The following is a 57671-nucleotide window of genomic DNA, read 5'->3' as shown; positions in this document are numbered from 1 at the left end:
CCCGCATGCCCTCACCGACCGACGTCAGGATCGTCGATTCGGCCGATGTCTCCCCGGAGGCGAGGATCGGAGCAGGGAGCTCGATCTGGCATCTGGCCCAGGTCCGGGAGGACGCGCAGCTCGGGGAGAACTGCATCGTCGGGCGCGGCGCGTACATCGGCACCGGTGTCGTGATGGGCGACAACTGCAAGGTGCAGAACTATGCGCTCGTGTACGAGCCGGCGAAGCTCGGGGACGGGGTGTTCATCGGACCCGCCGTCGTGCTGACGAACGACACCTACCCCCGGGCGATCAACGCCGACGGCACGATCAAGAGCGCACACGACTGGGAGCCGGTCGGCGTGACCATCGAGCGCGGTGCGGCGATCGGCGCGCGGGCGACCTGCGTCGCGCCCGTGACCATCGGAGCGTGGGCCACGGTCGCGGCCGGAGCCGTCGTCGTGAAGGACGTGCCGGCGTACGCGCTCGTCGCCGGCGTGCCGGCGCGCCGCATCGGCTGGGTGGGCGAGTCGGGCGTGCCCCTCGCCGCCGGTGACACCGAGAACACGTGGGTGTGCCCCGCCACGGGCGACCGCTACATCGAGACTGACGGAACACTGACCAAGGAGACCGTGTGAGCGAGTTCATTCCCCCCGCCAAGCCCATCATCGGTGACGAAGAGCGCGAGGCCGTCGACCGCGTGCTGCGCAGCGGCATGGTCGCACAGGGCCCCGAGGTCGCGGCGTTCGAGCAGGAGTTCTCGGCGCACTTCGTGCCGGGCCGCCCCTCCGTCGCGGTGAACTCCGGCACCGCGGGACTGCACCTGGGCCTGCTGGCTGCGGGCGTGGGCCCCGGTGACGAGGTCATCGTGCCGTCCTTCACCTTCGCGGCCACCGGCAACTCGGTAGCGCTCACCGGCGGTACCCCCGTGTTCGTCGACATCGAGCCCGAGACCTTCACGCTCGACCCGGCGGCGGTGGCGGCGGCCATCACCCCGAAGACCAAGGGCATCCTCCCCGTGCATCTGTACGGGCACCCCGCGCGCATGCGCGAGCTCGAGGCGATCGCCGCCGAGCGCGACGTGGCCCTCTACGAGGACGCCGCGCAGGCGCACGGCGCCTCGCTCGACGGCCGCCCCGTCGGCTCGTTCGGCGACTTCGCGATGTTCAGCCTGTACCCCACCAAGAACATGACCAGCGGCGAGGGCGGCATGGTCACCACGGCGACGGACGAGATCGCCCGCCAGGTGAAGCTACTGCGCAACCAGGGCATGGAGCGGCAGTACGAGAACGAGATCATCGGCTTCAACGCCCGCATGACCGACATCCACGCCGCGATCGGCCGCGTGCAGCTGACCAAGGTCGACGCCTGGACGAAGACCCGTCAGGCGAACGCGGCGTTCCTCGACGCGAACCTGCAGAGCGTCATCGTCCCGCCGGTCGCCGACGGCGCCGTGCACGTCTACCACCAGTACACGATCCGTGTCCCCGAGGACCGCGACGGCTTCGTCGCCGCGCTGAAGAGCGAGCACAACGTGGGCGCGGGCGTGTACTACCCGATCCCGAACCACCGGCTGCCGTCGCTGACCCGCTTCGCGCCGGGGCTCGACCTGCCGGAGACGGAGCGTGCCGCCCGCGAGGTCGCCTCGCTGCCCGTGCACCCCTCGCTCAGCCAGGACGATCTGGAGCGCATCGTCACCGCGGTCAACGCGGTCGCGGGAGCGGGCGCCTGATGGCGGCGGCTCTGCGCGCCGGCCTGCTCGGCGTCGGGATGATGGGGCGCAACCACGCCCGCGTGCTCCGTGACGTCGAGGGCGTCGACCTGGTCGCGATCGCCGACCCCGGCGGCGACCCGCACAAGGTCGCGGGGGACCTCGAGATCCTGCCCGACATCGAGGCGCTCATCGCCACGGGCATCGACATCGCGGTCGTCGCGGTGCCGACCGCGTTCCATGAGGACGCGGCGCTCAAGCTGGCCGACGCCGGTGTGCACACGCTCGTCGAGAAGCCGATCGCGCACTCCCTGGAAGCGGGCCGCCGGATGACCGACGCGTTCGCAGCCAAGGGACTGGTCGGCGCGGTCGGGCACGTCGAGCGGTTCAACCCCGCCGTGCTGGAGATGCGCCGACGCCTCGAGGCCGGCGAGCTCGGCGACGTCTACCAGATCGCCACCCGGCGTCAGAGCACCTTCCCGGCGCGCATCGCCGATGTGGGCGTCGCCAAGGACCTCGCGTCGCACGACATCGATCTCACCAGCTTCGTGGCGCAGAGCGAGTACACGACGGTGTTCGCGCAGACGGCGCACAAGAGCGGTCGCGCCTACGAGGACATGATCACCGTCACCGGCCGGCTGGCCAACGGCGTGATCGTGAACCACCTCGTCAATTGGCTCTCGCCGATGAAGGAGCGCGTGACGGTCGTGACCGGCGATCGCGGCACGTTCATCGCCGACACGGCCACGGGCGACCTCACGTTCTACGCCAATGGCACGATCCCGCTGGAGTGGGAGTCGATGCTGGCGTTCCGCGGGGTGTCGGAGGGCGACATCACCCGGTTCTCCTTCGCCAAGCGCGAGCCGCTGAGGGTCGAGCACGAGGCCTTCCGCGACGCCGTCCTCGGCGAGCCGAACGACGTCGTCACGATGGAGCAGGGACTGCGCACCCTCGAGGTCGTCGAAGGCGCTCTGACGTCCGCGACCTCCGGCGCGCCGACCCGGCTCTGAACGTTCCCCGATGAAGAAGATCTGGCCCGTCCTCCGGGACCTGCTGCCCCTGCTTCCCGAGGGCGCGCGACGCTACTTCGCCGGCTACATGGTCGCGACGACCCTGATCACGGCTCTCGACGTGATCGCGATGTCCCTGCTCGCGCTCATCATCGGCCCCGCGCTCTCCGGCGGCACCCTGTCGCTGCCGATCATCGGTCCGGTGTCACCGGAGATGATGCCGCTGCTCGCGCTGGCCGCGTGCGTGCTCATCATCCTCAAGTCCGTGCTCTCGGTGACGCTGCACTGGTTCGCCACGCGCCGCTTCGCGAAGTACGAGCTGCAGATCGGCGACCGGATGTTCAAGGCGTACATCAACTCCAGCTGGGAGGAGCGCTCCAAGCGGTCGGTCGCCGAGATCACCCGCATCGCGGACTCCGGCATCGCCAACACCATGGCCGGATTCCTGCTGCCGCTGATGCGCGTGCCGAGCATGATCTTCACGTTCGTGCTCATCATCGCGGTGCTGCTGGTCGCCGACCCGTGGACCGCGATCATCGCCTTCACGTACCTCGGGCTCGTCGCCCTCCTGGTCCACCAGGTCGTCACGAAGCGGGCCCTCGAGGCCGCGCAGGTCAACCTGACCTACAGCTACCGCGTCGCGATCCTCATGACCGAGATGATGGAGGCGCTCAAAGAGCTCAGCCTGCGCAACCGTCTGTCCGACGTGTCCGACCTCGTCACCAGCAACCGCAGCCGCTCGGTCCGGGCACGCGCCAACGGCTCGTTCCTCGGCATCATCCCCGGCTTCGCCTTCGAGGCCGCGCTCATCGGCGGCGTGATCCTCATCGGCGGGTTCTCCTTCTGGCAGGGCGGTCTCACCTCCGCGCTCTCCTCCGTGGCGCTGTTCGCCGCGACGGGCTTCCGTCTGATCCCCGCCATCACCGGGATCCAGGGCGGGATCGTGCAGGCAGTGGCCAGCACGCCCGCAGCGCGCGACGTGATCGGCGACCTCATGTCCGCCGAGAAGGACATGGAGACCTCCAAGGCGCCGGAGGACACCGCCGTGCTCGCGGAGCGTCCTCGCGTCCTGCGGCTGGACGACGTGCGCTTCCGCTACCCGAACACGACGGAGGATGTGATCAGGGGGATGACCCTGGACATCCCCCTGGGCAGCTCCCTCGGCATCGTCGGTCCGTCCGGCGCGGGCAAGTCGACGCTGATCGACCTGCTCCTCGGGCTCAGCCAGGCGTCGGGCGGCAGCATCACGATCGATGGCGCACCGCTGAACTCCGTGCTCACGCAGTGGCGCGGTCGGGTCGGGTACGTGCCGCAGCGGGTGGCGCTGTTCGACGGCAGCATCGCCCAGAACGTCGCGCTCACGTGGAACGACGAGATCGACGAGGAGAGGGTGCGCCACGCCCTCGAGCGTGCGCAGCTGAGCTCTCTCATCGAGTCGCGTGCCGGTGGCATCCGCGAGCGCATCGGTGAGCGTGGCGTCTCGCTCTCCGGCGGGCAGCAGCAGCGACTCGGCATCGCCCGCGCGCTCTACACCGACCCCCTCGTGCTGGTGCTCGACGAGGCGACGAGTTCGCTCGACACCAAGACCGAGGACGAGGTGACGAAGTCGATCCGCGCGCTGCAGGGCGAGGTCACGCTCATCTCGGTCGCGCACCGCCTGTCGACGATCAAGGACTACGACCGGATCTGCTACGTGGACGAGGGCAGGATCGCGGCATCGGGGACGTTCCTCGAGGTCGCGGCAAGTCTTCCCGCGTTCGCGGAGCAGGTCGTGCTCGCCGGACTCGCCCGCGACCTCGACTGAGGCGCGGGCGTCCCGGGGCCGCCCTCGGCGGTCGGACGAGCGGCGCAGCGCGCCGGGGCAGCGGGCACACACGCCGTGGGCAGTGTCCCGCGATGGTGGCCGGCCGCGGGCCAGCGCCCGGCTCTCCGCGGTTCAGCGGCGCGGCGCCGACATGGCCCTCGCGCCCGCGAAGAGCGTGCGCAGCGGCGCCTGGCTGTCGAGCACGAGCAGCGGGTTCGCGGGGACGACGGCCCGGATGCTGCGGTAGCTCTGGCGGGCCTGCAGCAGCGCGCGCAGCCGGTGGGCGTCGAGCTGCTGCTCGGCCAGCGCTGCGAGCACCGCGGCGTCGGCGCGGGACAGCAGCGCGAAGGCCTCGGGGCTGAGGCGCCGCAGACGGGCGACGAGGGCGACGAGATCGTCCCGGTGCTCGCGGAGCAGCTCCTCGTCGCCGATGCGGGCATGGATCGCGTCGAACACATGCATCCGCAGATACTTCACGACGACGGCGCGACGGGCTCCGGCATCCAGAGCAGTGAACCAGGAGGAGTGCTCGACGGCGTCGAGGAACCCGAAGTCCGCGGCCACGCTACGGGGCGCGCGCGTGACGCGGTCTGTCGCGTCGTCGTGGATCACGTACGGCGGACCGTCGAGGTCGTACGCGATGGCGGAGCTGGTGAACCAGAGCGCACCGGTGTAGTCGAGGTCTTCGCCGGACGCGAGGCCCGGGGTGAAGCGCAGCTCGCCATGGCGCGCGCGGTCGACCAGGCCGAGCGGGGCGCTGCGGTACGACAGCCGGTCCTTGCAGGGGTCGAGGTCGCGCATGCGGCGGCCGCGGCGCACCGGCGGGTACGGATCCGTGCGTCCGTCCGCGAGTGCGATGCGGGCGAGCACCACCTCGGCGGAGGTCGCGCGCTGCACGGAGAGCCACGAGTCGATCGCCCCCGGCGCGAACTCGTCGTCGGAGCCGGCGACCGACACGAACGGCGCGGTCGAGTGGGCGAGTCCGTGATTGAGCGGGCCGGCTGGCGAGGCGATGCCGTCGCGGAGCTCCAGCAGACGCAGCCGCTGATCGTGGAGGTACCCCGCCAGGTTCCGCTCGATGGGGGCGCGGTCCATGTTGTGCACCACCACGTTCACGCGGACGGGAGCGGCGGTGCCGTCCAGGATCGATCCGACGATGCGGTGGATCGGGCGGGCCGCCGAGTGGACGGCGACGGTCACATCGACGAGGGGCTCAGGCATGCCCTCGATGCTATCCGTGCCGGTCACGGCGTCATCGCGCGCAGCGTGCGGTACGGCGCCTGCGGGTGCAGGGCGAGCAGCGGGTTGCGGGGGAGCCGCGCGTCGAGCCCGCCCGCCCAGCGCGCGCCGAGCAGCTGCAGGATGCGGTCGGGGTCGGGCTGTGGTTCGCGCAGTGCGTCGATGACCTGGCGATCGGTCCTGGCGAGGAGCGCCAGCGAGCCGGGGGACATGCGCTCGATGCGGTCGATCACGCCCTCGAGCGCGTCCCGGTGCGCTGCCAGGCCGCCCGGTCCGCGCAGGCGGTGCAGGATCGCGTCGAACACGTGCAACCGCAGGTTCTTCACTCCGAAGGCCCGCCGGGCGCGCCGCGGGAGTCGCTCGAACCAGTCGGACTCCTCGATCGCGTCGAGGAACGCGAAGTCCTCGGCGACGGTGCGCACCGCGCTGGTGACGCGGTCGGACTCCTCCTCGTGCCCGACGTAGCCGGGACCGGAGCGCGCGTAGGCGATCCGGTCTCCCGTGAACCACAGCCGGGCGGTGTACTCGAGGTCTTCACCCGAGTGCAGTCCTGGTGTGAACCGCAGCGCGCCGAAGCGCTCGCGCGACAGCAGGCCGAGCGGCGCGCAGCGGTAGCTCAGGCGGTCGCGCACGGCGTCGAGGTTCCTGGTGCGTCCCGGCCGCGTCGGCGGCAGCGGATCGGGCCCCTGCACATCGCGGTCGATGCGGGCGAGGACGACGGACGCCGCGTCCTCCCTGGCGATCCGCAGCCACAGGTCCACCGCCCCCGGCGCCAGCTCGTCGTCGGAGCCGAGCAGGGAGAAGTGCCCGGCTTCGACGTGGTCGAGCCCGTGGTTCATCGGCCCGGCAGGGGAGGGGATGCCGTCCGCCAGGTGCAGCAGCAGCACCCGCGGGTCCTCCGCGCGCGCCCCCAGGTTCGCGGCGATCACGGCCTCCTCGATGTTGTGCGCGACGACGATGGCGCGCACATCGGCCTCTGCGCCGTCGAGCACGGAGTCGACGGCGCGGCGGATCGGGCGGGTCGCGGAATGCACGGGGATGATGACATCGACATCGGGATGGGGCACCCGTCGATCCTAGTTCGCGCCCAGGGGAGCCCCGCCTGCGCGGGTACACTGGCAGATGCCCGCCGCGCCGCGCGGTCATCTGCGAGGAAGGAAACGCTGCCCTGGACAACCGGCAGATCTTGGAGCAGCGCACCATCCGGCTCGACGGCCTGACCGGCCTCCGGTGGTGGGCCGCGTTCATGGTGTTCCTCTATCACATGCTCGTGTTCGCGCCGCTGCCCGGTGTGATCACGACGATCTTCGCCCAGGGGTACTTCGGCGTCACGTTCTTCTTCGTGCTGTCCGGCTTCGTGCTGACGTGGTCCGCACGGCCCGATGTGCCGACGAGCACGTTCTACTGGCGCCGGTTCGCGCGCATCTGGCCTTCGCACATCGTGGCGCTGCTCTTCGCGATCCCCGTGTTCTACACGTTCGCGGCGATCCCCGAGGGGAGCTTCCTCAAGCCGTTCGACCTCGGCATCCTGCTGCTGTCCGTCGTGCTCCTGCAGGGCTGGTGGAATGCGCCGAACATCCTGTTCTCCGGAAACCCCGCGGCGTGGACTCTCACCTGCGAGGCGTTCTTCTACGCGCTGCACCCGTGGATCTCCCGCTTCTTGATCCGCCTCAGCCGCAACGGCGCCCTGATCTTCGCCGGACTCGTGGTGGTGGCAGCCTTCACCTACCGCGCGCTGGCGGTGCTGTTCCCCGGCACGTTCATCGCCGAGCTGCCGGTGCCGATCGTCCGGGTGTCGGAGTTCATCCTGGGCATGGCCGTCGCCTGGGCGATCCGTGCCGGCTGGCGCATCAGGATCCCTCCGATCCTCGGCATCGGCGCGATGATCGGCGTGGTCCTGGCGATCGTCGTGGTCGCCCGCTCCGGCATGGACCTGCCGATCATCAAGTTCATCCCGGCCTTCGGCAACGAGCTGTTCACGGTCGCGTGTGCGATCGCGATCATCGCCCTCGCGCAGAAGGCCCTGGCCGGCAAGCGCTCCTGGTTCGAGTCCCCGGTGCAGGTGAAGCTGGGCGAGTGGTCGTTCGCGTTCTACCTCGTGCACGCCACGGTCATCTACCTCGCGATGCGGATCTTCGGCATGCAGGAGACGTCGTGGCTGAACCTGCTGTGGTTCGCGGTGATCCTCGTGATCGACCTGATCCTCGCGTGGGCGCTGCACTCGTTCGTCGAGCGGCCCCTGGAGAAGCGGATGCGGCGGTGGAAGGACCGCAGAGACGCGGCGAGGGTCAGCGTCCCGGCGTAACGCCCGGCGCGATCCAGTCCTCGAGCAGCACGCGCGCGCTCAGCGGCCCGGCGTGCACGGTCTCCACGAAGCGGCGGCCCTGCGCGGCCAGCTCCCGGGACTCCGCGGGTGCGGCCACGAGCGCACGAACGACGGCCTCGAGGGTGTCCGGCGTCGCCTCGACGATGGGCAGCGCGAGTCCGGTCGTCTCCTCCACGTACGCGCGCACCTCGGGCAGCACGTGGCCGATCACCACGCGACCCGCCGCCATCGCCTCGCACGCGGCCACGCCGTAGGAGCCGGCGCGGAACTGGTCGATCACGATGTCGGCCGCGTCGAACACGTCCGGCATCTGCGCGGATGGCACCCCGGTGATCAGCCGGTAGTCGACGAGTTCGGCGGCGATCAGCGGGTCCAGAGCGGGCGGGATGTAGTGGCTGCCCTTCTGCAGCGGCGCGCTGGCGGCGTGCACGATGCGCACGGGGCGGGCCCCGAACGGCTCCGACCGCTGACGGAACCGCTCCACGTCGACCACCACAGGGCACCAGCGCGCCCAGGGCACGTCGAACAGCAGGTCGGGCGTGGACACGAACGTCGGGCGCGGCACTCGGCGCAGCAGGGCGAGGTTCGCCGCCGCGTCCTGCGCCAGCAGCTCGGTGCGCGGATCCTCCGGGTACAGCGACCAGGGGGTGCGCTCGGCGTGACGCGCGGGGTCCCGGATGTCGGTGCCGTGGCAGAGGTAGGCCACCGAGACCCCCTCCTCCGTCAGGGCCAGGATCTCCTGCTCGAGGTCGCGGCCGAAGCGCCGGCCGAACAGCGGTCGCTCGGCCTCGACCAGCACGTGCGTGAACTCCCGGGCGGCGGCGAACTCCGCATCGGCCCAGCGCTCCGACCCCTGAGCGGTCGCGAACGGGACCAGGGCGTCGGCGTCGAAGTCGAACCCGCCCGGCAGCTGCTCGGCGCGGTTGCGCGCACCGATCCGCGGGTCGGCGGCTTCCAGGGCCCGCGCCCAGCGGAAGGCCTGACCGGAGTAGTTGGTCGGCGCGATCAGCACTCGGATCTCGGTGGACGGCACCGGGGTCGCCGGGGTCTCACCTCCACCGAGGGCGCGCATGACGATGCGGCCGAAGGCGCCGTCCGGGTTCCGCGCCGGAGCCTCCAGCACGCGGTTGAGCCAGCCGGGGAAGGAGGAGCGGTGGCGGACCAGCCAGTCCGCGGCGCGGGAGAGCAGAGCGGGCACGGTCACCGCCGCCCTGCGGCGCCGACGCTGCGCACGACCTCGGCCACGGTGGCGGCCACGGCACGGAGCGAGTGTGTGCGGTCGATCCACTCCGCGAGGTCCTCGCGCTCGCGCGCGGTGGGCGGTTCGTCGCAGCTGCGGCGCATCGCCTCGGCGATCTCGTCGGCGGCATGCGCGCACACCCAGCCGGCGGACACGTGCTCGTTCGCGCGTTCGAGGAAGGGCCCGGTCGGGCCGGGGCCCGCGAAGATCACCGGGCAGCCCGCCGCGAGGGACGAATAGGTCTTGGTGGCGAACGCGTACTCGTAGGCGGTACCCGGCCGCAGCGTGGCGAGGCTCGCGACGGCGGAGGACAGGTGGGGGAGAAGCTGCTCCGGCGGAACCGGGTCGAGGAACTCGACCTGCCCGCCGACGCCCCGCTCGGCGGCCAGCGCCTCCAGCTCCTCGCGCTCGGTGCCGTTGCCGATGAAGCGCAGCGTGTAGCCGGGGTGGGTCGCGCTGAACGCGGCGAACGCGTCGACGAGAACTTCGGCGCCGTGCCACGGCGAGTAGCTGCCGGCGTACACGAAGAGCTTCTGCCGGTCCGCCTCGCGGTACGAGAACTGTGCGGTGTCGGCGCCGAACCCGGTCACGGTCATCGGCACCGTGACGCCGAGCGCCCTCACCCGGTCGACCACGCCGCTGGAGATCGTGACGAGCCGCACGGCGCCGCGCATCGCGAAGCGCTCCACCACGCGCAGGGCGCGGATGACCAGGGAGGAGCTCGTCGCCATGTTGGCGGCATCGGACCACACGTCCGCGGCGTCGTACACATAGGGGATGCGACGGAGCGCACACACCACCCTGGTGACGGCCCCGGTGGTGGGCGGGGGCTCGGCGAGCACGACGTCGGGTCGCCGGGCGAAGAGGAGCCGGAAGGCGAGCGGGATGTCGAAGCTCAGGTACGGCAGGTAGCCGCGCACGTAGCCGTCCCTGTCGCGCAGCACGGGGGCCGTCTTCACCTTCTCGCCCTGCGGAGCCGGTCGCAGCGGCGCGGGAGGCGTGGCGGTCAGCACGGTGACCTCGTCCCCGCCCTCCACGAGCGCGTCGGCGACGGCGCCGAGGAACTGGGAGGCGGCGGCGGGTTCGGGGCGGTAGATCCGCGAGGCGATGAGGACGCGCATCACGCCTCGAAGAATCGGCGCATCAGGACGTCGCGCGAGAAATCGCCGTTGTGCAGCCTGCGCACATACTCGGGGCCGCTCGCCGCCAGCGCCCGGTAGTGCTCACGGCGATCGGCGATGTCCCGCAGCACCGACTCGAGCGAGTCGATCGTGACCTCGGGGATCGGCAGCGGCATGCCCGCATGACGTTCGACCTCCGTGCGGACCTGATCGGTGATGTGGGTGAGCACGAGGCGGCCGGCGGCCATGGTCTCGCACGCGCCGACACCGTAGTCCCCGGCGCGGAACTGGTCGAGCACGACGTCGGCGCCGGCGAACACCCGACGCATCTCCTCGTTGGAGACGTTCCGGATCTCGGTGTACTCGATGACACCCTCGTCGACCAGCTTCTCGATGGTCGGCGCGATCAGGTACGTGCCCTTGGTGAACGGATTGGTCGGGGCATGCACGACGCGCAGCTTGGGCGTCTCCAGCAGCGGCTCGTCCGTGCTCCAGCGCTCCGGGTCGATCACGACGCCGAGGAAGTCGGCGCGAGGCAGGTCGATCAGCAGGCCGGCCGTCGACACGAAGGTCGGGGCGTCGAGGTCGTCGATCAGGCGCAGATTGTCCGAGACCATGGCCTCGATGAGGTCCGGCGAGACGTAGCTCTCGCTGTTGTGGAAATGCGACCAGGGGTTGTCCGCCATGTGCGTCGACGGCAGGCGCACGTCGGTGCCGTGCCCGACGACGCCGATCGTGAGGCCCGCCTCGCGGAGCAGGTCCACCTGCCGCCGCACGTCGCCGCTGAACATGCCGCCGAGGATCGGGTAGCACGCCTCGATCAGCACGTGCGTGTAGTTCTCGCGCAGGTCGTCGAGCATCGCGCGCTGCCACGCCCGGGAGTGCTCGGCGGTGCGCCAGCTCAGCACGTGGTCGGCGCCGTACCCGAAGGGGTTGTTCGCTTCGTGCACGTAGTTGCGGGCGGACACCCGCCCCGAGGTCTCGGCGGCTCGCGCCCAGCGGTACCCCTGACCGGCGTAGTTCACCGGGCCGATGAGCACGCGGAACTCGCGCGTCAGGTCGGGGACCGGCGGCTCGGGCACCACGACGCCGCGCGCACGGTCGACGCCGCTGGCGATCGCGTCCTGCAGCGCCTTCGGCAGCTTCTTCCATGTCGCTTCAACGGCGGGATGCATCGTCGTCCTTTCGCGTGGCCTGCGCCGGGGCGAGCCAGTGCTGCCGCAGAGCCTCGGCGGAGGCGCGGCCGTCGTGGGCGGTGTGCACGAACGCGATCGAAGCCTCGCGTCGTTCGTCCAGGTCGTCGGCGGGGCGGGCGAGCGCGCGCAGCACGGCCTCGAGCGTCGAGGGGTCGGCCTCCACGATGGGCAGCTCCGTCGCGAACCGGTTCCGCACGGTGTCGCGCACCTGGGCGGAAACCTGTCCGACGACCACGCAGCCGGCCGCCATGGCCTCGCACGCCGCGACGCCGTAGGAGCCGGCGCGGAACTGGTCGAGCACGACATCGGCCTGCGCGAAGGCCGCCGGCATCTCGGCCGATGGCACACCCTGGAGCAGCGTGAGCTCGATGAGACCCTCCTGCTGCAGGCGCTCGAGCGTCGGCATGATGAGCGGGGTGCCCTTGGCCGCTGCGATGGACGGTGCGTGTGCGACCCGCAGCGGACGCCCGTCGAGGGGCGCACGACGCGGGGCTCGCCAGCGCGCCGGGTCGACCACCACGGGGCACCAGACGGCGTCGGGGAGGTCGACGAGCAGGTCGGGCGTGGAGACGAACACGGGCCGTCCGCTGCGCTGCAGGAGGGCGATGTTGCGGGCGGCGAGGGTCTCGGCTCGCGGGAGGTAGATGCTGTCGTCCGCGTAGTAGGAGAGCGGGTTGTCGCGGATGTGGCGCGACGGCAGCCGTGCATCCGTCCCGTGGGCGAGGAACGCGACATCGACGCCCGCGTCGAGCAGCGCCTTCGCCTGCCGCTCCACCGAGCGCCCGAGCAGGCGCCCGAACGGCGGCTCCTCGGCTTCGATCAGCACGTGGGTGGCCCGCGTCGCGGCCTCGAACTGGCGCAGCTGCCACTCCCGGCCGTTGTGGTACGTGCCGACCGGGACGACGATGTCGGCGTCGAACGAGAAGCCCCCTGGCACGTCGACCGCCAGATTGCGCGCGCTGATCGCGGGATCCGCCGTCTGCAGCGCCTGGGCCCAGGCTCTGCCCTGGCCCGAGTAGTTGACCGGGGCGATGAGCACACGCACCGGGGCGTCGTCGAACGTCGTCGCCGGGACGGAGCCGGCCGGTGCCGGCGCGCCGAGCCGTCGGGCCGCAAGTCGGCCGAGAGGGCTCATCGGGGCGTCGGCGAGCGCGTCGATCAACGCGTTGACGAAGGAGGGGAGGCGGTTGCGATTCACGAATCTCGAGAGGGTTCGGGTCGCACGCTGAGCATAGAGAGATTGTATCCGACGGCCGCGTCCCGGATTCGGATCACGGGCCGGCTGGATATCATGGACGACGGTGCGCCTGTTTCGTGGCGGTTTCACCCCTCGACTGAACGGCGGATCAATGACCATCCCGGAGGCTGGCAAGCGGGGCTTCTCGCTCAAGGACTACTCGGACACGCTCAAGGCGTACCTGGACGACGGCTATGCCGTGACCGGGTTCCGGGAGTATCTCGACGACCCGCAGCCCAAGCATCTGGTGCTCAGGCACGACATCGACAACAGCATCGAGCAGGCCGCCCGGGTCGCTCGGGTCGACGCGGAGGCGGGTTGCACGTCGTCGATCTTCCTGCGCGTGCACGCGCGGGGCTACAGCCTGATGAGTCTCCCCTCGCTGCTCATCATCCGCGAGATGGAGGAGCTCGGCCACGAGGTGCAGCTGCACCTCGAGGGCGGCTTCGGGGATGTGCTCGGCGGCGACAACTTCGACTGGGCCGAACGGCAGCGCACGGTGTTCGAGACCGCCGTCGGCCGTCCGCTCGGCGGGTTCAGCCTGCACGAGCCGGCACGTCTCGGCGGCATCGAGTTCGCCACGGAGCTGCTGGCGCGCTGGTCGGACACGGTGCGGTACCACTCCTACGAGCCGCGGTTCATGACCCCGCAGATGAAGTACCTGAGCGACAGCAGCGGAAACTGGCGCGAGGGTCACTTCGCGCTGTGGGTCGGCAAGGAGCCGCTGATGCAGGTGCTCACGCACCCGTTCTGGTGGTTCGAGAAGATCCCCGCCGAGAACTACTGAGCGCCGAGAACTACTGAGCGCCGAGAACCGCTGAGCCCCGAGAACCGCTGAGCGCCCGAGGCGCCGCGGTGCGGGCCGGCCACGAAGCGCTCGGTGCCGGAGGGCTACGACGCGCTCGGTGCGGGCCGGTTGTCGCTGAGCCGGCGGGCGGGGTTGCCCGTGCGCACCTCGTTCACCGGGACCGAGCGCACCGCGACGGCTCCGATCCCGAGGATCGAGTCCCGCCCGAGCGTGACGCCCTGGATGACGGAGGCGTTCGGCCCGATCCACGTGTCGTCCTCGACCGTGACGCTCCCGGACAGCGTCGCCGCGGCCGTGATGATCACGTTGCGGCCGATCTGGCAGTTGTGCGCGATGTGCGCGTGGTCGTCGATCTTCGTGTGGTCCCCGATGCGGGTCGGGGCGATCGTCCCCGCGCACACCGTCACGAAGTTGCCGACCTCGACGTGGTCCGCGAGCACGACGGAGCCGACGTGCGGCAGCCGCAGGTAGTCGCCGCCGGCGTCGCGCTCCATGCCGAAGCCCTCCTCGCCGACCACGGCGTGGCTCTTCACGAGGCAGTGGTCGCCCACGACCGCGTCATAGCCGATCACCACGTGGTCGCGGATCTCCGCGCCCTCGCCGATCACGGCGCCCGCCCTGATCACGGTGTACTCGCCGACGGACGCCGTGGGGTGCACCCTGGCCGTCGGGTCGACGCGCGCGGTCGCCGCGACGCCGGGCTCCGGCTTGCGCGCGAAGAAGCGGTCGACCGCGATCGCGAACGCGGCGCGAGGGCTGTCGACCGCGATGAGCACACCGCGACTCTCCTCGGCGACGGTCGCCGAGGCGGGAGCGAGCACGATCGCGCCGGCCGAGAGTGCCGCCTCCAGGGCCGCCGCGTACTTCACCGGATCCATGACGAACGTGAGGTCTCCGTCGCCGGCCGTGCTCACGGGCGCCAGGCCGGTGACGGGGCGGTCGTCGCCCAGGAGGGGAGCGGTGAGAGCCTGCGCCACGAGAGACGCGGTGAGGTCCGTGCGGGTCATGTCCTCGACTGTACCGCGCGCGCCGCGACGCCCCCGCGGGGCCTGCCCGTATGCTGAGAGCATGGATGAGAAAGCGCTGATCGAGCTCGTTGCGGACATTCTCCAGGTGGACGCCTCCGGCCTCACCCTCGACGACGACCTCAAGGACGCGGGCTGGGATTCGCTGGCGAACGTCGAGTTCATCGCGAACGTCGACGAGACCGCCGGCGTCACGGTCGACGCGGACGAGCTGGCGAACGCGCAGACCGTGCGCGACCTGCACGCGCTGGTCAACGCCGGCGCCGCCTGACCCCGGCGCACGGGCCGCGGCCGTGTCGCCCCCGGCCGGTCCGGCGGATCGCGCCGTAGACTGGGCGCATGGGTGCCCGAATCGCTGCCGTTGACTACTTCCTGCCCGACGCGGTCCTGACCAACGAGGACCTCTCGCGGGAGTTCCCCGAGTGGAGCGTCGAGAAGATCTCCGCGAAGACCGGCGTCGATCGTCGCCACATCTCCGGTCCGGATGAGTTCTCCTCCGACCTCGCGATCGCGGCGGGACGTGCGCTGTTCGCCAGTCACGACATCGACCCGCAGTCGATCGACTACCTCATCGTCTGCACGCAGAGCCCCGACTACTACCTGCCCTCCACGGCGTGCATCGTGCAGGACGCCCTCGGCCTGCCGACGAGCGCCGGGGCCACCGACATCACGCTGGGGTGCTCGGGCTACATCTACGGCCTCGGGCTCGCCAAGGGCCTGATCGAATCCGGCCAGGCGAAGCGGATCCTCGTGATCACCGCCGACACCTACACGAAGTTCATCAACCCCGCCGACAAGTCGGTGCGGACGATCTTCGGCGACGGAGCCGCGGCGACCCTCGTGACGGACGACGGTGCGGCCGATTCGATCACCGCCATCACCTACGGCACCGACGGGGCCGGCGCGAAGAGCCTGATCGTCCCGAACGGCGGACTGCGCCAGGGAGCCGCCATCCAGCCGAAGTCCGATGCGGTGGTGCGAGAGCTGGAGTCCTCCGGCTACGACCTCTACATGGACGGCCCCGACATCTTCAACTTCACGCTGCGCGTGGTGCCGGGGACGGTCGACGAGATCCTCGCGAAGGCCGGAGCCGAGCTGGACGACATCGACCTGTTCGTGTTCCACCAGGCGAACGCCTTCATGCTCGAGCATCTGCGCAAGAAGCTCGGTGTCCCGGCGGACCGCTTCTTCGTGTCCCTGGCCGAGTCCGGCAACACGGTGTCCTCCACCATCCCGATCGCGCTGGCCGACGCCGAGCGCACCGGCGCGCTGAAGCCGGGGATGCGGGTCATGCTGCTCGGCTTCGGCGTGGGACTCTCGTGGGGCGGGCTCGTCGCGACGTGGTGACAGCCGACCGCCCCCGCGTCCTCATCCTGTCGTTCGACGCGATCGACGTCGACCCGCGGGTGATCAAGCAGGTGCGCCGCCTCGCCGTCGACCACGACGTGACGACGTGCGCACCCGGAGGGCAGCCCGATCCGCGCGTCGAGCACGTCCCGCTGGATCCCGCGGCAGCCCGTCCGCGCGGTCGGCTGGGCAACCTGGTCGACGATGTCGCCAGGAGCAGGGAGTGGTTCGGCTGGTCGTACCGGCGGCTGCCGCTCGTGCAGCAGACCACACGCCTGCTGCGCGGCCGGACGTTCGACGCGGTGCTCGCGAACGACGCAGAGACCCTGGGTGCCGCCATCGCCGTCGCCGGCGCCGACAAGGTGCACGCCGACCTCCACGAGTTCTATCCCGGGCTCCCTGTCGAGGACTCGCCACTGGGTCTCCGGCAGCGCCGGTACTGGACCTGGCTCATCACGCGCTTCGCGTCCAGGGTGCGCTCGTCCACCACGGTGGGTCAGGCGATCGCCGAGCGCTACCGGGAGTATGGCCTCGCGCCGGGAGTGGTCACGAACGCGGCGCCCTTCCGCGACCTCGAGCCGGTCCCGCACACGGGTCCGCTGCGCCTTGTGCACAGCGGCAACCCCTTCCGTGAGCGCGGGCTGGGCGAGATCATGCACGCCGTCGCCGCGTCGACCACCGACCTCACGCTCGACCTGTACCTCACGTACAACCCGCCGGGGGATCGTGCCGAGCTCCAGCAGCTCGCGGCGCAGCTCGGCGACCGCATCCGCATCCACGAGCCCGTGGCGCAGGCGGTGCTGATCGACACGCTGCACACGGCGGACCTCGGCATCCACGTGCTGCCGCCGACGAGCGAGAACAACGCGCTCGCGCTGCCCAACAAGTTCTTCGACTTCGTGCAGGCCCGGCTGGGCGTGATCGTCGGACCCTCGCTCGAGATGGCACGGCTGGTGCGCGAGCACGGTCTCGGCGTCGTCACGGACGGCTTCACGCGTGAGGACATCACGGTCGTGCTCGACGCGCTCACCCCTGAGGCCGTCGCCGGGTACCGACGTGCCGCGCATGCCGCCGCGCACGCGCTGTCCGCCGAGGCGCAGGTCGAGGTGTGGGTGGACGCAGTCGACGCGATCGCGGAATCCGCCGGCCGGACCGCGACGGAGCGCGCATGAGCCCCCGACTCGGCGCGGTGGCGCAGGCCGCGACGGCCCGCGTGCCCGCGCCTCTCGCCGATCGTCTGTTCCCCGGCCGACGCCGGGAGTTTCGTGAGGCCGGGGTGACCCGGGCTCCGATCGGGGAGCGGCGCCTGTTCATCGGCCCCGTGAACTCGGCGGGCCAAGCGCACGAGTGGGCGCGTGCAGTCGAGCGTCTGCCCGGCGTCGGCGCCGCGAGCTTCCAGTACCGCGGTGCGGACGACGTCTTCGGATTCCCCGCGGACCATGTGATCTCCACCACGTGCTTCGTGCGCAACAGCCGGTGGCGCGCGGCGCAGCGGCGCGCGGTCGAGAGCGGGTTCACGCACGTGCTCGTCGAGTCGGGACGCCATCTGTTCGGCACCGAGGGCACGGTGCTCGCGCAGATCAGGGCGCTGCAGGCCGCGGGTCTCACGGTCGGCCAGATCTGGCACGGCAGTGACATCCGGCTGCCGAGTCAGCACGCGGCGGGGGAGCCCGATTCGCCCTTCCACCCCGGCCGCTACCCCGACACCGAGGCGCTCGAGACCATCGTGCTGGCCCATCGGCGACTGATCGCCGATGCGGGCGTGCCGCAGTTCGTCTCCACGCCCGATCTGCTGGAGTTCGTCCCCGGAGCGACGTGGGTTCCGGTAGTGGTGGACGTGCCGCGCTGGAGCGCCGCCGGTGCCAGGCCCGCGCTGCGGGGCTCTCGCCCTCCCGTCGTGGTGCATGCGCCCACGAGGACAGGACTCAAGGGCAGCGACCGTATCACGGAGGGCATGCGGGCGCTGCATGACGAGGGCGTCATCGAGTACCGCGAGCTGCACGGCATCCCCTCGGCCGACATGCCGGCGGTGTTCGGCGACGCCGACATCGTGCTGGATCAGTTCCTGGCGGGCGCCTACGGCGTCGCGGCGAGCGAGGCCCTGGCGGCGGGTCGACTCGTGGTGAGCCACGTGGGGGAGGACGTGCGCGCCGCGGTCGCGGCGACGACGGGTGCGGAGCTGCCGATCGTGCAGGCGCGTGCCGACGAATTGCCCGCGGTGATCCGAGAGATCGCCGGCGACCCGTCCCGTTTCGCGGTGCACGTGGAGGCGGGCCCGGCGTTCGTGCGGGCAGTGCACGACGGCACGCTGTCCGCGGAGGCGCTGCGTCCGTTCCTCGACGCCTGACGCGGTCGGCTCCGTAGAGTAGATGCTCGTGAAGATCCTCAGCGTCGTCGGCGCGCGCCCCCAGTTCGTCAAGCTCGCCCCGATCCACCATGCCGCGCGTGCCGCCGGTGTGGAGCACGTCATCGTGCACACGGGGCAGCACTACGACCCGCTGCTGTCCGACGTGTTCTTCGACGATCTGGGCATCGGCGCGCCGGATGTGCACCTCGGGGTGGGCAGCGGCTCGCACGGCGTGCAGACCGGTGCGATGCTCGCTGCACTGGATGCGGTGTTCGACGAGCACCGCCCCGATTGGGTACTGGTGTACGGGGACACGAACTCGACGGTGGCCGCGGCGCTCAGCGCCGTCAAGCTGCACATCCCCGTCGCCCACCTGGAGGCCGGGCTGCGCAGCTTCAACCGCCGGATGCCGGAGGAGCACAACCGGGTGCTCACGGACCACGCGGCCGATCTGCTGCTCGCGCCGACGCAGGTCGCTGTGGATCACCTCCGTCGCGAGGGCCTCGGCGCGCGCACGGTGCTGGTCGGGGACGTGATGACCGACGTGCTGTTCGACGTGCGCGACCGGGTGACGGCGGACGGGGAGGTCACGGCGCTCGAGGGCGTGTCGCCGGGCGAGTACTACCTGGCGACGATCCACCGTGCGGAGAACACCGACGACCCGGAGCGGCTGCAGCAGGTCGTCGATGCGCTCGCGGGGTTGGACCGTCCCGTGGTGCTGCTCGCGCATCCGCGGGTCGTCGCCAAAGCGGCGGCGCACGGCATCTCCCTCGACCGCGGTTCGCTGACCTCGCGCCCTCCGCTCGCGTATCCCGAGCTGATCGCCGCCGTCGCCGCGAGCGCGGGGGTGGTCACCGATTCCGGCGGGCTGCAGAAGGAGGCGTTCCTGCTGCGCGTGCCCTGCACGACGGTGCGCACCGAGACCGAGTGGGTGGAGACCGTGGAGCTCGGCTGGAACGTGCTCGCGAACACGCGCGAGGAGATCGCGGCGGCGGTCACCCGTCCCCGTCCAGCCGAGACGGATGCCGCGCCGTACGGTGACGGGCACGCGGCCGCGCGAGTGGTCTCCGTGCTCGCCGAACCGCGCTGAGGCACTGCTGCCCGTGGCGCCCTCGGACGATGGCCGGCCCGACCCGCCAGAGGGTGCAGCAATATACTGGAACTCATGCATATCGCCGTCGTGGCCCTGGGAAAGATCGGGCTCCCCCTCGCCGTCCAGTTCGCCAGCAAGGGACACGACGTGATCGGGGTCGACGTGAACGCCGACCTCGTCGACACGATCAATCGCGGCATCGAGCCGTTCCCGGGCGAGGCTGACCTCCAGGAGAGGCTCGCGGCCGTCCTCGCCGCCGGGCGCCTGCGTGCGACGACCGACTACGCCGAGGCCATCCCCGGTGCGGATGCCGTCGTGGTCGTCGTCCCGCTGTTCGTGAACGAGGAGACCGCCGAGCCGGAGTACGGCTGGATGGACCAGGCGACCCGCTCGCTGGCGACGCATCTCACGCCGGGCACGCTGGTCTCCTACGAGACGACGCTCCCGGTCGGCATCACGCGCGGCCGGTGGAAGCCGATGATCGAGGAGGTGTCCGGCCTTCGGGAGGGAACCGACTTCCACGTGGTGTTCTCGCCGGAACGGGTGTTCTCCGGCCGGATCTTCGCCGACCTGCGCAAGTACCCCAAGCTGATCGGCGCGCTCTCCGACGAGGGAGCCGAGCGCGCCGTCGCCTTCTACGAATCCGTGCTCGACTTCGACGACCGACCCGACCTCGCCAGGCCCAACGGTGTGTGGGATCTGCAGAGCGCCGAGGCCGCCGAGATGGCCAAGCTCGCGGAGACCACCTATCGCGATGTGAACATCGGCCTCGCGAACCAGTTCGCCCTGTTCGCCGGTGCGAACGGCATCGACGTGTACCAGGTCATCGAGGCCTGCAACTCGCAGGTCTTCAGCCACATCCACCGCCCCGGCATCGCGGTGGGCGGGCACTGCATCCCCGTGTACCCCAAGCTGTACCTGTCGACCGATCCGGACGCCGACATCGTGCGCACGGCGCGGGAGTTCAACGAGTCCATGCGCGAGCGGCTGGTCGCGCAGGCGGAGGGAATGCTCGGGGACCTCGCCGGGCTGCAGGCCGTCGTCCTCGGCGCCGCGTATCGGGGTGGCGTCAAGGAGACCGCGTTCTCCGGCGTGTTCCCGACCGTGGCCGCGCTCGCCGCGCGCGGTGCCGCGGTGCGCGTGCACGATCCTCTCTACACGGACGCCGAGCTCGGCGCGCTCGGCTTCGAGCCTTATGAGCTCGGGGACGACGTCGACCTCGCCATCATCCAGACCGACCACGCCGAGTATCGCGACCTCGATCCCGCGCGGCTCCCCGGTGTCCGGCTGCTGGTCGACGGGCGCGCCGCGACCGATGCCGAGCGCTGGAAGGGCACGCCGCGCCTCGTCGTCGGCGCCGGAGCCACGGCCTGACGCCCCCGGAGCCCTGCGCTCGAGTCCGCTCGCGCGCGAGCCTGAGGCGGCGGGCGGCGACGGCATGGGGGCAGCGGCCCACGGCGGGGCCACAGGGTCCGCACAGGCTCGCCGTCCCGCGCCGATACGATTGACGCATGGATCTTCTCGTCGTCGGGTCGGGTTTCTTCGGCCTCACCATCGCCGAGCGCGCCGCCGAAGCAGGCCGCAAGGTGACCGTCATCGACCGCCGCCCCCACATCGGCGGCAATGCCTACAGCGAGGCCGAGCCCGAGACGGGGATCGAGGTCCACCGCTACGGCGCGCACCTCTTCCACACGTCCAACGCGACGGTGTGGGAGTACGTCAACCGCTTCACGACCTTCACGAACTACGTGCACCGCGTGTACACCACGCACAAGGGCGTCGTGTTCCCGATGCCGGTGAACCTCGGCACGATCAACCAGTTCTTCCAGGCGGCGTACACGCCCGACCAGGCCCGTGCCCTGGTCCGCGAGCAGGCGGGCGAGTTCGATGCGAAGACCGCCGCCAACTTCGAGGAGAAGGGCATCGCCCTCGTGGGCCGCCCGCTGTTCGAGGCGTTCTTCCGCGACTACACCGCCAAGCAGTGGCAGACCGACCCGCAGAAGCTCTCCGGGGACATCGTCAGCCGCCTCCCCGTGCGCTACACGTACGACAACCGCTACTTCAACGACACGTGGGAGGGTCTGCCCACCGACGGGTACACCGCGTGGCTGGAGCGCATGGCCGACCACCCCAACATCGGGGTGAAGCTCGGCGTCGACTACTTCGACGAATCGCAGCCGCTCAGCAAGAAGGCCACGGTGGGTCAGCTCCCGGTGGTCTACACGGGCCCCGTCGACCGCTACTTCGACTACACCGAGGGTGCGCTCAGCTGGCGCACGCTCGACTTCGAGCAGGAGGTGCTGGACGTCAAGGACTTCCAGGGCACCAGCGTCATGAACTACCCGGACATGGACGTGCCGTACACGCGGATCCACGAGTTCAAGCACTTCCACCCGGAGCGCAAGGAGATCTTCGACGGCGACAAGACCGTCATCATGCGCGAGTTCTCGCGCTTCGCCGAACGTGGGGACGAGCCGTACTACCCGGTGAATACCCCGACCGACCGCGAGGGGCTGCTGGCCTACCGCGAGCTCGCGAAGGGCGAGAAGGACGTGCACTTCGGCGGGCGTCTCGGCACCTACCAGTACCTCGACATGCACATGGCCATCGGGTCGGCGCTGTCGCTCTGGAACAACACTCTCTCCTAGACTCGGAATCGTGAGTCACGCTGCTGTCGGGGCGCCCGGGACGCCCCGGCGCTATCTGCATTCGCTGTGGCTGCTGTCCGCCCGCGACCTCAAGGTCCGGTACGCGACGAGCTTCCTCGGCTACCTGTGGTCGGTGCTCGATCCGCTGGTGATGAGCGCGATCTACTGGTTCGTCTTCACGCAGGTGTTCCACCGCAGCGTGGGCGAGGACCCGTACATCGTGTTCCTCATCGTGGCGCTGCTGCCGTGGGTGTGGTTCAACACCTCGGTGTCCGACTTCACGAGGGCGTTCAAGAAGGATGCGCGGCTCGTGCGGTCGACGGCGATCCCGCGGTCCATCTGGGTCAACCGCATCGTGCTGAGCAAGGGCATCGAGTTCCTGTTCTCGATGCCGGTGCTGGTGCTGTTCGCGGTGTTCAGCGGTGCCACGGTGAACTGGATGCTGCTGTGGTTCCCGGTGGCTGTGCTGCTGCAGACCATGCTGCTGGTGGGCCTCGGGCTGCTGGTGGCACCGCTGTGCGTGCTCTACGCCGACCTGGAGCGCACGACGGCGCTGATCCTGCGGGCGCTCTTCTACGCGTCCCCGGTCATCTACAGCTTCCGCGACCTCCCCGCGCCCTTCGACGTGATCGGGGCCTTCAACCCCCTCGCCGGCATCTTCACGCTCTACCGCGTGGGGTTCTTCCCCGATCTGTGGGACCCGATGCCCATCGTGATCAGCGTCGTGATGTGCGTCCTCATCCTCGCCCTCGGCGTCTGGACCTTCCGGAGCCTCGAGCGCCCGGTGCTGAAGGAGCTGTGATGGCGGCGGCGATCGACGTGCAGGGACTCGGCGTCCACTTCCGGCGCAACCGTCGCGGACGGCGCAGCTTCAAGGATCTGTTCGCCGGCTCCTCCCGGCGGTCGCGCCCCGGCGAGTTCTGGGCGCTGCGCGACGTGTCGTTCACGGTGCAGGCCGGGGAGTCGATCGGCGTCGTCGGTCGCAACGGGCAGGGCAAGTCCACCCTCCTGCGGCTCGTCGCCGGCGTGCTCCTTCCGGACGAGGGGTCGGTGACCGTCAACGGCGGGGTGGCACCGCTGATCGAGATCACCGGGGGCTTCGTCGGCGATCTCACCGTGCGCGAGAACGTGCGACTGACGGCCGGACTGCACGGCATGTCGAGGGACGAGGTCACGCGACGCTACGACGACATCATCGCGTTCGCCGAACTCGCCGGGTTCGAAGAGACCCCGTACAAGCACCTCTCGAACGGCATGAAGGTGCGGCTGGCGTTCTCCGTGGTGTCGCAGCTCGACGAGCCGATCCTGCTCGTGGACGAGGTGCTCGCCGTAGGCGACAAGGCGTTCCGCGACAAGTGCTACAAGCGCATCGACGAACTGCTCGCCGAGGGGCGGACGCTGTTCTTCGTGAGCCACAACGAGCGCGACCTGCGGCGGTTCTGCACGCGCGGCCTGTACCTCGACAAGGGAGCGCTCGCGCTGGATGCGCCGATCGGCGACGTGCTCGACCGCTACAACGCCGACTACGCGGTCTGACGCGCCTCCCCGCCCGGGCGCACGGGCGGGGATCCGACGCGGCTTGCTCCGCGCTCAGAGGCCGACGAGCGTGCGCAGGTTCTGCACGGCGGCGCGGGCCGCATCGATCGCGGACGACGTGTTCCCGCCGCCGGCGATCGCCGTCTGCAGTTCATCGAGCCGCTGGCCATAGGCCTGCACGCCGTCGCGCCAGCTCTGCGCGATGGAGGACGGAGGCTCCAGGTCGGACAGCCACTGCAGGTCCGCCTGCAGGGTGTCGACGATGGGCCCCGCGTCCTGACCGGCGCCGGCAGCGAAGTCGAGGCCTCGCGGGGCGTCGTTGAGCCGCGGTGCCACCTGGCCGCGGAACGCCTCCAGCGTCGGGTCGGCAGCCGGCGGCGGCGTCACGATCGGGGTCTGCGACGGCTGCGGTCCCACCGTCGGCGAGGCGGTCGGGGTGGGCGTGACCGTGGGGGTCGGCGACGCCGTGGGCGTGGGAGACGGGCTCTCCTCCGGCGCGGGTCCCTCGCCGCGCGGGAGGAGGAAGAACAGCAGCGCGCCGATGATCGCGAGCGCAACCACCGCGAGCCCGACGATCAGCCAGACGCGGCCGGTCCGCTTCGGCGCGGGCGGGAGCGGTGCCCAGCGGAGCTCCGGCTGCGGGTCGGTCATCTCAGGCCTCCAGAGGGGTCATCGGCTGCCAGGACCGGTCGCGCCCGATCCTGCCGCCGTCGCGGAGTCCGCGGAACAGGTTGCTGGTCCCGCGCACGGTCCGCTCGACGAACGCCAGACGGATGAGTTCCTTGAAGAACGTCGCGGTCGTGCCGAGGCCGAACAGCACAGGGTTGTAGACGCCGTGCACGCGGTAGTACTGCTTGATGAAGCCGCGGTTGCGCATGATGTAGTAGCGGTAGGCGTTGCTGGACGCGTTCATGTGGCGGATGCCCATGTCCCACTGCTTGATCTCGCGGGTGCGTCGCAGCACGAACTCGTCCACGATGACGGCCGTCGTCCGTCGAGACGCCAGCCAGCCGTACATCTGGTCGTCCCAGTAGATGAAGAAGCGCGGATCGGGCAGGCCGATCTGCTGCACGATCGAGCGGTGGATGAACATCCCCTCGAAGCAGCCGCTGTTCATGTGCTTGTAGCCGGACTCGTCGAACCCGGCCGGTGCGAAGGGGATCGGGATGCCCATGCGCTCGGCGATCCGGTACTGCCAGTAGAACTCGCTGCCGTCGTAGTCGTAGCGGCGACCCTGGATGCTCTTGAAGCGCGGCGCCCACGCTCCCATCCTGGCGAGACCGTCCGGCAGCACCTCGACGTCGTCGTCCATCATCCAGATCCACTCGGAGCCCAGCTCGTAGGCGGTGCGCATGCCCTCGCTGAAGCCGCCGGAGCCGCCCGTGTTGACGTCGAGGCGGCGGTACACGAGCTCGGTGCCGATGTCGTCGCGGAAGGACTCGACCACGTCGGTGGTGTCGTCGACGGAGGCGTTGTCGATCACGACGACGTGACCCGGCTTGGGGTCCATCGCGGTGATGCTGGTGAGCAGGCCGGTCAGCAGGTGCGAGCGGTTGAAGGTGACGATGACGATCGTCGCGGCCGTGGGGTCGAATGCAGCGGGGGCCGCGGTCATGCCTTCTCCTCGAAGATCTGCTGCCAGGAGCGGGGGGAGACGAGCTCGGGCAGGGCCTCCCGGTACTGCGCGCGGAGCTCGGGCCAGCGTCGCCGCAGTTCCGCGTGCAGACGCACGGTCTCGCGCAGCATGCGCCGGTACTGACGGCGGTCGCGGGTGTAGATGTTCTTGCCCGATCCGTCGGCCGCGCTCACGAGCACGCTGTCGAACGCGGGGACCCGCCACCACTGCGCGTCCTCCTTGCCGAACTCGGCCTCCGGCTGCACGACGTTGTCCGGGTGCGGGCGGTGTACCCAGTGCGAGAGGAGCGTGGTCAGGGTGAACCAGCGCAGGCGCAGCCCGGTGGGGTTGTCGTAGTCGTTCTTCGACACCTTCTTGTAGACCTGCCGGCCGCGGCGCGAGTAGAGCACGAGAGACGGATCCCGGTGCACGACCGTCTCCGGGAACTCCGCCGCCAGAGCGCGGGACGCGGGCATAGCCGTCCGGATGTTGCTCCGCATGTGCTCGGGCCCCGACAGCACGTCGCGCAGCGCCTGTGCGCGCAGCGCCACGGGGTAGTACTGCATCATCATCAGGTGCTTGAGGTCGACCCTCCTGCTGTGACGGAGCAGGCGCCCGCCGCGCGGGACGTCCGAGTGCAGCAGGCCCGCGACGATCCGGTTGCGGGCGTGGAAGTAGGCCTGCCAGTCGATCGTGTCGTCCTTGTTGACCCAGGAGACGTGCCAGAGCGCGACACCGGGCATCGAGACCGTGGGGAAGCCGGCCTCGCCCGCGCGGAGGCAGAACTCCGCGTCATCCCACTTGATGAACGCCGGGAGCGACAGGCCGACCGCGCGGATCGCGTCGAGGGGGATGAGGCACATCCACCAGCCGTTGTAGTCGGCGTCCATGCGCACGTGCAGCAGCGAGGACTGACGCAGGTTGGACACGCCGAAGTCGTGCGGCATCTGCTCCTGGTAGAGGTTGCGCCACATGAACGGCACCTCGTCGACGACCTCGGCCCAGCCGTGCAGCTTCGGGCGGTCGAGCAGGTCGAACATGTGCCCGCCCACCAGGACCGGGGTGGTCGCGTACTGGCCGAACACGATCGACCGGCGCAGGGACTCCGGCTCCAGGCGCACGTCGTCGTCCAGCAGCTGCACGAAGTCGCTCTCCGGCCGCTGCAGGGTCTCGTACATGGCCCTGGCGAAGCCGCCGGAACCCCCGAGGTTCGCCTGACGGATCACCTGGAGCGTCTCGCCGAGCCGGCCGGCCACTTCGTCGTAGCCTTCCTGATCGGCGACGAGCTGCGTGCCCTGGTCGACCAGGAAGATGCGGTCGACGAACTCGAGCGCATCGGGGGAGGAGGCCAGCGCGCGCAGCGTCTCGACGCAGTAGTCGGGCTTGTTGTACGTGGTGATGCCGAGCGATGCCTTGCCGTTGCGTGCCGGCTCCTGCTCGGTCGTCCACTCGGCGCCCTCGAGCACCGCGGGCTTCTCGTCGGCGACGATGTCGAACCAGATCCAGCCGCCGTCGCTGTACTGCGTGAGGGCAAGGTCGAACGACGTCGTCGCCTCACCCGTGACCTCGCGGGTGGCCACGCGCTGGCGTACGCCCGCACCGTTCGAGCGGTAGACGAGGATCGTCGCCGGCCCGGTCGTGCGGACCGTGAGCTGCACCTCCCGCACGCTCGTCCAGTGCTGCCAGTACGCGGCAGGGAAGGCGTTGAAGTAGGTGCCGAGGGACACGCGGCGACCGGCGACGATACGGGCACGGTGGCGGCCGAGGATGTTGCCGAGGTGTGCGCGGTTGGAGACGCGGACCGGTTCGTCCTCGATCACGGACCAGGTCTCGGGGTCGGCGTACAGCGGAAGCAGATCGGGGTCGCGATCGAGCGGGAAGACGACGTTCTGAAGGACGTGGGCCACGGGGCGAATCTCCGATGTTGGTGTCGCTGACCGCCGCGGAACGGCGGCGCGCGACGCGACGAGCAGTGAGTAGCCTACCGTCCACCACCTCAGGATCTGCGGAGAGCCTCCCCGTCCGCGTCCAGCCCGGCTGGTTAGACTGACCGCGATGAAGGTACTGATCACCGGCGGCGCCGGCTACATCGGATCGACCGTGGCGACGGCATGCATCGAGGCCGGGATCGAGGTGGTCGTCCTCGACGACCTCTCGAAGGGCCTGCGGGCCTTCGGGGACGGACGGAACCTCTACGTGGGCGACATCGCCGACGCGGCGGTGCTCGATCGGCTGCTGGCGGACCACCCCGACATCGATGCCGTGGTGCACTGCGCCGCTCGCGTGGTGGTGCCGGAATCGGTGGCCGATCCGCTGGGCTACTACGACAGCAACGTCGGCAAGACCATCGTGCTCCTCCAGCGGCTGCGCGACGCCGGCATCCCGCGCGTCGTGTTCAGCTCCTCGGCCTCCGTCTACGCCGGCGAGAGCGGCGAGGGCGTCGACGAGAACGGTGTGCTCGCGCCGGCGAGCCCGTACGCCACCACGAAGGCGATGGTCGAACAGATCCTCGCCGACGCCGCGACGGCAGGCGACTTCCGCGCCATCGCGCTCCGCTACTTCAACCCGATCGGCGCCGATCCGCAGCTGCGCACGGGGCTGCAGAACCCCACTCCGTCGCACGCGCTCGGCAAGATCATGACGGCGAAGGCCTCGGGCGAGCCCTTCGCCATCACCGGGACCGACTGGGCGACCCGCGACGGCTCGGGCCTCCGCGACTACGTGCACGTGTGGGACCTCGCGCTCGCGCACGTCGCGGCCGTGCAGCGCTTCGACGAGGTCGCGACGGCGGACGAGCCGTATCAGGTGATCAACCTCGGCACGGGCGACGGCGTAACCGTGCGCGAGCTCGTGCAGGCATTCGAACGCGTGACCGGCGAGCCGCTGCCTGTCGTGGAGACCGGGCGGCGTCCCGGCGACCAGGCCGGCGCGTTCGCCATCGTGGACCGTGCGGCCGACGTGCTGGGCTGGCGCGCGGAGCGCTCCGTCGACGACGGGGTGCGCGACGCGCTCGCCTGGTCCGAGAAGCTGCGCTCTCTGCGCTGACCCGGCCAGCGGGGAACGGACGCTACTCCTGCGGGCGCAGGGTGGGGATGGCGCCGGTGTGCGCCGCATCGATGTTCTCGCGCCAGGACCGGGACTGACCGGCGCGAAGGGCGCACAGCACGAGCAGGAACCAGCCGGCGCCGACGAGCGTGAAGCTCTCGAACATCGAGTCGACCGCGAGCGTCACCAGCGTGATCGGGGTCCAGGCGTACACGACGGAGCGCCGCACGCTCGCGACCAGCCAGGAGCGGATCAGCGCCACGCCGCCCAGCAGCAGGAACAGGACCAGTCCCGCCGCCCCCAGCTGCAGCAGCACGTCGAAGAAGGCGTTCAGCGCGCTCTGGTGGTGCTCGTCGAGCTGGAAGTTGATGAACGTGAACGGGAACTCGCCGCGCGCCCAGTCGCCGAACCAGCCCCAGCCCGTGATCGGCTTGATGGCGACGAAGTCGAGGATCGTGTTCCACAGGCTCGCGCGCATCGAGAAGTCGGAGCCGGCGTCGAGCAGCGCGATGATCTGATGGCGCAGCGCGAACGCGACCGCGAGGGCGATCGCCACCAGCACGCCCAGCGTCCACTGGACGAGGTTGCGCCGGGATGCCGGTGCGTGTCGCACGATCGTGAGGGCGACCGTCACGATGCCGACGGCGACGGCCAGCACCAGCACGGTCGGGGAGGACGACAGGAACGCCAGGCCGCCGGCGAGCGCGATCGACACGACCGCGAGCGGGGGTTCCACGGACTGCGTGCGCCACTCGATCACGAACGTGATCAGCGCGATCACAGCGATGAAGCCGAGCATGTTGCGGCTGCCGAAGAGGCCTTGGACGGGTCCGCCGGCCGCGAGATCGCCCTGGACGCCGAGGAATGCGAACGGGATGTCCAGGAGGACTCCGGAGAGGATCTCCACGGCGAGCGAGAGCCCGAGCAGCACGCGCAGCGCGTCGCCGATCGCGCGCACCGTCTGCAGAGTGTCGCGGATGTGCCCCACGGTGATCGCCAGGAAGGCGTAGCCGAACAGGGACAGCCACCCGAAGACGGTGTCCGAGCGATCGGTCGTCCACACCAGGCTCACGAGAGCCCAGCCGAGGAAGGCGATGAGCGACGAGGGAGCGATCCGCAGCAGGGAGAGCTCTTCGCGGCGCACCCAGAGGATGGCGGCGCCCAGCACGCACAACAGCGTGACGATCGTGGCGAGCGTGACGGGCGAGGTCATCCGCTCGATCGCGAACGAGCCGAACACGGCGAGCAGCACCGCGAGCGTGAACGCCCTGGCGAACTCCGCCGAGCCGAGCAGCCGGGCGATCGGATGGCCCCCCGTCACGGCACCCGTCACGGCACCCGCCGCTGCGTCGCGCCACGCTCGAACACGAGGTCGCGCTCGCCGACGCCGACCAGCGGCACGGACTTGAGCTTGAACGACAGGAGCACGACGAGCAGCCAGCCCCACAGCATGATCGGCGTGGACTCGGTCAGACCCTGCACGAGCAGCACCACGGTGAACAGGCTCGGCAGCAGTGTGAGCGGAGAGTAGGGGCGCTGCGCGTCGAGGTCCCAGCGCGGGCGGTCGACCGCGAAGAACCAGGAGCGCCACAGCAGACTGCCGTACGCCACCGCCATCAGGACGAGCCCGAGGACGCCCAGCTGCAGCAGCACGTCGAGCCACATGTTGTGCGCGTGGAACACCGTGATCCCGTGATCAACGATCCAGCCGTCGAAGGCGGGGTCGCTCGGGATCCAGGGGCTCGAGAAACCGTTGCCGAACAGGGGATGCTCCGCCACGCGCTGCAGCACGGCGGTCCAGATCTTGTCGGAGCGGCCCGTCAGGTCCGAGCTCCGCCCCAGCAGGGCGAGCAGCGGCTCGCGCAGCAGCCACACGGCGGTGCCGACGATCACCGTCGAGCCGATCGCGATCACGTAGACCCGGGTGCGGGCCCCGGGCGTGCGGGCGCGGCGCATCAGGAGGGCGACGACGAGCACCACGGCGGCGGCGGCGGCGCAGGCGAGCGCGGTCGCGGACGAGGTGCGGACGAGGAAGTACAGCGCCAGCAGCATCCACAGCGCGAGTGTGGTCCGCCAGCGTGCGCGCGCCGCGAACAGCACCCCGAAGGTGATCAGCGCGAAGAGGGACACGATGGCCAGCAGGTTCGCGTTGCCGACGATGCCCTGGATGCGGCCGCCGTCGAACAGGTTGTCCCGCACCCAGTACCACTGCGGGTCGATGTCCCCCTCGGGCAGCTCGACGAAGTTCGGCAGCAGCGGCCCGTGCAGCACCAGGGAGACCCACAGCTCGAGTGCGAGGGAGAGACCGAGGATCCACTTGAACGCGGACGACAGCGCCCTGACGATCTCGTGCCACGTGAGCACGTGCGCGATGAAGAGACCGTTCACGGTGATCGCGGCGAGCAGCACGCCCGTCGCGATCGTCGGACCGCGCCACTGGGACCACGCGACCGAGACCAGCGCGAGCGCGGAGTAGGCGAGCGCGGTCCACGGCAGGCGGCGCCAGCGGAAGGGCTGCGGACGCCGACGAGCGAGCATCGGGATGCCGATCGCGAGCGTGACGAGGGTGAACACGGCGAGCACGACCGCCGCTCCCACCACACCCACCAGGTTGTACACCGCGGAGTGCGCGAAGGCCACGAACAGGACCGCGATGACGTAGCCGCGCAGGAGCAGATGCCCCGTGGACTCGCGCTCGGGCGCGGTGGGCGGGGCGGCCACCGGGTGCTTGGTGTACTGGGCCATCGCGTTCAGGATACCGCGCCGCGCCCGCGACGGCCTGAGCGCAGGGCGGGGCCTACGCTGGGGGCATGCTGCTTCGCCTCACGAACACGCCCCGCGACTACGCATGGGGCTCGGAGACCCTGCTGGCCGAGCTGGAGGGGCGTACCCCCAGCGGTGCACCGGAGGCGGAGGTGTGGTTCGGGGACCACCCCGGCGACCCCGCGGATGTCGAGGGGAACGGCACGCTCGACGGCGTCACCGGGGGCACGCTTCCCTATCTGCTCAAGCTCCTGGCCGCCGCACAGCCGCTGTCGATCCAGGTGCATCCGACGATCGAGCAGGCGAAGGCCGGTTGGGCGCGGGAGAGCGGTCTTCCGCTCGACGACCCGCAGAGGAACTATCGCGACGACAATCACAAGCCGGAGCTCATCGTCGCGCTGAGTGAGCGCTTCGAGTCGTTGAGCGGCCTGCGGCCCGTCGCCGACACGCTGCGCCTGCTCGACGCGCTCGACGACGGCGCGGGTGTGGAGCGCCTGCGTTCGCTGCTGGCCGCGGACGGCGATGGCCTTCGAGACGCGATCGCCTGGCTGCTGGGCGGAGACGCGCAGGCCGCCGTCGACGAGATCATCGCCGCCGTGAAGGCGGCCGCCGCGCGCGAGCAGGCGGGGGAGTGGGGCGTCGCCCTCCACGCGGTGGCCGGCATCGCCGAGACCTGTCCCGGCGACCCCGGCGTCGTCGTGGCGCTGCTGATGAACCACGTGGTGCTGCGCCGCGGCGAGGGGATCTTCCTGCGCGCCGGCCTGCTGCACGCGTACCTCTCCGGGCTGGGTGTGGAAATCATGGCGGCGAGCGACAACGTGCTGCGCGGCGGACTCACGCCCAAGCGCATCGACGTGCCGGAGCTGCTCGCGATCCTGGACACGACGCCCGCCGAGGTCCCGGTGCTGCGGCCCGCCGCCGGTACGGCCGTGACCGAATATCCCGTGCCCGTCCCCGACTTCGCCCTGCGCCGGGTCGAGCTCGACGGTGCGCCCGTCGCGCTCGAGGTGAGCGGCCCCGCGATGGTGCTCGCGACGGCTGGGCGAGTGGCCGTCGCCTCCGCTTCGGGGAAGGAGCTCTCGGTCCCCGTGGGCACCGCGGCCTTCGCCGACGCCGCGGAGTCGGTGCTGCATCTCTCCGGCGCGGGCGAGGCCTTCGTCGCGACCCCAGGCCGCTGATCACCTCTCGCGCGGCGCGCGCGACACGCCGATGAGGCCGCGTGAACCTTCAAGAATCCCTTGAGGGTTTACGATCCACGACTTGACCGGAGCGAATCACACCGGTGTAATTAATGGAGCACGGCCCGCCAGGGGGGCGGTTTTGAAGGGTTGGAGGTCGAGATGACGGGATACCGTTCCGATGTGCCGGAGAACTGGTTCGTCGATCCGGTCAACCTCGGTGTCCCCGGGGTGCGACGGTCCGAGCAGGACGACGACAACGCCCTGGCCTGGCAGAGCGACGCGCTCTGCTCGCAGACGGACCCCGAGGCCTTCTTCCCCGAGAAGGGCGGCTCGACTCGCGACGCGAAGCGCATCTGCACCTCGTGCGACGTGCGCGGCGAGTGCCTGGAGTACGCGCTCAACAACGACGAGCGCTTCGGCATCTGGGGCGGGCTCTCCGAGCGCGAGCGCCGCAAGCTCAAGCGCCGCGCCAGCTGATCGCACGCACGATCACGCCGGCTCCGCTCGGCTTCGCGGGCGCGCCGCGTCCCCTGCCCCGCACCGGCTGGTCCCGCGCATAGGCTGACGAGGTCATGCCAGCCCGAGTTCACGCCATCATCGTCGCGCGCCCCGGCCCCTCGGCCCGCGCGCAGCTGCTCCGCACACTCGACGCCGTGCGCTCCCAGACCCTCGCGCCCGCCGCCGTCACGCTCGTGCTCTGCGGTGACGCGGCGAGTGCACGCGAGAGCGCTGCCGTCGCGAGCACGGTCGAGGGCATCATCGAGGCCCGCTCCTCGACCTCCTTCGCGGAGGCCGTCGACCTCGCCCGCCCGCGGGTGCCGGAGGGGGCGGCGATCTGGCTGCTGGCCCAGGACACCGCCCCGCATCCGCGTGCTCTCGAGCGCCTCACCGGGACCCTGGAGCGATCGCCCTCCGCGGCCATCGTCGCCCCGAAGCTCGTCTCCACGGACAACGACCGGGAGATCGTCTCGCTCGGCGTGAGCATGACCGCGCTCGGACGTTCCGTCGAACTGGCCGCCGGCGAGCTCGACCAGGGGCAGCACGATCGAATGGACGACGCGCTGGGCGCGGACATCCGCGGCATGCTCATCCGGGGCGAGGTGCGCGACGCCCTGCGGCCGGACGTCGCGCTCGCCGGAGCGGACGAGGGGCTCGACCTCGGCGTCCGTGCACGCCTCGGCGGTGGACGTGTCGTCCTCGCCCCGACCGCCCGCGTGTCCGCGGCTCCGGATGGCCCCGCGGCACTGCCGACCGGCCGCTCGCGCCGTGCCTACGTCACCCGACTCGCGCAGTTGCACCGGCGACTCGCCTACGCACCGGTGGCCGCCGTGGCACTGCACTGGCTCTCACTCCTCCCGCTCGCGCTCTGGCGCTCCATCACGCACCTGATCGGCAAGCGGCCTGAGGCCGTGCTTCCCGAATGGGGCGCCGCGCTCACCGCTATGCTGCGCGTGGGTGCCGTCGCCCGTTCGCGCTCGCGCATCCGCGCCTTCCGGACCTCGACGTGGGCGAGCATCGCTCCGCTCCGCGTCACGTCCTCGCAGCTGCGACGCCGGCTCGACGACGGGCACGGCAGCGAGCAGGGCGCCGTCAGCGAGCTCCGTTTCTTCTCGGGCGGGGGTGCCTGGGCCGTGTTGGCCGCCCTCGTCGTGAGCATCGCCTCGTTCACGACGCTGCTCGCGTGGCCCGCGCTCGGCGGGGGCGGACTCCTCCCGCTCCGGCAGACCGTCACGGCGCTGTGGGCGGACGCCGCCTGGGGGCTGCGCGGGCTGGGGGTCGACGTCGTCGGACCCGCCGACCCGTTCGCCGCCGTCGTCGCGATCCTGGGATCGCTCTGGCCGGCCGGGCCGTCCTTCGCCCTCGTGCTGCTGTGGATCCTCGCCCTCCCGCTCGCCGTGCTCGGCGGCTGGTTCGCGGCGACGAGGGTCACCGACCGCTCGGGCCTCCGCATCTTCGCCGGGGTCGCCTGGGCGCTCGCCCCCACGTTCCTCACCGCGCTGGTCGACGGCCGTCCCGCCGCCGTGCTCGTGCATCTGCTGCTGCCGTGGCTGTTCCACACGGCCGTCGTCGCACACCGCTCGTGGGGGGCTGCCGGCAGCGCCTCCCTGCTGCTGGCCGCCGTGCTGGCGTGCGCGCCGTCGCTCGCCCCCGCCCTCGCCCTCCTGTGGCTGGTCGCGCTCGGGATCGTGATCGGCACGGCGCAGTTCCGCGGCGCAGGACGGCTGCTGTGGCTGCCGCTGCCGACCGCCGTGCTGTTCGGACCGCTGATCCTCTGGCAGGTGGCGCACGGCACCCCGCTCGCGCTCCTCGCCGACCCTGGCCTCGTCTGGGCGGGGCCGCAGGCCGGTGCCGATGCCGTGGGGCGTCTCGCCATCGCCACCGGGTTCCCGACGACCGACCTCGCGGGGTGGGCGGCCATCGCCCCCGGTGTCATCGGCGCCTGGGCTCCCGTCCTCTGCGCGCCGCTCGTGCTGCTCGCACTGGCGGCGGCGGTCTCACCGCGCTGGCGTGCCGGCATCACCCTGCTGGTCGTGAGCGTGGCGGGCGTCGCCACGGCCTTCCTCGCGGTGGGCATCAGCGTGTCGTTCGCGCAGGGCACTCCGGTGGCGATCTGGCCCGGTTCGGGGTTGAGTCTGGCCTGGATCGGCGTCGTCGGCGCCGCCACCGTCACGCTCGACACCGCCATCACCCTGCCGCGCCTGCGCGTCGCCGCGACCGCGGTGGCCGCCGTCGCGCTCGCCGTCTGCGCCGTCCCCGCCCTCAGCGCCTTCCACGCCGACCGCTCCCTGCTCGCCAACGGACCGGAGTCGACGCTGCCGGCCTACGTCGCAGCCCAGGCCGCGGGTGATCGGCCGATCTCGACCCTCATCCTCACTCCGCAGAACGACGGCGGACTCGCCGTCGAGGTCGTCCGCGGGGCGAGTGAGACGCTCGGCGCACAGACCACGATGATGTCCACGGCGGTCGAGCCTCAGGCTTCGGACGTCTCGACGCTCGCGGTCGACCTGATCTCGGCACGCGACTTCGACGCGCCGGCGGAACTGGCTGCCCAGGGCATCAGCTACGTCCTGATCGCGGAGGTCCCCGGCGAGGGCGACAGGGCGAGGACGCTGCGCACGGCCTCGATCGCCGCGATCGACCAGCGGGCAGGACTCGTGCATGCCGGCACCACGGATCGCGGCGTGCTCTGGCGACTGGAGGCCGAGGCCGCGGAGCCCGCGTCCCTGACCGCAGCGCAGGAGGGGACGGCACGGCTCGTCGTGACGCTGCAGCTGCTGGTGGTCCTCGCCGCGCTGCTGCTCTCGATCCCGACCAGGGCGTCGCGGCGCGCCGCGAGAGCGCAGTCGCGCATCGTGGGCAGGGCGCCCGAGGAGCCGCTCGTGCTCCCTCGCCATGCGGAGGACCGCGAGCCGCCCGTCGTCGAGGACCCGCCCGTCGGCGCGGTCGAGGACCCGCAGGACGAGCCGGCGCTGAACGACGAGGCGCTGGCGCCCATCGCCGAGCCTGCGCCCGAGCCTGAGCCGGGGACCGAGGCCGTCGACGGGTCCGGCGATGCGCCGCATACCCAGCGCCGTTCCGAGGAGGAGGACCGATGAGCGGCAACCGCGCCTTCCGCGTCGCAGCGACCGGTGCGCGCCTCGTGACCGGGGTGGCCGTCGCCGCCGCATGCGTCGTCGGGGTCGCCGCCGCCGTGCACGCCCCGTGGCCGACCGTGTCGCACGAACCGGCCCAGGAGCAGGTCACGCCGCTCCCCGGCGACAGCGTGCTCGTGTGCAACGGCGATGTGCGCGCGCTCGGGCGGGACTCCTCGGCCCCGCTCGACATGCGGTCGGCGGCCGGGCCGAGCCTCACGGTGGGCGGGACCGCCGGCGACCCCGGCACGGAAGGCCTCGCCGCCCCCGACCTCGCAGACGGGGGAGAGGTGTCCGTGCTCACGGGTGCGGTCGAGGGGCGGACCGCTCCGCTCATCGCCGGTGCCGAGTCGTTCACGCTCGCCGCCGACGACCTGGCCGGATATGCGGCGGCGCCCTGCACCGTGCCCCGACTGGAGTCCTGGCTCGTCGGGGGTGCCGTCGGAACCGGTTCCGAGGACATCGTGGTCCTGACCAATGCGGCGGAGGTCCCGTCCACCGTCACGCTCACGGTCTACGGCGAGTCGCGCGGCGGCCGTACCGTGATCGTCCCCGCTCGCTCCCAGACCGCTCTACCCCTCACGGCGATCGCAGCGGGCAACGAGGCGCCCGTCGTCAAGGTCAGCGCGACCGGCGCCCCCGTGCGGGCCGTGCTGCAGTCCTCGCTCGTACGCGTGCTCGACCCGGCGGGCGCCGATCTGCAGGAGGCGGTGCCTGGACCGCAGCAGAATCTGGTGATCACGGGCGTGCAGACGTTCTCCGCGAACGGGGACGAAGGCGACATGACGGTCCTCCGGCTGCTCTCGCCGGGCGCGCATGCGATGGTGCAGGTCCGCGTCCGCAGTGAGGGCACCACCCCGACGACCGACGAATTCCGCGTGCCGCTCGACCCGGACGTCCCCGCCCAGGTGGCGCTCAGCGGACTGGAGCCGGGGCGCTACACCGTGGAGATCGAGGCGGAGGCTCCCGTGGTCGCCGCCGTCCGCCAGCAGGACGGCTTCGGACGCGATACGGACTTCGCGTGGGTCACACCGGCCCCGCAGATCGACGCGGAGGTCGCCTTCGCAGTGCCGACCGGTCCCTCACCGCGCCTTCAGCTCGCGAACACGACGGAGGAGGATGCGACGGTGACGCTCGAGCCCATCGGCGGCGGGGAGTCGCAGGAGATCACGGTGCCGGCCGGTCAGACCGCTGGCATCGATGTGACCGCCCGCGACACCTATCTGCTCCGCGTCACGGGCGAAGTGCACGCCGCGGTCACGTTCACCGCCCCCGGCGCACTGGCCGTCCTCCCGGTGCCGCCGTCGCCCGGCGTGGAGAAGTCGATCACCGTCTACCCCTGAGCGCGGGGCGGACAGGACGCGGGCCGTGGGGCCTCAGTGGTCGTGGCCCAGGTCCCAGGGCTCACGCCCCACATACTCGGCGGCCGCGCGGAACACGGCGCTCTCGATGGCCATCCGTCGGTGGGCGGCGTCATCGTGCCCCGGCGGCAGCAGCCGCTCGATCGGGATGCGGAACAGCACGATGCGGCGGCCCTGGCGGTCGAGGTGCCAGCGCGGCACCTCGCCGTCGCTCTCCGCCGCGGGGAGGGCCCCGATCTCGAACCGCACGTCCTGCAGCTCCGGCCAGGTGCCGCGAAGGAACTCGACGGCGGTGCCGACCGTGAGGTCGAAGCGGTCGAGGCGCCCGTCCAGCGGCGCCAGCGGAGGGCGCACGACCTCGCTGCGTCCGAGTCGGCCGTGTCGCCCGTGTCTGGCGCCACGGCGGGCCGCGGCGGGGGCGGGGCGACGACGGGGCATGTCGAAAGTCTAGGCGCTGCGCCTGCGCTCGGCGCGGCATCCGCGGCGGCGACGGCCGGGCGACGTACGGTGGGAGGGATGGACGGACGACTGTGCTCGAAGGTCGGCTGCGCGCGCGAGGCCGTGGCCACTCTCACGTACGACTACGGCGATCAGATGGCGGCGCTCGGGCCGCTCGGCGCCGCGAACGACCCGCAGGCGCACGACCTGTGTGCGCCGCACGCCGACCGGCTCTCGGTGCCCGCGGGCTGGCTGGTCATCCGCCACGAGGCCCTTCGCGCCTGATCGCGCTCCGCATCCGGACGACCTGAGGCCCCGACGGTTCCTCCCGCCCGCGGCACTCGCGCGCCTGACGGCGCTTCGCGACACGCGGGCCGCGCGGTCCCCGTGGGGCACGCGCGGCTGGATACTCTGACGGCGGCGGTGTCACGGCGGCGCGGCCGGAAAGGCTGTCGTGATCGTCTGGCGTCGCTGGGTCCTCCCTCTCCTGCTCGTGGTGATCTTCGGCGCGTGCGCCGCGGCTCTCGTCAAGATCGCCTTCTTCCCCGATCGCTCGGAGGCCGTGGTGAGCCCGCAGGCCGGGATCACCGACCCGGTCGTGGCGGTGGAGCGTGGTGCCGTGGTGAATGCGCTGAGTCTGGACGGCACGGTCGCGCGGGATGAGGCGTACGCCGTCCGCAGTGAGCTCACCGGCACGGTCACGGCCGTGCACATCGCGGACGGCGCGGCGGTGGCCGCCGGTCAGAAGCTGTACACGGTGCGTCAGGACGAGCCGCGCAAGGACATCGACGTACTCGCGCCCGAGGCCGGCGACGTGTCCGAACTCGCGCTCGTGAAGGGACAGGCCACGTCCGTGGGCACCGAGACCTACACGCTGACCCCGGCGCGATATCACCTGCAGGCCACGGTCGAGCCCGTGCAGCTGTACCGCCTGGTGAACGCGCCCACCGAGGCGACGGTCACCATCACCGGCGGTCCCTCGCCGTTCGCGTGCACGGGCGTGCGCGTGCAGGTCAGCGAGGAGGGGACCGCGAGCGTGCGGTGCGCCATCCCCGCCGATCAGACGGTGTTCGCGGGGCTGCCCGCCACCATGGACCTCGCGCTCGGCCAGGTCGACGATGCGCTGGTGATCCCGGTCACGGCGGTCCAGGGCGGCGCCGGCACCGGCAAGGTCTGGGTCGACGCGGGCGACGGCGCGGAGCCGGAGGAGCGCGAGGTCGCGCTCGGAGTCAACGACGGCACGATGGTGGAGGTCACCGACGGGCTCGCGGAGGGCGACAGCATCCGCCAGTTCGTCCCCGGCTTCGTCGCGCCGGTCGAGGAGTTCTGCTACGAGATCTCGCCCGGCGTCGAGCAGTGCGACAGCGGGATGAGCTGGTGACGCTCGTCGCGCTGCAGGACGTCGCGAAGAGCGTCCTGCTGCCGGACGACTCGCGGCTGGAGATCCTGCGCGGCGTCGATCTGGAGGTCGGCGCCGGCGACCACGTCTCGATCGTGGGGCGCTCAGGGTCAGGGAAGTCCACGCTGCTGAACATCCTCGGCATGCTCGATGCCCCCACGTCCGGCACGGTCTCGTTCGAGGGCCGCGAGGTGCGGCGGATGCGCTCGGGTCGGCTGGACCGCCTGCGCGGAGAGAACGTCGGCTTCGTCTTCCAGCAGTTCAACCTGCTGCCCGGGCGCACGGCGATCGACAACGTCATGATGCCGCTCGGTCATGCGCGCGGGCGACTCTTCTGGGACCGCAGAAGGATCGCGGCCGACATGCTCGAGCGGGTGGGTCTCGGCCATCGGGTCGACCAGATCGCCGACCGGCTCTCCGGCGGCGAGCAGCAGCGTGTCGCGATCGCCAGGGCCCTGGTGCGCCGACCCGTGCTGATCCTCGCCGACGAGCCGACCGGAGCCCTCGACATCGACACCGGCGCTGCGGTCATGACGCTGCTGGACGAGGTCGCGACCGAGACGGATGCGGCGCTCGTCACGATCACGCACGACCTGCACGTGGCCGCACGAGCCCGGCGCCATTACCGGCTGGACGCCGGACGGCTGGAACCCGCCGACCTCGCGCGCGCCTTCGAGGCGTCGACGCTCGCCGCCTCCGTGCCTGGCACCGCCGCGGAGGTCGCACCGTGACCGCGTTCCTGGGGGCGCTCTCCGACGCCTGGGCCGAGATCCGCGTGCACAAGCTCCGCGTGCTGCTGAGCCTGATCGGCATCGCCGTCTCGGTGGGCGCGCTCACCGCCGTCGTCGCCTTCTCCGAGTACCAGCGGCAGTTCCAGGCGGAGCAGTCCGACCGCTGGGGCGGCCGGGCGGCCACGGTCGCGGTCGCCGTGTCGGCCGCGGACGGCACCCCTGTGGACACGGACGACTTCGACGAGCGGTTCGCGCGCGCCTCCGAGCGCTTCGGCTTCAGCCACACGGCTCGCATCGCGCAGGGCTTCGTGCTGCACGTCGCGCTGCCCGAGGGCATGACCCAGGTGCAGACGCGACTGGTCGATCCCGCGTACTCCGAGATCCACCGCGAGAAGCTGCTCGAGGGACGCATGCTCCGCGACGCCGACGGCCAGGCGCTGGCCCCGGCCGTGGTCATCACAGAGCCGCTGTGGGATCGGCTCGGGCGCATCCCGCTCGCGCAGCACCCCACCCTCACGGTCGGCGGAGACGCCGGAGGCACCTACCAGGTGGTCGGCGTCGTGCCGCGCCAGGGCTTCGGCGACGAGGAGCTGCGGCTGGACATGCTCTACGACGCCTACCGGGACCGCGTGGACGCGCTGCCCGCCGACACCTTCACGCAGTACGAGGTGTGGGTCGGCGCGGATCAGGTCGACGCGATCGCCCCGGTGCTCGCGATGGATCTGCGCGCGGGGCTCCCCGAAGGGCAGACGGTGTCGGTGAGCCGCTCGGACTGGGCCGCACAGCCGGGTGCCATGGACGCGCAGGCCACCTTCGAGATGATCACGGGCGGCATCGCCTCGCTGATCCTCGCGCTCGGCGCGCTCAGTCTCATCAACATCCAGCTGGTGGCGATGCGGCAGCGCGTCCGTGAGATCGGCGTGCGCCGGGCGTTCGGCGCGAGCTCGGGCCGCGTGTTCTTCGCCGTGTTCCTGGAGAGCCTGGTGGCGACGACGGTCGCGGGAGCGATCGGCATCGCCGTGGTCGTGGCGGTGCTGCGCTCGGAGTGGATCGTGACGTCGATGTTCCCGGGGATCCAGGACATCCCGCCGTTCCCGATGCGCGCCGCCGTGGTGGGGCTGGTCGCGTCGGTCCTCGTGGGAGCGGTGTCCGGGTTCATCCCGGCTCTCGTGGCCCTGCGCGTGAAGGTCATCGACGCGATCCGGTTCTGACACACTCGCAGGCCGCGGTGCGGGCTCTGGGACAATGGCCGCATGCCTGAGCTCGAATACCGTGTCGCCGACCTGTCCCTCGCCGCCGCAGGACGGCACCAGCTGCGTCTGGCCGAGAACGAGATGCCCGGCCTGATGGCGCTGCGCACCGAGTTCGGTCCCGCGCAGCCGCTGCGGGGTGCGCGGATCGCCGGCTCGCTGCACATGACGGTCCAGACCGCTGTCCTGATCGAGACGCTCGTGGCCCTCGGCGCCGAGGTGCGGTGGGCGAGCTGCAACATCTTCTCGACGCAGGACGAGGCGGCGGCCGCGGTCGTCGTCGGCCCCGAGGGGAGTGTGGAATCCCCGTCCGGGGTGCCGGTGTTCGCGTGGAAGGGCGAGACCCTCGAGGAGTACTGGGCCTGCACCGCGCGCATCTTCGACTGGTCGTCCTCCGGTTTCGACGGACCGAACCTCATCCTGGACGACGGCGGCGACGCCACGCTCCTCGTGCACAAGGGCGTGGAGTTCGAGAAGGCCGGCGTGGTGCCGGAGACGACGGCGGCGGACTCCCACGAGTACGCGATCATCCTCGACGTGCTGCGGCGCTCTCTCGCCGAGGCGCCCGACCGCTGGACGAGGGTCGCCGCGGGGCTGATCGGCGTCACGGAGGAGACCACCACGGGCGTGCACCGTCTGTACGAGCTCGCGGCCTCCGGCGAACTGCTGTTCCCCGCCATCAACGTCAACGACTCCGTCACCAAGAGCAAGTTCGACAACAAGTACGGCATCCGTCACTCCCTGCCGGACGGCCTCAACCGGGCGACCGACGTGCTGATGGGCGGCAAGGTCGCCTTCGTGTGCGGCTACGGCGACGTGGGCAAGGGAGCGGCCGAGGCGCTCCGCGGCCAGGGGGCGCGCGTGATCGTCAGCGAGGTCGACCCGATCTGCGCGCTGCAGGCCGCGATGGACGGCTTCCAGGTCGCGCGGCTGATCGACGTCGCGGGCGAGGTCGACATCGTCGTCACGGGCACCGGCAACAGGGATGTGGTCACGGTGGAGCACCTGCAGGCGCTCAAGCACCTGGCGATCGTGGCGAACGTCGGCCACTTCGACAACGAGATCGACATGGCAGGGCTGGAGGCCCTGGAGGGTGCGGAGCCGATCGAGATCAAGCCGCAGGTGCACGAGTGGCGGATGCCGAGCGGACGCAGCGTGCTCGTGCTGAGCGAGGGGCGGCTCATGAACCTCGGCAATGCGACGGGGCACCCCTCCTTCGTGATGAGCGCCTCTTTCACGAACCAGGTGCTCGCGCAGATCGAGCTGTTCACGAACACCGCCGCCTACCCGATGGGCGTGCACGTCCTCCCCAAGGCGCTCGACGAGAAGGTCGCGCGACTTCACCTCGACGCGCTCGGAGTGCAGCTCACCACGCTCACCGCCGGCCAGGCGGCCTACATCGGCGTGCCGGTGGACGGCCCGTACAAGCTCGACCACTACCGCTACTGACGCGGCGGGCCCGGGTCAGACGCCGACGCGACGGCCGGACAGGCGCTCGGCCCGCCGGTCGGCGTTCGCCAGAGCGCGGCGTTCCCGATCGCGGCGCAGCACGGTGACGCCCACGAGGATCAGCTCGGCAGGCGCTGCGGGCATCGGCGACACATACGGCGCGGCCTCGGCCAGCAGGTCGCGCGCCACGCGCTCCCTCGCGGCGGGGAGCATCCGCGGTGCGCTGACGAGGAACTGCGAGATCCGGCGGGCGAGCCGGTCGGGCAGCCGCGCCACATCGGCGATCTGCGCCCACCCCGAGAGGACAGGGGGGAGCACCGGTGCGGAGGTCAGGAGCTTCGGCGTGCGCACGCGCTGGCTGTAGGTGCCGGCGACCAGGTCACCCAGCCGCTGCGAGCGCGCGGTGAAGGCGCCGACCAGCACGGCGAGGCCGCCGAAGGTCAGGTAGATCTCCAGGACGCCGAGCAGCGCGCGGATGAACGCGTGACGGAATCCCGCGGCGCCGCCGTCCATCCGGACGATGCGCCCGCCGACCGCGAGCTTGCCGAGGCTGCGCCCCTTGAGAGCGACCTCCATCGTGATCGGCAGGACGACGAAGCTGACCACCAGCGCGGCGACCGTGGCGATGCGGTCGGTCGCCTCGTCGAGCACCCCGGCGTCGAGCAGCCAGATGCGCAGGAAGATCCAGAGGATGAAGACCGCGTAGCCGAGGAGCATGTCGATGATCGCACCGGCCGCCCGGAGCAGGAACCCCACCGGCTGCACGTCGATCGCAACCGCCTCACCGGAGAGCACCTCGTCGGAGACGTCGATCTGCGCGGACATGAGTACAGTAAATCAGGTGGTCGGACGCCGTCCCTCATCGTGGCGCCGGCCCGTTCGTCGCCCGGACCTCCTGCAGGCGTGTGGCGAACAGCCGCCGTTCCGCTCGATTCCGTGTGAGCTGACGGCCGTGTTCGAGCGCTGAGTCCGCCTCGGCGTCGCGACCCAGGCGCCGCAGCACGTCGGCGCGCACCGCGTGCCACAGGTGATGGCGGTCGAGGCGGCCCTGCAGCGCGTCCAGTTCCGCGAGCGCCTCCTGCGCCCGACCGACTTCGGCGAGGGCCACGGCCCGATTGAGCCGCACGATCGGCGACGGGTCCCGCCGCGTCAGCAGCTCGTACAGGACGATGATCTGCTCCCAGTCGGTTGCGGCATAGTGGGGGGCGTCGGCGTGGCACGCCGCGATGGCCGCGTGCAGCTGCCAGCGGCCGGGCGTGCGGAGCTCGGCGGCGTGGCGCAGCGCGTCGTGCCCCGCCTGCAGCAGACGCCGGTCCCACAGGCTCCGATCCTGGGCCGGCAAGGGGACGAGCTCGCCGTTCCTCGATCGCGCTCCCTCCCTCGCCCGATGGAAGCACAGCAGCGACAGCAGGCCGTGCGCCTCCGCGTCGGCGGCCGACGACCGGCAGAGCGCCGACGCGAGCCAGAGGGCATCCTCCGCGAGGTCCCGGTCCGCCACCGCGTCGGCTCCTGCACGCAGGTGCGCCGAGTCGTACATGACCGAGATGACGGTCAGCACGATGTCGAGTCGGTGCCGGCGCTCCCGCCCTTCGGGGATGACCATGGGCACCCCGGCGACGCCGATCTTGCGCTTGGCCCGGGAGATCCGCTGACCGACGGTCGCCGGTGCCTCCACTGTCGCTCGAGCGATCTGCTCCGTGGTGAGCCCGACGACGGCGCGGAGCGTCAACGCGAGCTGCGCCTCCGGCGACAGGCTCGGATGACAGCAGCCGAACAGCAGCGGCAGGCGTTCGTCCACCTCGTCCGGGGTCGTCGATGACTGCTGCGGCACGGCCACCCGGGCGAGCACGTCCCGGCGCCGACGAGAGGTCCGGACGATGTCCAGGGCGTTGCGCCGTGCGGCCGTCATCAGCCAGCCGCCCGGATTGCGCGGCACTCCGCGGGAACGCCATTCGCGCAGGGCTTCCTCCACGGCCACGGCCACGGCCTCCTCGGCGACGTCGAAGCTGCCGAACGAGCGGGTGAGTGCCGCGACGATGCGCGCGTTCTCCTCGCGGACGGCGCGGACGAGGGCGGCGTCCGAAGCGGTCGCCGCCGACGCCACCCCCTCCGCCGTCATCCGGCGAACAGCTCTTCGTCGTCGAACATCGGACGGATCTCGACGGAGTTGCCCGGGTGGTCCAGCGACGGCCACTGCTTCGCGAGCGCGATGGCGGCGTCGAGGTCCGGCACGTCGACCAGCGTGAAGCCGCCGATGACCTCCTTGGCCTCGGAGAACGGTCCGTCCACGACGACCGGGTCGCCATCGCCCGCGCGCACGGTGGTCGCGGTCTCGACGGGGTGCAGCGCCGCCCCGCCGTCGATGATCACCGCGCGGTTGTCCTCGTGCCAGGCGAGGATGCGCTGCAGGTCGGACTCGGCCTGCTCCGCCGGAAGCAGGGCATCCAGCTCGGGATGCGACGTGAACATCAGGACGTACTTCATGGGGTTTCCTCTCTTCGCAGCGGGCGGTCGGATTCGCCGCCTCGTCCCTACGGCGCGCGGCGTCCCCCGATTTCGACAGCGTGGCAGAGAAATTCCGATCGCGGGAGTCGGCGGATGCCCGGTCGGGATCGCGCCGCGTCACGACGGCGGGAGCCCCGGAGGCGCGTACAGTGAATCAGGTGGATGCCGATGCCCTGACCGACGCGCGCCGGGCCGAGTGGGAGCGCCTGGACCAGCTCAGCAGGGCACGGCTCGACGGGGCCGGAGTCGATGAGCTGATCGTGCGGTATCGCGCCGCGTCCGCGGACCTGGCCGAGCTCAAGACCTCGGTCGGCGAGTCGCCGCAGGGTGCCTACCTGTCCACGATCCTGGTGCGCGCGCGGCTGCGGCTCACGGGTGCGGGCGACAGCGTGCTGACCCAGGTCTCCCGGTTCTTCCGTCTCCAGCTTCCCGCGGCGCTCTACCGGCTGCGCTGGACCACCCTCGTGATCGCGGTGGCCTTCGTGGCGATCGCTGTGGGTATGGCCGCCTGGATCTCGAGCGACCCGGCGCTGATCGCAACCCTGGGGCCGCCCGCCGGCCTCGAGCAGTACGCCGACGAGAGCTTCACGGGCTACTACACCGAGAACCCCGCCGCCGTCTTCGCGGGGATGGTGTGGACCAACAACGCCTGGATCGCGATGCAGTGCGTCCTGTTCGGGGTCACCGGCATCTGGCCGATCTACATGCTGCTCCAGAACGCGATCGGGCTCGGCACAGCCGGCGCTGTGATGGCCGCCTACGACAAGGCCGACCTCATGGTGCTGTACATCCTGCCGCACGGCATGCTCGAGATGACGTGCATCTTCGTCGCGGCCGCGGCGGGGCTACACGTGTTCTGGGCCTGGGTCGCACCGGGGCGTCGTGCCCGCGGCGAGGCGCTCGCGGAGCAGGGTCGAGCCCTGGCGACGGTCGCGATCGGACTCGTGTTCGCCCTGTTCCTGTCGGGCCTGGTCGAGGGCTTCGTCACGGGCTGGTCTCTGCCGTGGCCGGTGAAGATCGGCATCGGCGCGGCCGCGCTGGCCGTGTTCCTCATCTACATGCTGGTCGTCGGCGGGCGCGCGTACCGCCGTGGAGAGACCGGTGACCTCGTGGAGTACGAGTCGGGCACGCCGCGCCTCGTGGCGGGCTGACACGGCTCGACGCGGCTGGCGGCTCGGATCTGACGGCTCGGGCCTGGGGGTCGGGCCTGGGGGGCTCGGGCCTGGCGGCTTCGCGTCCCGACGGCTCAGCATTCCGGCGGCCCGGAGCACGGCTCGGACTCAGAGCCGGCCGGCGGCCTTGAGTTCGAGGTAGCGGTCGGCGATGCGGGGCGGCAGGTCCTCCGGGTCGGCGGCGATCGCCTCGCCGCCCGCACGGCGGATGGCGTCGGCGACCGTCTCGGCGTCGCGCAGGGTCCGTTCGGCCGCGGCGGCCAGGTAGACCTCCTCGCGCGAACCGCGGGCGCGGGCGAGGCGGGCGATGCCGTCGTCGGTGACCGAGCCGACGAGCACCGTGGTCGCACGGGAGGCCTCGGGGAATGCGCCGAGGAAGCCGCGTGCCGACTCCGGGGCGTCCTGTGCCGTGAGCACGACGATGAGCGAGGGCCGCGTCGTCAGGGTGCGCACCGCGGCGAAGGCGCCGGCCCAGTCGGTGTCGACGAGGCGGGCGTGCACCGGGGCCATGGCGTCGGTCAGCGCGGGAAGCAGCGCCGCGCCGTCCACTCCGGTCACCCTGGCGCGCACGACACGGTCGTACATCAGCAGGTGCACGTGGTCGCCCGCCCTCGAGGCGAGGGCGGCGAGCAGCAGCGCGGCCTCCAGCGCCGCGTCCACCCTGGTGCCGTCGCCGACACGCGCGGCGGCGGTGCGGCCGGTGTCCACGATGATGACCACGTTCCTGTCGCGCTCGGGGCGCCAGGTGCGCAGCATGGTCGTACCCGCTCTGGCGGTGGCGCGCCAGTCGATCGAGCGCACGTCGTCCCCGCGCACGTACTCGCGGAGCGAGTCGAACTCGGTGCCCTGCCCGCGCACCTGGATGCTGGTGTTGCCGTCGAGCTCCCGCAGCCGGGCGAGCCGAGAGGGGAGGTGCTTGCGGGACGTGAACGCAGGCAGCACCCTGATCGCGCCGCGGACGGGATGCCGCGCCTGGCGACCCGCGAGGCCGAGCGGACCGCGCGACCGGAGCGCCACGAACTCGCTCACCAGCTCACTGCGGCGGCGGGGGCGCAGCGGCAGCTCCACGCGGCCGCGCTCGCCGGGGGCGATGCGCAGACGCTGCCGTTCGAGCGGTGCGCCCGCCGTCGGCTGCCAGGCGTCGCGGAGCAGAGCATCGAGCGTCCTGGCGCCGTGGTTGTGCAGGGCGACGCTCACCGGCACCTGCTCGCCGAGGCGCGCGCGGGCGGGCAGCCGCCGGGTCACCGTGACCGCGCGCGGGCTGCCGGCGAGCGTGACGTCCAGCGCGACCAGCAGAGCGCACAGCAGGACCCATCCGCCCAGCACCGGGTACGGCGGAACCCCCGCCAGCCCGGTCAGGACCAGCGGGACGACGCCGAGAGCGAGGGCGACGGCGAGGCGACCCGTGACGAACACCTAGATCGGCACCCGGGTCTGCTGCACCACGGAGGTCAGCACGGCGTCCGCCGACACACCCTCCATCTGCGCATCGGGACGCAGCTGCAGGCGGTGCCGCCAGACGGGCACGAGCATGGTCTGCACGTGGTCGGGCGTCACCGCGGATGAGCCGTTCAGCCACGCCCATGCCTTGGCGGCTGCGAGCAGTCCGGTGGACGCGCGCGGGCTCGCACCGAGCTCGACGGACGGCGACTGGCGGGTCGCGCGAGCCAGGTCCACCACGTAGCCGAGCACGTCGTCGGTCACCTCGACGCGGGCGGCCGCCAGCTGCGCGGCGCGGATCTCCTCGGCGGAGATCACCGCCTCCACGCCGGTGAGCTCGCGCGGGGAGAAGCCCTGGGCGTGACGGCGGAGCACCGACACCTCCGCGTCGCGCTCCGGCATGCCGACCACGAGCTTCATGAGGAAGCGGTCGAGCTGGGCTTCCGGGAGCGAGTACGTCCCCTCGTGCTCGATGGGGTTCTGCGTCGCGGCCACGAGGAACGGGTCGGGGAGCGTGCGGCTGACGCCGTCTGCCGACACCTGGCGCTCCTCCATGGCCTCGAGCAGCGCCGCCTGGGTCTTCGGCGGCGTGCGGTTGATCTCGTCCGCCAGCAGGATGTGCGTGAACACGGGCCCGGCGCGGAAGTCGAACTCGCCCGTGCGCGCGTCGTACACGAGCGAGCCGGTGACGTCGCCGGGCATCAGGTCGGGCGTGAACTGCACGCGCTTGGTGTCCAGGCCCAGCGCCCGCGCGAACGAGCGCACCACGAGCGTCTTGGCCACGCCGGGCACGCCCTCCAGCAGCACGTGGCCGCGGGCGAGCAGCGAGACGAGCAGGCCGGTCACGGTGCCGGCCTGGCCGACGACGGCCTTGTCGACCTCACTGCGGACCCGATGCATGGCCTGCCGCAGTGCGGCGTCGTCTACGGGAAGGTTCTCGTCTGTCACGGGGTCTCCTCGGCGTGCAGGGTGAGTGGATCGGTGGCGGAGTGTCGGCGCATCAGCTGTCGCTCCGTGAGGTGCGGGCGCTCGCATCGACGGCGGTCTCGAGCTCGTCCAGGCGGCGGGCGAGGTGGATGAGGGCGGCGTCGTCACGCGGCGGCGGTCCGTCGAGCAGGTCCTGCAGCGAGCCGCGGGGAATCCGCAGCCGGTCGGAGGCCGCGTCGGCGATCTCGTCCGTGTGCGCATGCGCGGCGAGGCCGAGGCGGTGGGCGAGGCGGGCGCGGGCGCCTTCACGGAGGGCCTGCGCCGCATGCGCCGCGTCTCCTGCTCGCGCGGTCAGCCTGGCGCGGCCGTGCATCGTCTCGGAGGCGCGCACGGTGACGGGAAGCGTCTCGGCCACGAGCGGACCGAAGCGCTGCCCGCGGGCGACGGCGACCGCGAGTCCGGCGGCGAGCAGCAGGAGGATCGCGGGGGTGACCCAGTCCGGCGTGAGGTCGCCGAGCGTGTCCGGTGCGGTGCCCTCGATATCGGTGTCCTCGAACGAGGGCACGTACCAGACCAGGCGGTCCTCCTGGCCGAGCACGGCGAGGGCGAGGGCGGCGTTTCCGTCCTCGGCGAGGGCGGCGTTGCTGAACAGTCGGGTCCCGTCGACGACCGTGCGGTGCTGGCTCTCGTCGTCCACGAGCACCGCCGCGGCATCGTCGTCGCCGAAACAGGCCGTCACGCCGTCGGCGGCGGCGAACACCCGGTCGGGGCGGATGGCGCCGACGTGCGCGAACTCCGGGATCTCGCACTCCGCGGTCACCGTCCCCGGTGCCACCTGGGCGGTCTCGCCGATGCCCAGCTCGCCCAGCAGGTGCGTGCTCGCGGAGAGGAACACCACGCGTTCCGCGGGGGCGATCAGTGCGTCGATCGCCTCGTCGGAGAGGGTGTAGGGGTTGGTCATCGCAAGGGTCGCGTCGTCGTCGAGCGCCGCGACGGCAGCGGCGCGGGTGCGCACGACCTCGACCTCCACGCCCTGGTCGCGCAGGATCTCGGCGAGCGCGAGCGCACCGGTGCCGTTGCGGCTCTCCGGGTCCAGGGTGCCGCGGGCGCCGGGGCCGCTGGCGGCGAGCTGCGAGGCCGCGAAGGCGACCGCGAGCACGAGCACCCCGATCAGGCTCCACCCCGCGACGGCTGCGACGCGGCGTGGACGGCGCTCGGCCGTGGTGCGTGCTGCGCTCCTCTGCGCTGTCGTCGTCATGCCGGGACCACCTCGGGGCGGCGGGCGCGCAGTCGCTCGTCCGTGGCCGTCAGCTCGCGATAGTCCTGCTCCGAGGCCGGGTGACGCAGGTACCGCACGTCGTCGAAGGCAGCGGCGGCACGGCTCATCGCCGCCGCCTCGTCGGTGAACACGCCGCTGGCGGAGCGGGCGATGGACTGCGCGGTGGCACCGGGGGCGGGGTCGATGAGGTCCCGCTCCAGCAGGCTGCGGGCGATGGCGCGGTAGCGCAGCACCACGGCCGTGTCCCAGTCGCCGTCCCTGGCGCTGCGCTCGGCATCGCTGCGCAGCTGCGCGGCGGTGCGGTCGTCGTCGGCGCCCAGCAGGTGGGTGTTCGGGCGGCGGACGGCCCGCGAGCGACGCGGCCGGCCCCAGATCAGCAGCGCGACGACCAGGGCGAGGGCGATCAGCACGGTGACGACGATGAGCGCGGCGGGACCGACGGCCGCGCCGTTGCCCGAGCTGAAGAGATCGGCGAGGAAGCGCGCGACGTCCCGCGCCACGAGATCGAACCAGGTGGGCTTCGCGTCGGCGTAGCGCGGGTTGGCCAGCTCCTGCTCCGCCCAGCGGCGGGCTTCGTCCCCGTCGGGGATGAGAGGGGCGTCGGCGGGGAGGATCATGCCGAGGAGTCGCCGGAGCCGGGCGCTGCCCAGTCGCCCTCCGCGGTGGGGCGGTCGACGGATGTCGCGGGCGGCACGGCGGGGGGAGGCGGGGGAGCGAACGCGGCGGGAGCGTCGGCAGGGAACGGCGGCGCCGGAACCGCGGCCGCCTGCGACGGAGACGCGGGTGGCTGGGCCTGCGGTGACCCGGACGCTGCGTCGTGCGGCTGTCCCGTGTTCGGCTGCCCGCCGGAGGGCTGCGCACCGTAGGGCTGCGCGCCGTAGGGCTGCGCGCCGTAGGGCTGTCCCGAATACGGCTGCGCACCGTACGGCTGCGCGCCGTAGGGCTGACCAGCGTAGGGCTGACCAGCGTACGGCTGCCCGCCGTAGGGCTGCGCACCGGGCGCGCCCGCCGGCGGGTAGCCGTAACCCTGGGTCATCCTGACGTGATCGGGCACCTGTCGGGGCGGGGGCGCGGAGCTGACGGCGCGCGCGGGGTCCACGACGAACGGGTCGCCCAGCTGCTCCTCCGTCCAGCCCAGGTCGCGACGCTCCACGTAGGAGAGGAGTGTCTGGTCGAGTCCCTCGTAGCGCATCCGGCAGTCGAGGTAGACGAGGACGCCACCCGTGCTCTGCACCACGATGGTGATCGCCTGCAGGATCAGCAGCAGCACCTGCGGCGCGAGCAGCGCGAAGACGAAGCCGATCACGGCGCTCGGCTCCGAGGCGCCGGTGGGGGCGACGACCGTGCCGAGGAACGACGAGACCATCGCGGTGGGGAAGCTCACGACCTGCATCGCGAGCCCCATGATGAGGCTGATCAGGAACGTGACGCCGAAGGCGACCCAGAACCGGCCCCTCGTCAGGCGCCACGACCGCACGAACGCCTCGCGGAAGCGGGCGCGCTCCAGCACGAGGATCGACGGCACCAGGAGCAGCTTCGTGGTGAGCCAGACGGTCAGCGGGACCGCGGCCAGGGCCAGCAGCAGCACCACGAGCACGATGATGCCGACGAACTCGGGGGTGCCGCCGAGGCCGCCCGCGAGCAGGGCGCCGACGACGCCCGCCACGATCGCCAGCGCGCCGAACACCGCGACGACCGCGATCGACGCGAAGCCGACGAGGCGCCAGAAGGCGGGGATCATGCGGCGCCACAGCATCCCGAGCGTGGCCTTGACGCCGACGGAGGCGTACCCGACCTCGGCCGCGACCACGCCCTGCATCATGGCTGTGAACGCGATCGACGCGAGCCCGACCGCGAGCCCCGCGATGAGGTTGATGGCGACGGTGCCCGCGAACACGGCCTCGAAGTCGGGCGACGACGGCGACAGCGTCTCCAGCCGGGTGACGGTCGTGAACAGCACGACGCCCATGACACCCGCGGTCGCGATCACCACGATGAACTGGATAACCACGGCGAACCCGAAGAGCACCTTCGGGTTGTGGCGGAGGGCGGCGAAGGACTTCCCCAACAGCATCCCGAAGGTCAGCGGATGAAGGGGGATGATCCCCTTCTTGGGGGCTGGGGTCCACGTCTGGCCGCTCACGGGCCTCCCTCCGTCGTGCGCTCCCATCGTGTCATATCCGCGCGGTGACGCGCAGACCTGGGGAGGGCGGGACTCGGTGCCATAAGGTAACAGTTATGACCTCACGCATCCTTGTGGTCGACGACGACACCGCGCTCGCCGAGATGATCGGCATCGTGCTGCGCACGGAGGGCTTCGAGCCGGTGTTCTGCGCTGACGGTGCGCGGGCGGTCGACGAGTGGCGCGCACAGCGTCCCGACCTGGTGCTGCTCGACCTGATGCTCCCGGGGATGGACGGCATCGAGATCTGCACGCGGATCCGCGCCGAGTCCGGGGTTCCGATCATCATGCTCACCGCCCGCAGCGACACGGCCGACGTCGTCCGTGGTCTCGAAGTGGGCGCCGACGACTACATGGTGAAGCCCTTCAACCCGAAGGAGCTGGTGGCGCGCATCCGCACCCGCCTCCGCCCCACGCCGCAGACCACGAGCGAGCAGCTGCGCATCGGCGACCTCACCGTCGACGTGGACGCGCATGAGGTCCGCCGCGGCACGACCCCCATCGCCCTGACCCCCCTGGAGTTCCAGCTCCTGGTGGCTCTCGCGTCGAAGCCGCAGCAGGTGTTCTCCCGCGAGATGCTGCTGGAGCAGGTGTGGGGCTACCACTACAAGGCGGACACCCGGCTGGTGAACGTGCACGTGCAGCGACTGCGCGCCAAGGTGGAGCTCGACCCGGACAACCCGAAGATCGTGATGACCGTGCGCGGCGTTGGCTATCGCGCCGGCAGCGTCACCTAGGCGCCCGATGGCCGCGACGACAGCGACCACGGCCGTCGCTGTCCTGCGCGACTGGCGCGGCTGGCCGACCGTGCTCGCCGCGCTGTGGCGTCGCTCGCTGCGGTTCCGCACACTCGCCATCACCCTGATCGCGACGTCTCTGGCGATCTTCATCACCTGCGTCACGATGGCGCTCGTGATCCAGAACGATCTGTTCGTCTCGCGCAAGAACGTGGCCCTCGACGACGCCCGTCGCGCTGTCGATCAGGCGCAGAGCATCCTCGACGTGGCCGAGGTCGGGGACGACCCCGCCGCGCTCACCGATCTCTGGAACAGCATCCCCGACACCCTCGCCCGCACGTCGAGTGCCGACCAGCTCGCGGGATTCAAGGTCGAGGGCGAGGAGGGCGCCGTCCGCCTCAACGGGTTCACGGCGGGACTCACTGCGAACCTGCTGACGCCCGAGCTCGTGACCCGCGTCGAGGAGTTCGACGACCGTCAGGCCTGGCAGTCCGTCGCGCTCCCGGTGGAGGGCGGCGGCGAGGTGCCCGGCATCATCGTCGGGCAGCAGCTCCAGGTGCCGGAGGCCGGGGCGTTCGCGATCTACTTCGCCTACGACCTCGCCGATGCGAACCAGACGCTCCTGTTCGTGCAGCGCACGCTGTGGATCGCCGGCATCGGACTGGTCGCGATCGTGGCCGCCATCTCCTGGATCGTGCTGCGCACGGTGTCGACGCCGATCGTGCAGGCCGCGGAGACCAGCGCGCGTCTGGCAGCCGGCGATCTCGGCGTGCGGCTGGAGGTGCACGGGGAGGATGAGCTGGCGACGCTCGGCCGCTCCTTCAACGCGATGGCCGACAGCATCGAGGCGCAGATCAAGGAGCTCGGCGAGCTGTCGATGGTGCAGCAGCGGTTCGTGTCCGACGTCTCGCACGAGCTGCGCACGCCCCTCACCACGATCCGTCTCGCCGCCGACATGCTCAACGATCAGCGCGGGGAGTTCGACCCCACGACGGCGCGGACGGCGGAGCTGCTGCACACGCAGGTGCAGCGCTTCGAGACGCTGCTGTCGGATCTGCTGGAGATCAGCCGCTACGACGCCGGCTCGGTGCAGCTCGAACTGGAGGCCACGAGTCTCGCGCAGCTCGCGGAGGACATCATCGAGCAGATGCGGCCGCTCGCCGAGGGGCGCGGCACCGAGCTCCGCCTGGTCGCGCCTGGTGGCTACTCGCCCGTGGACATGGACCCGCGCCGCGTGCGCCGGGTACTGCGCAACCTCATCGGCAACGCCATCGAGCACGGCGAGGGGCGTCCGGTCGTCGTCACCGTGGACAGCAACCAGCACGCCGTCGCCGCCGGGGTCCGCGACTTCGGTCTCGGGATGGACCCGGAGGACGCGGAGCGGGTGTTCGACCGGTTCTGGCGCGCGGACCCGTCACGGCAGCGCACCATCGGCGGCACGGGGCTCGGGCTCTCGATCGCGCTCGGCGACGCGACGCTGCACGGCGGGACCCTCGCGGTGTGGTCCGAGCTCGGTGTCGGTTCGAACTTCGTGCTGACGATCCCGCGGCACGGCGGTGTGCTGGACGGCCCGAGCCCGGTGTCGGTCGAGCCGCAGGAGCCGCTGGCCGAGCTCGGCGACGCGACTCAGCCGATCTCCATCGCCGAGACGTACTCTGAACTGCTCGACGGGAAGGAGGGGCTGTCGTGAGCGCACGCGCATCGCGCAGACGGCTGCCCGTCGCCGGGCTGGCCCTGCTCGCTCTCCTGCTTCCGGCCTGCGCGGGGCTTCCCACCAGCGGCGACGTGGCGGTCGGCCTCCAGCTGGGCGAATCGCCGCAGGATGTCGACGTGCTCCCCGTCGCGTCCGGGCCGATCGCAGGGGCCGGGCCGGAGGAGATCGTGGAGGGCTTCCTGGAAGCCGGCATCACGACCTCGGACAACTGGGACACGGCTCGCGAGTTCCTCGCACCTCCGCTGCAGCGCAGCTGGCGTCCGTCGGAGGGCGTGTCGATCGATGTGGGGCCGGAGGCACGGACGCTGTCCTCCTCGGTGGCCGACGACGAGGTGGAGAAAGCGGATTCCGCCGAGGTGCAGGTGCAGCTCGACCTGGTCGCGAGCGTGGACGAGTCAGGCGCGTACAGCGGCGCCCCCGGCGCGTCGACCGTGCCCTTCGCGCTCGAGCGGATGGACGACGGCGAGTGGCGCATCACCCAGGCGCCGGACGGGATCGTGATCGACGAGACCCGGTTCCCGAACGTGTACGAGGGGTATCCGCTGCAGTGGTTCGACGCCTCCTGGTCGCGGCTCGTGCCCGACGTCCGATGGTTCCCGCGGCGTCAGAGCCCCGCGACGACCGTCACGCAGGCCCTCGTCAGCGGCACCCCGGCGGAGTGGCTCGACCCGGCCGTGCAGACCGCGTTCCCGGCCGATGTGCAACTCGCGCAGGATGCGGTTCCGCTCACGGGGCAGGTCGCCGAGGTCGCCTTGACGCGGCCGGCCACAGGACTGGACCCGACCACGCTGTCCCGCATGCGCACCCAGCTGCAGGCGACGCTGAAGGCCGCCGGCGTCAACGTCTCCCAGGTCCGCTTCAGCGTGGACGGGCGCACGATCGACGCGGGGGTGGTCGAGCTGGCCGACACCCCGCCCGACGTCGGCACCCTGGTGCTGCAGGACGGGGCGTTCGGACGGATCATCGGGGACGAGATCTCGCCGCTTCCCGCCATCAGCGAGGAGATCGTGGCGATCCCGCAGCGGATCCTCGCGATCGACGTGGCGGCAGACGACTCGCACGCCGCGGTGCAGCTCGACGACAGGCACGTCTACCTGGTGGGCGAGGGGAGCCGCGACGAGCTCGACGCCAGGCCGGGGCTCGTGGAGCCGTCGCTGGATCCCTATGGCTACGTGTGGTCGGTCCCCGCTGGCAGCCCGCAGGCGGTGCAGGCCTGGGGGAGCGACGTGGTGGCGCACGACGTCGCGAACGCCTGGCCGAGCGCCTCGTCGATCTCGGACATCCGCGTGTCGGCGGACGGCGCTCGCGTCGCGGCGGTCATCGGGGTCGGCGGGCAGCAGTGGGTGGTGGTCGCCGCCGTGGTGCGCGACTCGGCGGGTCTTCCGACCGAGCTGGGCGATGTCAAACAGGTCACGCAGCTGGTGGAGCCCTCGACCGGGCTCGTGTGGCTCGGGTCGGACAGGGTGGCGGTGCTCGCGGCTCCCAGCAGCCCGAAGCTCCTGGTGCAGACCGTCGGCGGGCCGGGCTCCTCGGAGACCGCGCCCAGTGATGCCGTGTCGATCGCAGGGGCGCGGACGGCGGCGGGTGTCCGGATCCTCGGCTCCACCGGTCAGCTGTTCGCGCATGCGGGCTCCGCGTGGCGCGAGGTGGCGGAGGGCGTCTCGGTGCTCGCGACTCGTGCGGGGGAGTGACTGCTCCTGCACGATCAGGACTCATGCGCTCCTGCGACCCCCGTCCCGTGGACGGCATCCGGTGAGGGCTCGGGGGACCTCAGGATGGGGTCATGCCGTCGACCTCGCCCCTTCGTGCGCTGGGCCGCGAGGTGGTCGGGCTGCTGCTCGCTGCGGTCTGCGCGGGGTGCGCCACCCCGGGCACGCTGCTGTGCGACCGGTGTCGTGACGCCCTGACCCCCGCCCCGCGCACGGTCCGCACGCCGGGCGGCCTGGCCGTGCGGGCGGCGCTCCCGTACGAGGGCCCGGCCGCGGCGTGCATCCGCGCACTCAAGGACCGCGGGGAGACCATGCTCGCCCGCCCGTTGGGGGCGGCCCTGTCCACCGTCCTCGCACCGGCACAGGACCCGTCGTGCTGGGTGGTCCCCGTACCCACCTCGCGTGTCGCCTTCCGGCGACGCGGTTATCGGGTCCCTGAGCTGCTCGCGCGACGGGCGGGAGCGGAGGTGCAGCGCCTGCTCGCCGTCGCCCGGGTCACGCCGGATCAGCGCGGGATGGGGGCTGCCGACCGGGCCGGCAACGTGCGCGGCGCGTTGCGGGCGCGGCGAGCGGTGCCGGGAGCGAGGGTCGTGATCGTCGACGACGTCGTGACCACGGGGGCCACCCTGGACGAGGCCGCGAGGGCGCTGCGGGTGGCCGGGTTCGAGGTGATCTCGGCTGTCGCGCTCGCCGCCACGCCGCGCGGCCGCGGATCCGGATGAGGTTCATCGCACACTCTCCGGAGACACAGGGTCGAGGGCCGTGACATCCGCCGCCGGGCGGGCTACGGTGGGGTGTCACAAGGCGACCACGGTCCGCCCTTGGCCGGGTGGACCGGGACAAGGAGGCAGCAATGGAAACGAGTATCGTCGGCGTCGGGGTGGGCATCACCGATCGCTTCCGCACCGTCGTCGAAGAGAAGATCGCCAAGATCGAGACACTCGCCGCCAAGGCTCAACGGCTCGACGTGAAGGTCACCCATCGGGTGTACCGCAACGGACGCGTCCCCGACGAGACGGTCGAGCTCACGCTGATCGGCAAGGGGCCCGTGGTCCGCGCCGAAGCGGTGGACGGCGACAAGTTCGTCGCCCTCGACCTCGCCGTCGACAAGATGACCGAGCAGCTGCGCCGTGCGAAGGAGAAGCGCGTCGACGGACGCCAGCATCCGCGCGGCCCCCACTTCGAGAAGGGCAGCGGCTCCCTCGAGGGCATCGACGTGCAGCCGGCCTCGGTGGAGGTGCTGCGCGCGGTCGCGACCGGCAGCATCCCTGTGCAGAACGACGAGGAGGAGACGTACTCGCCCGTCGTGATCCGCACGAAGAGCTTCGAGGCCGAGTGGATGACCGTCGAGGAAGCGGTCGATCGGATGGAGCTCGTCGGGCACGACTTCTTTCTGTTCGTCGACGCGCGCACCGACCACCCGAGCGTCGTCTACCGGCGCAAGGGCTGGGACTACGGTGTCATCGCGCTGAGCA

General features: G+C 71.5%; 52 protein-coding genes. 31 read left to right on the top strand and 21 right to left on the bottom strand.

Features of this window, described 5'->3' with window-relative positions; translation table 11 throughout:
- Positions 1-5: 5 nt before the first annotated feature.
- The 4 genes from M3C17_RS04535 to M3C17_RS04520 are packed head-to-tail and all read left to right on the top strand — an operon-like array spanning position 6 to position 4504.
- On the top strand, positions 6-617 hold the full coding sequence (locus M3C17_RS04535; RefSeq protein WP_259976457.1) for an acyltransferase: 612 nt from the start codon (positions 6-8) through the stop codon (positions 615-617).
- Complete coding sequence (locus tag M3C17_RS04530) at positions 614-1711, top strand: DegT/DnrJ/EryC1/StrS aminotransferase family protein (protein WP_259976456.1); 1098 nt, start codon at positions 614-616, stop codon at positions 1709-1711. The genes M3C17_RS04535 and M3C17_RS04530 overlap by 4 nt, the downstream gene beginning before the upstream one ends.
- Positions 1711-2700 carry a Gfo/Idh/MocA family protein gene (locus M3C17_RS04525; protein ID WP_259976455.1) on the top strand — a complete coding sequence of 330 codons (990 nt, stop codon included), beginning with the start codon at positions 1711-1713 and terminating at the stop codon, positions 2698-2700. Before M3C17_RS04530 ends, M3C17_RS04525 begins: the two co-directional genes overlap by 1 nt.
- A gap of 10 nt (positions 2701-2710) precedes the next feature.
- Positions 2711-4504 carry an ABC transporter ATP-binding protein gene (locus tag M3C17_RS04520; protein WP_259976454.1) on the top strand — a complete coding sequence of 598 codons (1794 nt, stop codon included), beginning with the start codon at positions 2711-2713 and terminating at the stop codon, positions 4502-4504.
- A gap of 132 nt (positions 4505-4636) precedes the next feature.
- Here the strand turns inward: M3C17_RS04520 and M3C17_RS04515 are convergent, their stop codons facing one another.
- Positions 4637-5725: a glycosyltransferase family A protein gene (locus M3C17_RS04515; protein WP_259976453.1), complete on the bottom strand. Its 1089-nt coding sequence runs from the start codon at positions 5723-5725 to the stop codon at positions 4637-4639.
- Between the two features lie 23 nt (positions 5726-5748).
- On the bottom strand, positions 5749-6810 hold the full coding sequence (locus M3C17_RS04510) for a glycosyltransferase family 2 protein (protein WP_259976452.1): 1062 nt from the start codon (positions 6808-6810) through the stop codon (positions 5749-5751).
- Between the two features lie 119 nt (positions 6811-6929).
- On the opposite strand from M3C17_RS04510, the gene M3C17_RS04505 reads away from it, so the two are divergent.
- The gene (locus M3C17_RS04505) at positions 6930-8048 is read left to right on the top strand and encodes an acyltransferase (protein ID WP_259976451.1); all 1119 of its coding nucleotides are present in this window, start codon (positions 6930-6932) and stop codon (positions 8046-8048) included.
- Here M3C17_RS04505 and M3C17_RS04500 read toward each other — a convergent pair.
- The 4 genes from M3C17_RS04500 to M3C17_RS04485 are packed head-to-tail and all read right to left on the bottom strand — an operon-like array spanning position 8032 to position 12824.
- On the bottom strand, positions 8032-9273 hold the full coding sequence (locus M3C17_RS04500; RefSeq protein WP_259976450.1) for a hypothetical protein: 1242 nt from the start codon (positions 9271-9273) through the stop codon (positions 8032-8034). The genes M3C17_RS04505 and M3C17_RS04500 overlap by 17 nt on opposite strands.
- Positions 9270-10430: a glycosyltransferase family 4 protein gene (locus M3C17_RS04495; protein WP_259976473.1), complete on the bottom strand. Its 1161-nt coding sequence runs from the start codon at positions 10428-10430 to the stop codon at positions 9270-9272. Before M3C17_RS04495 ends, M3C17_RS04500 begins: the two co-directional genes overlap by 4 nt.
- Positions 10430-11605 carry a glycosyltransferase gene (locus M3C17_RS04490; protein ID WP_259976449.1) on the bottom strand — a complete coding sequence of 392 codons (1176 nt, stop codon included), beginning with the start codon at positions 11603-11605 and terminating at the stop codon, positions 10430-10432. Before M3C17_RS04490 ends, M3C17_RS04495 begins: the two co-directional genes overlap by 1 nt.
- Positions 11589-12824, bottom strand: a complete 1236-nt coding sequence (locus M3C17_RS04485; protein WP_259976448.1) for a hypothetical protein — start codon at positions 12822-12824, stop codon at positions 11589-11591. Before M3C17_RS04485 ends, M3C17_RS04490 begins: the two co-directional genes overlap by 17 nt.
- 151 nt (positions 12825-12975) lie before the next feature.
- Here M3C17_RS04485 and M3C17_RS04480 point away from each other — a divergent pair, with 151 nt between their 5' ends.
- A complete protein-coding gene (locus M3C17_RS04480) occupies positions 12976-13650 on the top strand; it encodes a GCN5 family acetyltransferase (RefSeq protein ID WP_259976447.1) in 675 nt (224 codons plus the stop codon).
- Positions 13651-13754: 104 nt separating this feature from the next.
- On the opposite strand, the gene M3C17_RS04475 is transcribed toward M3C17_RS04480, so the two are convergent.
- Entirely contained in the window at positions 13755-14678 is a 924-nt protein-coding gene (locus tag M3C17_RS04475; RefSeq protein ID WP_259976446.1) for an LpxD N-terminal domain-containing protein, read from the bottom strand.
- Between the two features lie 61 nt (positions 14679-14739).
- Here M3C17_RS04475 and M3C17_RS04470 point away from each other — a divergent pair, with 61 nt between their 5' ends.
- The 9 genes from M3C17_RS04470 (at position 14740) to M3C17_RS04430 (ending at position 23667) form a co-directional block, all read left to right on the top strand.
- On the top strand, positions 14740-14967 hold the full coding sequence (locus M3C17_RS04470; RefSeq protein ID WP_259976445.1) for an acyl carrier protein: 228 nt from the start codon (positions 14740-14742) through the stop codon (positions 14965-14967).
- 68 nt (positions 14968-15035) lie between these two features.
- The gene (locus tag M3C17_RS04465; RefSeq protein ID WP_259976444.1) at positions 15036-16043 is read left to right on the top strand and encodes a 3-oxoacyl-ACP synthase III family protein; all 1008 of its coding nucleotides are present in this window, start codon (positions 15036-15038) and stop codon (positions 16041-16043) included.
- Entirely contained in the window at positions 16037-17215 is a 1179-nt protein-coding gene (locus tag M3C17_RS04460) for a glycosyltransferase (RefSeq protein WP_259976443.1), read from the top strand. The genes M3C17_RS04465 and M3C17_RS04460 overlap by 7 nt, the downstream gene beginning before the upstream one ends.
- Positions 17212-18390 carry a hypothetical protein gene (locus M3C17_RS04455; RefSeq protein WP_259976442.1) on the top strand — a complete coding sequence of 393 codons (1179 nt, stop codon included), beginning with the start codon at positions 17212-17214 and terminating at the stop codon, positions 18388-18390. Before M3C17_RS04460 ends, M3C17_RS04455 begins: the two co-directional genes overlap by 4 nt.
- A gap of 28 nt (positions 18391-18418) precedes the next feature.
- Positions 18419-19480 (top strand): non-hydrolyzing UDP-N-acetylglucosamine 2-epimerase, encoded by a 1062-nt coding sequence (wecB, locus tag M3C17_RS04450; RefSeq protein ID WP_311198424.1) that lies wholly within the window; start codon positions 18419-18421, stop codon positions 19478-19480.
- A 75-nt stretch (positions 19481-19555) separates the two neighbouring features.
- Complete coding sequence (locus M3C17_RS04445; RefSeq protein ID WP_259976440.1) at positions 19556-20857, top strand: nucleotide sugar dehydrogenase; 1302 nt, start codon at positions 19556-19558, stop codon at positions 20855-20857.
- Between the two features lie 137 nt (positions 20858-20994).
- Positions 20995-22131, top strand: coding sequence for a UDP-galactopyranose mutase (gene glf / locus M3C17_RS04440; RefSeq protein ID WP_259976439.1), 1137 nt, complete (start codon positions 20995-20997; stop codon positions 22129-22131).
- A 10-nt stretch (positions 22132-22141) separates the two neighbouring features.
- Positions 22142-22933, top strand: a complete 792-nt coding sequence (locus tag M3C17_RS04435) for an ABC transporter permease (RefSeq protein WP_259976438.1) — start codon at positions 22142-22144, stop codon at positions 22931-22933.
- A complete protein-coding gene (locus tag M3C17_RS04430) occupies positions 22933-23667 on the top strand; it encodes an ABC transporter ATP-binding protein (protein WP_259976437.1) in 735 nt (244 codons plus the stop codon). Before M3C17_RS04435 ends, M3C17_RS04430 begins: the two co-directional genes overlap by 1 nt.
- A gap of 54 nt (positions 23668-23721) precedes the next feature.
- Here M3C17_RS04430 and M3C17_RS04425 read toward each other — a convergent pair whose 3' ends face one another.
- Genes M3C17_RS04425 through M3C17_RS04415 form a run of 3 tightly spaced genes read right to left on the bottom strand, consistent with a single transcriptional unit; the run spans position 23722 to position 27189 of the window.
- The gene (locus M3C17_RS04425; protein WP_259976436.1) at positions 23722-24318 is read right to left on the bottom strand and encodes a hypothetical protein; all 597 of its coding nucleotides are present in this window, start codon (positions 24316-24318) and stop codon (positions 23722-23724) included.
- Between the two features lies 1 nt (position 24319).
- Positions 24320-25282 carry a glycosyltransferase gene (locus M3C17_RS04420; protein WP_259976435.1) on the bottom strand — a complete coding sequence of 321 codons (963 nt, stop codon included), beginning with the start codon at positions 25280-25282 and terminating at the stop codon, positions 24320-24322.
- On the bottom strand, positions 25279-27189 hold the full coding sequence (locus M3C17_RS04415) for a glycosyltransferase (RefSeq protein WP_259976434.1): 1911 nt from the start codon (positions 27187-27189) through the stop codon (positions 25279-25281). The genes M3C17_RS04420 and M3C17_RS04415 overlap by 4 nt, the downstream gene beginning before the upstream one ends.
- A 148-nt stretch (positions 27190-27337) precedes the next feature.
- Here M3C17_RS04415 and galE point away from each other — a divergent pair, with 148 nt between their 5' ends.
- The gene (gene galE / locus M3C17_RS04410; protein ID WP_259976433.1) at positions 27338-28327 is read left to right on the top strand and encodes a UDP-glucose 4-epimerase GalE; all 990 of its coding nucleotides are present in this window, start codon (positions 27338-27340) and stop codon (positions 28325-28327) included.
- A gap of 22 nt (positions 28328-28349) precedes the next feature.
- Here galE and M3C17_RS04405 read toward each other — a convergent pair whose 3' ends face one another.
- A complete protein-coding gene (locus M3C17_RS04405; protein WP_259976432.1) occupies positions 28350-29660 on the bottom strand; it encodes an O-antigen ligase in 1311 nt (436 codons plus the stop codon).
- Complete coding sequence (locus M3C17_RS04400; protein WP_259976431.1) at positions 29657-31072, bottom strand: O-antigen ligase; 1416 nt, start codon at positions 31070-31072, stop codon at positions 29657-29659. The genes M3C17_RS04405 and M3C17_RS04400 overlap by 4 nt, the downstream gene beginning before the upstream one ends.
- 65 nt (positions 31073-31137) lie before the next feature.
- On the opposite strand from M3C17_RS04400, the gene manA reads away from it, so the two are divergent.
- From manA to M3C17_RS04380, 4 genes are all read left to right on the top strand, one after another.
- Positions 31138-32268, top strand: coding sequence for a mannose-6-phosphate isomerase, class I (manA, locus tag M3C17_RS04395; RefSeq protein WP_259976430.1), 1131 nt, complete (start codon positions 31138-31140; stop codon positions 32266-32268).
- 162 nt (positions 32269-32430) lie between these two features.
- Complete coding sequence (locus tag M3C17_RS04390; protein ID WP_259976429.1) at positions 32431-32748, top strand: WhiB family transcriptional regulator; 318 nt, start codon at positions 32431-32433, stop codon at positions 32746-32748.
- Positions 32749-32843: 95 nt separating this feature from the next.
- Positions 32844-35867 (top strand): glycosyltransferase, encoded by a 3024-nt coding sequence (locus tag M3C17_RS04385; protein ID WP_259976428.1) that lies wholly within the window; start codon positions 32844-32846, stop codon positions 35865-35867.
- Positions 35864-37246 (top strand): DUF5719 family protein, encoded by a 1383-nt coding sequence (locus tag M3C17_RS04380; protein WP_259976427.1) that lies wholly within the window; start codon positions 35864-35866, stop codon positions 37244-37246. The genes M3C17_RS04385 and M3C17_RS04380 overlap by 4 nt, the downstream gene beginning before the upstream one ends.
- 33 nt (positions 37247-37279) lie before the next feature.
- Here M3C17_RS04380 and M3C17_RS04375 read toward each other — a convergent pair whose 3' ends face one another.
- Entirely contained in the window at positions 37280-37618 is a 339-nt protein-coding gene (locus tag M3C17_RS04375; protein ID WP_311198425.1) for a metallopeptidase family protein, read from the bottom strand.
- Positions 37619-37780: 162 nt separating this feature from the next.
- Here M3C17_RS04375 and M3C17_RS04370 point away from each other — a divergent pair, with 162 nt between their 5' ends.
- The 5 genes from M3C17_RS04370 to ahcY all read left to right on the top strand — a co-directional run bounded on the left by M3C17_RS04370 (position 37781) and on the right by ahcY (position 42531).
- Positions 37781-37987, top strand: a complete 207-nt coding sequence (locus M3C17_RS04370; RefSeq protein WP_211545561.1) for a DUF3499 family protein — start codon at positions 37781-37783, stop codon at positions 37985-37987.
- Between the two features lie 169 nt (positions 37988-38156).
- Positions 38157-39083, top strand: a complete 927-nt coding sequence (locus tag M3C17_RS04365) for an efflux RND transporter periplasmic adaptor subunit (protein ID WP_259976425.1) — start codon at positions 38157-38159, stop codon at positions 39081-39083.
- Positions 39080-39832 (top strand): ABC transporter ATP-binding protein, encoded by a 753-nt coding sequence (locus M3C17_RS04360; RefSeq protein WP_259976424.1) that lies wholly within the window; start codon positions 39080-39082, stop codon positions 39830-39832. Before M3C17_RS04365 ends, M3C17_RS04360 begins: the two co-directional genes overlap by 4 nt.
- Complete coding sequence (locus M3C17_RS04355; protein ID WP_259976423.1) at positions 39829-41043, top strand: ABC transporter permease; 1215 nt, start codon at positions 39829-39831, stop codon at positions 41041-41043. The genes M3C17_RS04360 and M3C17_RS04355 overlap by 4 nt, the downstream gene beginning before the upstream one ends.
- Positions 41044-41085: 42 nt before the next feature.
- Entirely contained in the window at positions 41086-42531 is a 1446-nt protein-coding gene (gene ahcY / locus M3C17_RS04350) for an adenosylhomocysteinase (protein WP_259976422.1), read from the top strand.
- A 15-nt stretch (positions 42532-42546) separates the two neighbouring features.
- Here the strand turns inward: ahcY and M3C17_RS04345 are convergent, their stop codons facing one another.
- Genes M3C17_RS04345 through M3C17_RS04335 form a run of 3 tightly spaced genes read right to left on the bottom strand, consistent with a single transcriptional unit; the run spans position 42547 to position 45015 of the window.
- A complete protein-coding gene (locus M3C17_RS04345) occupies positions 42547-43356 on the bottom strand; it encodes an RDD family protein (RefSeq protein WP_259976421.1) in 810 nt (269 codons plus the stop codon).
- A 34-nt stretch (positions 43357-43390) separates the two neighbouring features.
- Positions 43391-44650, bottom strand: a complete 1260-nt coding sequence (locus M3C17_RS04340) for an RNA polymerase sigma factor (RefSeq protein WP_259976420.1) — start codon at positions 44648-44650, stop codon at positions 43391-43393.
- Positions 44647-45015, bottom strand: coding sequence for a YciI family protein (locus M3C17_RS04335; protein ID WP_259976419.1), 369 nt, complete (start codon positions 45013-45015; stop codon positions 44647-44649). The genes M3C17_RS04340 and M3C17_RS04335 overlap by 4 nt, the downstream gene beginning before the upstream one ends.
- Positions 45016-45194: 179 nt before the next feature.
- On the opposite strand from M3C17_RS04335, the gene M3C17_RS04330 reads away from it, so the two are divergent.
- Positions 45195-46187 carry a stage II sporulation protein M gene (locus M3C17_RS04330; protein ID WP_259976418.1) on the top strand — a complete coding sequence of 331 codons (993 nt, stop codon included), beginning with the start codon at positions 45195-45197 and terminating at the stop codon, positions 46185-46187.
- A 129-nt stretch (positions 46188-46316) separates the two neighbouring features.
- On the opposite strand, the gene M3C17_RS04325 is transcribed toward M3C17_RS04330, so the two are convergent.
- From M3C17_RS04325 to M3C17_RS04305, 5 genes are all read right to left on the bottom strand, one after another.
- Positions 46317-47624 (bottom strand): DUF58 domain-containing protein, encoded by a 1308-nt coding sequence (locus M3C17_RS04325; protein WP_259976417.1) that lies wholly within the window; start codon positions 47622-47624, stop codon positions 46317-46319.
- A complete protein-coding gene (locus M3C17_RS04320; protein ID WP_259976472.1) occupies positions 47625-48548 on the bottom strand; it encodes a MoxR family ATPase in 924 nt (307 codons plus the stop codon).
- Positions 48549-48648: 100 nt separating this feature from the next.
- Positions 48649-49833, bottom strand: a complete 1185-nt coding sequence (locus tag M3C17_RS04315) for a DUF4350 domain-containing protein (RefSeq protein ID WP_259976416.1) — start codon at positions 49831-49833, stop codon at positions 48649-48651.
- On the bottom strand, positions 49830-50471 hold the full coding sequence (locus tag M3C17_RS04310) for a DUF4129 domain-containing protein (protein WP_259976415.1): 642 nt from the start codon (positions 50469-50471) through the stop codon (positions 49830-49832). Before M3C17_RS04310 ends, M3C17_RS04315 begins: the two co-directional genes overlap by 4 nt.
- Complete coding sequence (locus M3C17_RS04305) at positions 50468-51997, bottom strand: hypothetical protein (protein ID WP_259976478.1); 1530 nt, start codon at positions 51995-51997, stop codon at positions 50468-50470. Before M3C17_RS04305 ends, M3C17_RS04310 begins: the two co-directional genes overlap by 4 nt.
- Before the next feature lie 95 nt (positions 51998-52092).
- On the opposite strand from M3C17_RS04305, the gene mtrA reads away from it, so the two are divergent.
- The 5 genes from mtrA to hpf all read left to right on the top strand — a co-directional run.
- A complete protein-coding gene (mtrA, locus tag M3C17_RS04300; protein ID WP_259976414.1) occupies positions 52093-52773 on the top strand; it encodes an MtrAB system response regulator MtrA in 681 nt (226 codons plus the stop codon).
- A 7-nt stretch (positions 52774-52780) separates the two neighbouring features.
- Positions 52781-54463 carry an MtrAB system histidine kinase MtrB gene (gene mtrB / locus M3C17_RS04295; protein WP_259976413.1) on the top strand — a complete coding sequence of 561 codons (1683 nt, stop codon included), beginning with the start codon at positions 52781-52783 and terminating at the stop codon, positions 54461-54463.
- Positions 54460-56178, top strand: coding sequence for an LpqB family beta-propeller domain-containing protein (locus M3C17_RS04290; protein WP_259976412.1), 1719 nt, complete (start codon positions 54460-54462; stop codon positions 56176-56178). The genes mtrB and M3C17_RS04290 overlap by 4 nt, the downstream gene beginning before the upstream one ends.
- Before the next feature lie 92 nt (positions 56179-56270).
- The gene (locus tag M3C17_RS04285; RefSeq protein ID WP_259976411.1) at positions 56271-56918 is read left to right on the top strand and encodes a ComF family protein; all 648 of its coding nucleotides are present in this window, start codon (positions 56271-56273) and stop codon (positions 56916-56918) included.
- A 131-nt stretch (positions 56919-57049) separates the two neighbouring features.
- Positions 57050-57671 (top strand): ribosome hibernation-promoting factor, HPF/YfiA family (hpf, locus tag M3C17_RS04280; protein WP_259976410.1); only part of this gene is annotated, 622 nt, incomplete at its 3' end.

Origin of the sequence: Microbacterium sp. p3-SID336 (assembly GCF_025143365.1) — a bacterium.
Lineage (GTDB): Bacteria > Actinomycetota > Actinomycetes > Actinomycetales > Microbacteriaceae > Microbacterium.
The sequence above is the reverse complement of the archived record's forward strand: the minus strand, read 5'-3'. Positions and strand labels throughout refer to the sequence as shown.

Excerpts from the sequence above, each read along its gene's own strand:
- M3C17_RS04515 (WP_259976453.1), bottom strand. The coding sequence starts at position 5,725 with ATGCCTGAGCCCCTCGTCGATGTGACCGTCGCCGTCCACTCGGCGGCC.
- M3C17_RS04380 (WP_259976427.1), top strand. The coding sequence starts at position 35,864 with ATGAGCGGCAACCGCGCCTTCCGCGTCGCAGCGACCGGTGCGCGCCTC.
- M3C17_RS04475 (WP_259976446.1), bottom strand. The coding sequence starts at position 14,678 with ATGACCCGCACGGACCTCACCGCGTCTCTCGTGGCGCAGGCTCTCACC.
- M3C17_RS04315 (WP_259976416.1), bottom strand. The coding sequence starts at position 49,833 with ATGACGACGACAGCGCAGAGGAGCGCAGCACGCACCACGGCCGAGCGC.
- M3C17_RS04385 (WP_259976428.1), top strand. The coding sequence starts at position 32,844 with ATGCCAGCCCGAGTTCACGCCATCATCGTCGCGCGCCCCGGCCCCTCG.
- M3C17_RS04285 (WP_259976411.1), top strand. The coding sequence starts at position 56,271 with ATGCCGTCGACCTCGCCCCTTCGTGCGCTGGGCCGCGAGGTGGTCGGG.
- M3C17_RS04340 (WP_259976420.1), bottom strand. The coding sequence starts at position 44,650 with ATGACGGCGGAGGGGGTGGCGTCGGCGGCGACCGCTTCGGACGCCGCC.
- M3C17_RS04490 (WP_259976449.1), bottom strand. The coding sequence starts at position 11,605 with ATGCATCCCGCCGTTGAAGCGACATGGAAGAAGCTGCCGAAGGCGCTG.
- M3C17_RS04320 (WP_259976472.1), bottom strand. The coding sequence starts at position 48,548 with ATGCATCGGGTCCGCAGTGAGGTCGACAAGGCCGTCGTCGGCCAGGCC.
- M3C17_RS04445 (WP_259976440.1), top strand. The coding sequence starts at position 19,556 with ATGCATATCGCCGTCGTGGCCCTGGGAAAGATCGGGCTCCCCCTCGCC.
- glf (WP_259976439.1), top strand. The coding sequence starts at position 20,995 with ATGGATCTTCTCGTCGTCGGGTCGGGTTTCTTCGGCCTCACCATCGCC.
- M3C17_RS04480 (WP_259976447.1), top strand. The coding sequence starts at position 12,976 with ATGACCATCCCGGAGGCTGGCAAGCGGGGCTTCTCGCTCAAGGACTAC.
- M3C17_RS04525 (WP_259976455.1), top strand. The coding sequence starts at position 1,711 with ATGGCGGCGGCTCTGCGCGCCGGCCTGCTCGGCGTCGGGATGATGGGG.
- M3C17_RS04310 (WP_259976415.1), bottom strand. The coding sequence starts at position 50,471 with ATGATCCTCCCCGCCGACGCCCCTCTCATCCCCGACGGGGACGAAGCC.
- M3C17_RS04420 (WP_259976435.1), bottom strand. The coding sequence starts at position 25,282 with ATGACCGCGGCCCCCGCTGCATTCGACCCCACGGCCGCGACGATCGTC.
- mtrA (WP_259976414.1), top strand. The coding sequence starts at position 52,093 with ATGACCTCACGCATCCTTGTGGTCGACGACGACACCGCGCTCGCCGAG.
- galE (WP_259976433.1), top strand. The coding sequence starts at position 27,338 with ATGAAGGTACTGATCACCGGCGGCGCCGGCTACATCGGATCGACCGTG.
- M3C17_RS04335 (WP_259976419.1), bottom strand. The coding sequence starts at position 45,015 with ATGAAGTACGTCCTGATGTTCACGTCGCATCCCGAGCTGGATGCCCTG.
- M3C17_RS04535 (WP_259976457.1), top strand. The coding sequence starts at position 6 with ATGCCCTCACCGACCGACGTCAGGATCGTCGATTCGGCCGATGTCTCC.
- M3C17_RS04470 (WP_259976445.1), top strand. The coding sequence starts at position 14,740 with ATGGATGAGAAAGCGCTGATCGAGCTCGTTGCGGACATTCTCCAGGTG.
- M3C17_RS04390 (WP_259976429.1), top strand. The coding sequence starts at position 32,431 with ATGACGGGATACCGTTCCGATGTGCCGGAGAACTGGTTCGTCGATCCG.
- mtrB (WP_259976413.1), top strand. The coding sequence starts at position 52,781 with ATGGCCGCGACGACAGCGACCACGGCCGTCGCTGTCCTGCGCGACTGG.
- M3C17_RS04370 (WP_211545561.1), top strand. The coding sequence starts at position 37,781 with ATGGACGGACGACTGTGCTCGAAGGTCGGCTGCGCGCGCGAGGCCGTG.
- M3C17_RS04345 (WP_259976421.1), bottom strand. The coding sequence starts at position 43,356 with ATGTCCGCGCAGATCGACGTCTCCGACGAGGTGCTCTCCGGTGAGGCG.
- M3C17_RS04430 (WP_259976437.1), top strand. The coding sequence starts at position 22,933 with ATGGCGGCGGCGATCGACGTGCAGGGACTCGGCGTCCACTTCCGGCGC.
- M3C17_RS04425 (WP_259976436.1), bottom strand. The coding sequence starts at position 24,318 with ATGACCGACCCGCAGCCGGAGCTCCGCTGGGCACCGCTCCCGCCCGCG.
- ahcY (WP_259976422.1), top strand. The coding sequence starts at position 41,086 with ATGCCTGAGCTCGAATACCGTGTCGCCGACCTGTCCCTCGCCGCCGCA.
- M3C17_RS04495 (WP_259976473.1), bottom strand. The coding sequence starts at position 10,430 with ATGCGCGTCCTCATCGCCTCGCGGATCTACCGCCCCGAACCCGCCGCC.
- M3C17_RS04465 (WP_259976444.1), top strand. The coding sequence starts at position 15,036 with ATGGGTGCCCGAATCGCTGCCGTTGACTACTTCCTGCCCGACGCGGTC.
- manA (WP_259976430.1), top strand. The coding sequence starts at position 31,138 with ATGCTGCTTCGCCTCACGAACACGCCCCGCGACTACGCATGGGGCTCG.
- M3C17_RS04400 (WP_259976431.1), bottom strand. The coding sequence starts at position 31,072 with ATGGCCCAGTACACCAAGCACCCGGTGGCCGCCCCGCCCACCGCGCCC.
- M3C17_RS04520 (WP_259976454.1), top strand. The coding sequence starts at position 2,711 with ATGAAGAAGATCTGGCCCGTCCTCCGGGACCTGCTGCCCCTGCTTCCC.
- M3C17_RS04455 (WP_259976442.1), top strand. The coding sequence starts at position 17,212 with ATGAGCCCCCGACTCGGCGCGGTGGCGCAGGCCGCGACGGCCCGCGTG.